Source organism: Streptomyces sp. AM 2-1-1 (assembly GCF_029167645.1).
Lineage (GTDB): Bacteria > Actinomycetota > Actinomycetes > Streptomycetales > Streptomycetaceae > Streptomyces.
The window spans coordinates 4087079-4142116 of record NZ_CP119147.1; the positions used below are offsets into that span (position 1 = coordinate 4087079).

General features: G+C 72.1%; 57 protein-coding genes and 1 pseudogene (2 of these 58 only partly in view). 30 read left to right on the forward strand and 28 right to left on the reverse strand.

The genetic code is table 11. The features are described 5' to 3' along the window. Both PZB77_RS17850 and PZB77_RS17855 read right to left on the reverse strand, forming a co-directional pair. Positions 1–341, reverse strand: the 5' end (the start) of a protein-coding gene (locus PZB77_RS17850) for an HAD-IC family P-type ATPase (RefSeq protein WP_275493598.1). The gene continues 2104 nt to the left of window position 1, outside the view; only the first 341 of its 2445 coding nucleotides appear in the window; it begins with the start codon at positions 339–341; its stop codon lies off the left edge, out of view. Between the two features lie 84 nt (positions 342–425). Continuing rightward, positions 426–734 carry a DUF2530 domain-containing protein gene (locus tag PZB77_RS17855; protein ID WP_275493599.1) on the reverse strand — a complete coding sequence of 103 codons (309 nt, stop codon included), beginning with the start codon at positions 732–734 and terminating at the stop codon, positions 426–428. A 306-nt stretch (positions 735–1040) separates the two neighbouring features. On the opposite strand from PZB77_RS17855, the gene PZB77_RS17860 reads away from it, so the two are divergent. Next, positions 1041–2480 (forward strand): NCS2 family permease, encoded by a 1440-nt coding sequence (locus tag PZB77_RS17860; RefSeq protein WP_275493600.1) that lies wholly within the window; start codon positions 1041–1043, stop codon positions 2478–2480. A gap of 40 nt (positions 2481–2520) precedes the next feature. Here the strand turns inward: PZB77_RS17860 and PZB77_RS17865 are convergent, their stop codons facing one another. Then, complete coding sequence (locus PZB77_RS17865; RefSeq protein ID WP_275493601.1) at positions 2521–2733, reverse strand: ribbon-helix-helix protein, CopG family; 213 nt, start codon at positions 2731–2733, stop codon at positions 2521–2523. Positions 2734–2865: 132 nt separating this feature from the next. On the opposite strand from PZB77_RS17865, the gene PZB77_RS17870 reads away from it, so the two are divergent. The 3 genes from PZB77_RS17870 to thpR all read left to right on the forward strand — a co-directional run bounded on the left by PZB77_RS17870 (position 2866) and on the right by thpR (position 5557). Continuing rightward, the gene (locus PZB77_RS17870; protein WP_275493602.1) at positions 2866–3306 is read left to right on the forward strand and encodes a MarR family transcriptional regulator; all 441 of its coding nucleotides are present in this window, start codon (positions 2866–2868) and stop codon (positions 3304–3306) included. Positions 3307–3406: 100 nt separating this feature from the next. Beyond that, the gene (locus tag PZB77_RS17875; protein WP_275493603.1) at positions 3407–4741 is read left to right on the forward strand and encodes an MFS transporter; all 1335 of its coding nucleotides are present in this window, start codon (positions 3407–3409) and stop codon (positions 4739–4741) included. Between the two features lie 135 nt (positions 4742–4876). Next, positions 4877–5557 carry an RNA 2',3'-cyclic phosphodiesterase gene (gene thpR / locus PZB77_RS17880; protein WP_275493604.1) on the forward strand — a complete coding sequence of 227 codons (681 nt, stop codon included), beginning with the start codon at positions 4877–4879 and terminating at the stop codon, positions 5555–5557. Positions 5558–5806: 249 nt separating this feature from the next. Here the strand turns inward: thpR and PZB77_RS17885 are convergent, their stop codons facing one another. Together PZB77_RS17885 and pip are read right to left on the reverse strand one after the other, a co-directional pair. Then, positions 5807–6802 carry an aldo/keto reductase gene (locus PZB77_RS17885; protein ID WP_275493605.1) on the reverse strand — a complete coding sequence of 332 codons (996 nt, stop codon included), beginning with the start codon at positions 6800–6802 and terminating at the stop codon, positions 5807–5809. A gap of 61 nt (positions 6803–6863) precedes the next feature. Further along, the gene (gene pip, locus PZB77_RS17890) at positions 6864–7844 is read right to left on the reverse strand and encodes a prolyl aminopeptidase (protein WP_275493606.1); all 981 of its coding nucleotides are present in this window, start codon (positions 7842–7844) and stop codon (positions 6864–6866) included. Positions 7845–7926: 82 nt separating this feature from the next. Here pip and PZB77_RS17895 point away from each other — a divergent pair, with 82 nt between their 5' ends. After that, positions 7927–8427, forward strand: a complete 501-nt coding sequence (locus PZB77_RS17895; RefSeq protein WP_275493607.1) for a hypothetical protein — start codon at positions 7927–7929, stop codon at positions 8425–8427. Positions 8428–8459: 32 nt separating this feature from the next. On the opposite strand, the gene PZB77_RS17900 is transcribed toward PZB77_RS17895, so the two are convergent. Then, the gene (locus PZB77_RS17900) at positions 8460–10664 is read right to left on the reverse strand and encodes a serine/threonine-protein kinase (protein ID WP_275493608.1); all 2205 of its coding nucleotides are present in this window, start codon (positions 10662–10664) and stop codon (positions 8460–8462) included. 343 nt (positions 10665–11007) lie between these two features. Here PZB77_RS17900 and PZB77_RS17905 point away from each other — a divergent pair, with 343 nt between their 5' ends. Together PZB77_RS17905 and PZB77_RS17910 are read left to right on the forward strand one after the other, a co-directional pair. Next, positions 11008–11862: a GNAT family N-acetyltransferase gene (locus tag PZB77_RS17905; protein ID WP_343299872.1), complete on the forward strand. Its 855-nt coding sequence runs from the start codon at positions 11008–11010 to the stop codon at positions 11860–11862. Between the two features lie 4 nt (positions 11863–11866). Continuing rightward, positions 11867–12409 (forward strand): O-acetyl-ADP-ribose deacetylase, encoded by a 543-nt coding sequence (locus PZB77_RS17910; RefSeq protein WP_275493609.1) that lies wholly within the window; start codon positions 11867–11869, stop codon positions 12407–12409. A 72-nt stretch (positions 12410–12481) separates the two neighbouring features. Here the strand turns inward: PZB77_RS17910 and PZB77_RS17915 are convergent, their stop codons facing one another. Beyond that, positions 12482–13666: a low temperature requirement protein A gene (locus PZB77_RS17915; RefSeq protein WP_275493610.1), complete on the reverse strand. Its 1185-nt coding sequence runs from the start codon at positions 13664–13666 to the stop codon at positions 12482–12484. Positions 13667–14055: 389 nt separating this feature from the next. Here PZB77_RS17915 and PZB77_RS17920 point away from each other — a divergent pair, with 389 nt between their 5' ends. Then, the gene (locus PZB77_RS17920; RefSeq protein WP_275493611.1) at positions 14056–14748 is read left to right on the forward strand and encodes a hypothetical protein; all 693 of its coding nucleotides are present in this window, start codon (positions 14056–14058) and stop codon (positions 14746–14748) included. A 68-nt stretch (positions 14749–14816) separates the two neighbouring features. Here PZB77_RS17920 and PZB77_RS17925 read toward each other — a convergent pair whose 3' ends face one another. The 5 genes from PZB77_RS17925 to PZB77_RS17945 form a co-directional block, all read right to left on the reverse strand. After that, positions 14817–15140, reverse strand: a complete 324-nt coding sequence (locus tag PZB77_RS17925; protein WP_275493612.1) for a multidrug efflux SMR transporter — start codon at positions 15138–15140, stop codon at positions 14817–14819. After that, complete coding sequence (locus tag PZB77_RS17930) at positions 15137–15523, reverse strand: SMR family transporter (RefSeq protein ID WP_275496107.1); 387 nt, start codon at positions 15521–15523, stop codon at positions 15137–15139. Before PZB77_RS17930 ends, PZB77_RS17925 begins: the two co-directional genes overlap by 4 nt. A 216-nt stretch (positions 15524–15739) precedes the next feature. Then, positions 15740–16987: an aminotransferase class I/II-fold pyridoxal phosphate-dependent enzyme gene (locus PZB77_RS17935; protein WP_343299904.1), complete on the reverse strand. Its 1248-nt coding sequence runs from the start codon at positions 16985–16987 to the stop codon at positions 15740–15742. A 202-nt stretch (positions 16988–17189) separates the two neighbouring features. After that, on the reverse strand, positions 17190–17825 hold the full coding sequence (locus PZB77_RS17940; protein WP_275493614.1) for a maleylpyruvate isomerase N-terminal domain-containing protein: 636 nt from the start codon (positions 17823–17825) through the stop codon (positions 17190–17192). A 190-nt stretch (positions 17826–18015) separates the two neighbouring features. After that, positions 18016–18810: an SDR family oxidoreductase gene (locus PZB77_RS17945; RefSeq protein WP_275493615.1), complete on the reverse strand. Its 795-nt coding sequence runs from the start codon at positions 18808–18810 to the stop codon at positions 18016–18018. A gap of 142 nt (positions 18811–18952) precedes the next feature. On the opposite strand from PZB77_RS17945, the gene PZB77_RS17950 reads away from it, so the two are divergent. Next, entirely contained in the window at positions 18953–19552 is a 600-nt protein-coding gene (locus PZB77_RS17950) for a TetR-like C-terminal domain-containing protein (protein ID WP_275493616.1), read from the forward strand. A 169-nt stretch (positions 19553–19721) separates the two neighbouring features. Here the strand turns inward: PZB77_RS17950 and PZB77_RS17955 are convergent, their stop codons facing one another. Then, on the reverse strand, positions 19722–20309 hold the full coding sequence (locus tag PZB77_RS17955; RefSeq protein ID WP_275493617.1) for a DinB family protein: 588 nt from the start codon (positions 20307–20309) through the stop codon (positions 19722–19724). A 286-nt stretch (positions 20310–20595) separates the two neighbouring features. Here PZB77_RS17955 and PZB77_RS17960 point away from each other — a divergent pair, with 286 nt between their 5' ends. The 4 genes from PZB77_RS17960 to helR all read left to right on the forward strand — a co-directional run bounded on the left by PZB77_RS17960 (position 20596) and on the right by helR (position 25751). Continuing rightward, complete coding sequence (locus PZB77_RS17960) at positions 20596–21300, forward strand: TetR/AcrR family transcriptional regulator (protein WP_275493618.1); 705 nt, start codon at positions 20596–20598, stop codon at positions 21298–21300. Between the two features lie 38 nt (positions 21301–21338). After that, positions 21339–22541, forward strand: coding sequence for an NAD(P)/FAD-dependent oxidoreductase (locus PZB77_RS17965; RefSeq protein WP_275493619.1), 1203 nt, complete (start codon positions 21339–21341; stop codon positions 22539–22541). Positions 22542–22790: 249 nt separating this feature from the next. After that, the gene (locus tag PZB77_RS17970; protein ID WP_275493620.1) at positions 22791–23213 is read left to right on the forward strand and encodes a VOC family protein; all 423 of its coding nucleotides are present in this window, start codon (positions 22791–22793) and stop codon (positions 23211–23213) included. A gap of 351 nt (positions 23214–23564) precedes the next feature. Then, positions 23565–25751, forward strand: a complete 2187-nt coding sequence (helR, locus tag PZB77_RS17975) for an RNA polymerase recycling motor ATPase HelR (protein ID WP_275493621.1) — start codon at positions 23565–23567, stop codon at positions 25749–25751. 33 nt (positions 25752–25784) lie between these two features. Here the strand turns inward: helR and PZB77_RS17980 are convergent, their stop codons facing one another. The 3 genes from PZB77_RS17980 to PZB77_RS17990 all read right to left on the reverse strand — a co-directional run bounded on the left by PZB77_RS17980 (position 25785) and on the right by PZB77_RS17990 (position 29139). Then, on the reverse strand, positions 25785–26954 hold the full coding sequence (locus tag PZB77_RS17980) for a HEAT repeat domain-containing protein (protein ID WP_275493622.1): 1170 nt from the start codon (positions 26952–26954) through the stop codon (positions 25785–25787). Next, the gene (locus PZB77_RS17985) at positions 26951–27790 is read right to left on the reverse strand and encodes a class I SAM-dependent methyltransferase (protein WP_275493623.1); all 840 of its coding nucleotides are present in this window, start codon (positions 27788–27790) and stop codon (positions 26951–26953) included. The genes PZB77_RS17980 and PZB77_RS17985 overlap by 4 nt, the downstream gene beginning before the upstream one ends. A gap of 170 nt (positions 27791–27960) precedes the next feature. After that, positions 27961–29139 carry a cellulose binding domain-containing protein gene (locus PZB77_RS17990; protein ID WP_275493624.1) on the reverse strand — a complete coding sequence of 393 codons (1179 nt, stop codon included), beginning with the start codon at positions 29137–29139 and terminating at the stop codon, positions 27961–27963. A gap of 286 nt (positions 29140–29425) precedes the next feature. Here PZB77_RS17990 and PZB77_RS17995 point away from each other — a divergent pair, with 286 nt between their 5' ends. After that, entirely contained in the window at positions 29426–29953 is a 528-nt protein-coding gene (locus PZB77_RS17995) for a GNAT family N-acetyltransferase (protein WP_275493625.1), read from the forward strand. A 120-nt stretch (positions 29954–30073) separates the two neighbouring features. On the opposite strand, the gene PZB77_RS18000 is transcribed toward PZB77_RS17995, so the two are convergent. The 5 genes from PZB77_RS18000 to PZB77_RS18020 all read right to left on the reverse strand — a co-directional run bounded on the left by PZB77_RS18000 (position 30074) and on the right by PZB77_RS18020 (position 35206). Beyond that, the gene (locus tag PZB77_RS18000) at positions 30074–30442 is read right to left on the reverse strand and encodes a YbjQ family protein (RefSeq protein WP_275493626.1); all 369 of its coding nucleotides are present in this window, start codon (positions 30440–30442) and stop codon (positions 30074–30076) included. Positions 30443–30516: 74 nt separating this feature from the next. Beyond that, entirely contained in the window at positions 30517–31395 is an 879-nt protein-coding gene (locus tag PZB77_RS18005) for an SGNH/GDSL hydrolase family protein (RefSeq protein ID WP_275493627.1), read from the reverse strand. 233 nt (positions 31396–31628) lie between these two features. Next, positions 31629–31949, reverse strand: a complete 321-nt coding sequence (locus PZB77_RS18010; RefSeq protein ID WP_275493628.1) for a hypothetical protein — start codon at positions 31947–31949, stop codon at positions 31629–31631. A 183-nt stretch (positions 31950–32132) separates the two neighbouring features. Then, positions 32133–32816, reverse strand: coding sequence for a response regulator transcription factor (locus PZB77_RS18015; protein WP_275493629.1), 684 nt, complete (start codon positions 32814–32816; stop codon positions 32133–32135). Further along, on the reverse strand, positions 32813–35206 hold the full coding sequence (locus PZB77_RS18020; protein WP_275493630.1) for a histidine kinase: 2394 nt from the start codon (positions 35204–35206) through the stop codon (positions 32813–32815). Before PZB77_RS18020 ends, PZB77_RS18015 begins: the two co-directional genes overlap by 4 nt. A 300-nt stretch (positions 35207–35506) precedes the next feature. On the opposite strand from PZB77_RS18020, the gene PZB77_RS18025 reads away from it, so the two are divergent. Beyond that, positions 35507–35959, forward strand: a complete 453-nt coding sequence (locus tag PZB77_RS18025) for a DUF5707 domain-containing protein (protein ID WP_275493631.1) — start codon at positions 35507–35509, stop codon at positions 35957–35959. A 252-nt stretch (positions 35960–36211) separates the two neighbouring features. On the opposite strand, the gene PZB77_RS18030 is transcribed toward PZB77_RS18025, so the two are convergent. After that, positions 36212–37240: a C40 family peptidase gene (locus tag PZB77_RS18030; protein WP_275493632.1), complete on the reverse strand. Its 1029-nt coding sequence runs from the start codon at positions 37238–37240 to the stop codon at positions 36212–36214. A 231-nt stretch (positions 37241–37471) separates the two neighbouring features. After that, a complete protein-coding gene (locus tag PZB77_RS18035; RefSeq protein ID WP_275493633.1) occupies positions 37472–37891 on the reverse strand; it encodes a MerR family transcriptional regulator in 420 nt (139 codons plus the stop codon). A 218-nt stretch (positions 37892–38109) separates the two neighbouring features. On the opposite strand from PZB77_RS18035, the gene PZB77_RS18040 reads away from it, so the two are divergent. After that, positions 38110–39105, forward strand: coding sequence for an aldo/keto reductase (locus tag PZB77_RS18040; RefSeq protein WP_275493635.1), 996 nt, complete (start codon positions 38110–38112; stop codon positions 39103–39105). 51 nt (positions 39106–39156) lie between these two features. On the opposite strand, the gene PZB77_RS18045 is transcribed toward PZB77_RS18040, so the two are convergent. Together PZB77_RS18045 and PZB77_RS18050 are read right to left on the reverse strand one after the other, a co-directional pair. Further along, positions 39157–39594, reverse strand: coding sequence for a glutaredoxin domain-containing protein (locus PZB77_RS18045; RefSeq protein WP_275493636.1), 438 nt, complete (start codon positions 39592–39594; stop codon positions 39157–39159). Between the two features lie 40 nt (positions 39595–39634). After that, positions 39635–39892: a transposase gene (locus PZB77_RS18050; RefSeq protein ID WP_343299873.1), complete on the reverse strand. Its 258-nt coding sequence runs from the start codon at positions 39890–39892 to the stop codon at positions 39635–39637. 129 nt (positions 39893–40021) lie between these two features. On the opposite strand from PZB77_RS18050, the gene PZB77_RS18055 reads away from it, so the two are divergent. After that, positions 40022–40681, forward strand: a complete 660-nt coding sequence (locus PZB77_RS18055; RefSeq protein ID WP_275493637.1) for a hypothetical protein — start codon at positions 40022–40024, stop codon at positions 40679–40681. Between the two features lie 17 nt (positions 40682–40698). Here PZB77_RS18055 and PZB77_RS18060 read toward each other — a convergent pair whose 3' ends face one another. Continuing rightward, complete coding sequence (locus PZB77_RS18060) at positions 40699–41340, reverse strand: TetR family transcriptional regulator (protein ID WP_275493638.1); 642 nt, start codon at positions 41338–41340, stop codon at positions 40699–40701. A gap of 75 nt (positions 41341–41415) precedes the next feature. Between PZB77_RS18060 and PZB77_RS18065 the strand changes: the two genes are divergently transcribed. The 10 genes from PZB77_RS18065 (at position 41416) to PZB77_RS18110 (ending at position 50593) form a co-directional block, all read left to right on the forward strand. Next, positions 41416–42108: an NAD(P)H-binding protein gene (locus tag PZB77_RS18065; RefSeq protein ID WP_275493639.1), complete on the forward strand. Its 693-nt coding sequence runs from the start codon at positions 41416–41418 to the stop codon at positions 42106–42108. Positions 42109–42386: 278 nt separating this feature from the next. After that, a complete protein-coding gene (locus tag PZB77_RS18070; protein ID WP_275493640.1) occupies positions 42387–43097 on the forward strand; it encodes a hypothetical protein in 711 nt (236 codons plus the stop codon). Positions 43098–43477: 380 nt separating this feature from the next. Continuing rightward, positions 43478–44047: an SMI1/KNR4 family protein gene (locus tag PZB77_RS18075; RefSeq protein ID WP_275493641.1), complete on the forward strand. Its 570-nt coding sequence runs from the start codon at positions 43478–43480 to the stop codon at positions 44045–44047. A 354-nt stretch (positions 44048–44401) separates the two neighbouring features. Further along, the gene (locus PZB77_RS18080) at positions 44402–44911 is read left to right on the forward strand and encodes a hypothetical protein (protein WP_275493642.1); all 510 of its coding nucleotides are present in this window, start codon (positions 44402–44404) and stop codon (positions 44909–44911) included. A 51-nt stretch (positions 44912–44962) separates the two neighbouring features. Continuing rightward, positions 44963–45418 (forward strand): hypothetical protein, encoded by a 456-nt coding sequence (locus tag PZB77_RS18085; RefSeq protein WP_275493643.1) that lies wholly within the window; start codon positions 44963–44965, stop codon positions 45416–45418. A 72-nt stretch (positions 45419–45490) separates the two neighbouring features. After that, entirely contained in the window at positions 45491–46324 is an 834-nt protein-coding gene (locus tag PZB77_RS18090; RefSeq protein WP_275493644.1) for a transposase family protein, read from the forward strand. Positions 46325–46701: 377 nt separating this feature from the next. After that, positions 46702–47094 carry a DUF6281 family protein gene (locus PZB77_RS18095; RefSeq protein ID WP_275493645.1) on the forward strand — a complete coding sequence of 131 codons (393 nt, stop codon included), beginning with the start codon at positions 46702–46704 and terminating at the stop codon, positions 47092–47094. A 117-nt stretch (positions 47095–47211) separates the two neighbouring features. Continuing rightward, the gene (locus PZB77_RS18100) at positions 47212–47691 is read left to right on the forward strand and encodes a hypothetical protein (protein WP_275493646.1); all 480 of its coding nucleotides are present in this window, start codon (positions 47212–47214) and stop codon (positions 47689–47691) included. A gap of 1143 nt (positions 47692–48834) precedes the next feature. Next, positions 48835–49617 carry a hypothetical protein gene (locus tag PZB77_RS18105; protein ID WP_275493647.1) on the forward strand — a complete coding sequence of 261 codons (783 nt, stop codon included), beginning with the start codon at positions 48835–48837 and terminating at the stop codon, positions 49615–49617. A gap of 334 nt (positions 49618–49951) precedes the next feature. Then, positions 49952–50593 (forward strand): TetR/AcrR family transcriptional regulator, encoded by a 642-nt coding sequence (locus PZB77_RS18110; RefSeq protein ID WP_275493648.1) that lies wholly within the window; start codon positions 49952–49954, stop codon positions 50591–50593. Between the two features lie 111 nt (positions 50594–50704). Here PZB77_RS18110 and PZB77_RS18115 read toward each other — a convergent pair whose 3' ends face one another. Then, entirely contained in the window at positions 50705–51523 is an 819-nt protein-coding gene (locus PZB77_RS18115) for a hypothetical protein (protein WP_275493649.1), read from the reverse strand. A 156-nt stretch (positions 51524–51679) separates the two neighbouring features. After that, entirely contained in the window at positions 51680–52411 is a 732-nt protein-coding gene (locus PZB77_RS18120; RefSeq protein WP_275496109.1) for a GDSL-type esterase/lipase family protein, read from the reverse strand. A 130-nt stretch (positions 52412–52541) separates the two neighbouring features. Between PZB77_RS18120 and PZB77_RS18125 the strand changes: the two genes are divergently transcribed. From PZB77_RS18125 to PZB77_RS18135, 3 genes and pseudogenes are all read left to right on the forward strand, one after another. Beyond that, the gene (locus PZB77_RS18125; RefSeq protein ID WP_275493650.1) at positions 52542–53594 is read left to right on the forward strand and encodes a WD40 repeat domain-containing protein; all 1053 of its coding nucleotides are present in this window, start codon (positions 52542–52544) and stop codon (positions 53592–53594) included. Between the two features lie 155 nt (positions 53595–53749). Beyond that, positions 53750–54634: a septum formation family protein gene (locus PZB77_RS18130; RefSeq protein WP_275493651.1), complete on the forward strand. Its 885-nt coding sequence runs from the start codon at positions 53750–53752 to the stop codon at positions 54632–54634. A 159-nt stretch (positions 54635–54793) separates the two neighbouring features. After that, positions 54794–55038: pseudogene (locus PZB77_RS18135) on the forward strand (isochorismatase family protein); its annotated part runs 154 nt beyond the window's last position; the annotation flags it as partial.

The window sequence follows — 55038 nt, forward strand, 5'->3', positions numbered from 1 at the left end:
TCCAGGGTCTTCTTGGCCCGCCACTCCTGGACGATGCCGATGCCGGTGTTGGCGATGATCACGAAGCCGAAGAGGCTGTCCTGGATCGGCGCGACGGCCAGCATGATCACCCAGAGCACGCCGATGATCAGGTTGAAACGGGTGAGGACGTTGGCGCGGACGATCTCGGTGACCGAGCGCGAGGAGCGGACGGGTACGTCGTTGACCTCGCCCCGCGCGACCCGCTCCGCCACCTCGGCGGTGGACAGCCCGCGCGGATCGTACGCCGGGGGCCCGGCACCTTCGGAGAGGGAGCGGCCGGGGGTCTGCTCCCCGGAGGAGTCGATTGCCCGCTGCGTCATGGTTCAGACGGTACGGGCGGAACGCCGGGTCAGCCCGGCGAGGCGGGGCCGGCCGGGGCTGGGGGAGAGAGACGGACGGAGGGGTCAGCCCGCCGTGCCGGACGCCCCCGGGCCGCCGTCGCGCGCCGCGGAGGCGTCGGCCTCGCGGGCGGCGGCGTGCCGCTCGATGGCCGCGTCCCGGCCGCGTACGTACCAGAGGCCGATCAGGCCGAGTCCGGCACCGGCGAGGCAGGTCCACACCCACCAGAGGTGGCCGTGGTCGTCGAACCAGCCGTAGAACGGGAGCTGGACGAGGAAGAGGACGAACCAGAGGATCGTGCCACCGGCGACGGTGGCGACGACGGGGCCCTCCAGGGGCTCGGGCGCGTCGTGCTTCGGTGTCCACTTCTCCATGGCCCCAGTCTAGGTGCCGCCCGTCCGGACCAGGTGCCGCCCGTCCCGGGCCCCTTTTTGACGGGTCGAGCCGGGTCGACCCGGGCCGAGCCGCCGGTGAGGACCGCGTGCACAAGGACGTACCGGCCATGTGCCCCTTGGGTCTACGCGCGGAGATAGCGATCTTCGCCTTATGTATTCATACTTAATCCGTTCGGGAATGGCGCGAATTATTCGTGTAAAAGTCCAAAGACGGTCACCTTTCCCCCTACTTCCCCCTTGGTCCAGGGCCCGCTCCAGGGCTCCTCCGTACGTCTGAGGTCATACATGTCCCGCTCGGCCCCCGCAGAGGTCGCTCCCCACCCCCCGCACGGCGGGCTCGACCGGTTCTTCAAGATCTCCGAGCGCGGCTCCACGGTCGCCCGTGAGGTCCGCGGCGGATTCGCCACCTTCTTCGCGATGGCGTACATCATCGTCCTCAACCCGATCATCCTCGGCAGCGCCAAGGACATGTACGGGCACCAGCTCGACGGCGGCCAGCTGGTCACCGCCACCGTGCTCAGCGCGGCCTTCACCACGCTGCTGATGGGCGTCATCGGCAACGTGCCGATCGCGCTCGCCGCCGGTCTCGGCGTGAACACCGTCGTCGCCCTGCAGCTCGCCCCGCGCATGAGCTGGGCGGACGCGATGGGCATGGTCGTCCTCGCGGGCATCGTGGTGATGCTGCTGGTCGCGACCGGGCTCCGGGAACGCGTGATGAACGCGGTGCCGACCTCGCTCCGCAAGGGCATCTCGATGGGCATCGGACTCTTCGTCCTGCTCGTCGGCCTGGTCGACTCCGGCTTCGTCTCCCGCATCCCGGACCTCGCGCAGACCACCGTCCCGCTCCAGCTCGGCTCCGACGGTCACCTCAACGGCTGGCCGGTCCTCATCTTCGTGCTGGGCGTGCTGCTCACCCTGGGGCTCATCGTCCGCAAGGTGCCGGGCGCCATCCTGATCTCCATCGTCGCCATGACGGTCCTCGCGCTGATCGTCGACGCGGTCGCCGACCTGCCGGCCGGTTCCTGGGGCCTCACCGTCCCCGAGTGGCCGGGCAACCCGGTCGCCTCGCCCGACTTCGGGCTGCTCGGCGACTTCAGCCTCTTCGGCGGATTCTCCAAGGTCGGCGTGCTCACCGGCATCCTCTTCGTCTTCACCGTGCTGCTGTCCTGCTTCTTCGACGCGATGGGCACCATCCTCGGCGTCGGCGACGAGGCGAAGCTGACCGACGAGGACGGCAACTTCCCCGGCATCAACAAGGTGCTCTTCGTCGACGGGATCGCGGTCGCCGCCGGCGGCGCGACCTCCTCCTCGGCATCCACCTGCTTCGTGGAGTCCACCGCGGGCGTCGGCGAGGGAGCCAGGACCGGCCTGGCGAGCGTGGTCAGCGGCCTGCTCTTCACGGTGGCGCTGTTCCTGACGCCGCTGGCGACCATGGTCCCCTCGCAGGCGGCCACCCCCGCGCTGGTGGCGGTCGGCTTCCTGATCGTGTCGAGCTCGGTCCGGGGAGTCGACTGGAGCGACTTCACCCTCGCCATCCCGGCGTTCCTCGCCATGGTGATGATGCCGTTCACCTACTCGATCACCAACGGCATCGGGATCGGCTTCGTCGCGTTCAGCGCGATGCGGCTGGCGGCCGGCCGCGGCCGTGAGGTGCCGGTGGCGATGTACGTGGTGTCGGCCGTCTTCGTCTTCTATTACGCGATGCCGGCCCTCGGCCTCACGTGATCCCGGCCGGCGACCGGATCGCGCGCCCCGGTGGCCCGGGTCAGGTGATCCGGTCCGCCGGGCCCGGCTGGGCCTGCGGCCCGTAGAACTTCTCCGTCTCGTCGACCGCCGACTGGAAGCGCTCGTCGAAGTCGTCGCGAATGAGCGTCCGGACCACATAGTCCTGGACGCTCATTCCGCGTTTCGCGGCATGCTCCCGGAGCCGGTCGAGCAGCTCGCCGTCGATCCTGAGGCTGAGTACGGTCGATCCCATGCCAAGCAGGGTCGCCGCCCCGGCGCGCTTCCGGGGTGACTTTCCGCCTCCGACTCACTCGTTCGGGTGAGGAGTTTCTCGCGCGTACCACCGATTGGTCCTTAGCAAAAGTAATGAGTTATGCTAAGGACCATGCCTGACCTGATCCACGACGGCGACAGTGCCGCCGCCGTGAGCTCCCTCCGCTCCGCCGTGATGCTGCTCGGCCGACGCCTCAAGCACCAGCGCGTCGACGAGTCGCTGAGCCCCACCGAGATGTCGGTGCTCGGCACCCTCGCCCGATGCGGTTCGGCCACCCCCGGTGAGCTGGCCCGCAAGGAGCACGTCCAGCCGCCGTCGATGACCCGCATCGTCGCGCTGCTGGAGGCCAAGGGACTGGTCAGTCTCGAACCGCACCCCGATGACCGTCGTCAGAAGAAGGTCAGCCAGACCGAGCGGGCCGAGGCCATGCTCAGCGAGAGCCGCACCAAGCGGAATGCCTGGCTGGCCGGACTCGCCGAGGGTCTGGACGAGGACGAGTGGGAGAAGCTCAGGGTCGCCGCACCCGTGCTCGAGAAGCTCGCCCACCTGTGACGCCCCGGGCCCGCCGGACCACGACCGCCGTGCCCGTACCCGCCGTCACCGCTCCCTCGTCACCTGCCAGCACATCCCCACGCCGAGGAGGCGAACCCTTTTGAGTACGGGATCCGGAGCAGACTCCGCCCCCGCACCGACCTCCACCCACGACAGCAAGACCGGCGGGACCTTCTCGTCGCTGAAGATCCGCAACTACCGCCTGTTCGCCACGGGCGCCGTGATCTCCAACACCGGTACCTGGATGTCCCGCATCACGCAGGACTGGCTGGTCCTCAGCCTCACCGGGTCCGCGGCGGCCGTCGGCATCACCACGGCCCTGCAGTTCCTGCCGATGCTGCTCTTCGGTCTGTACGGCGGCGTGATCGCCGACCGCTTCCCCAAGCGCAAGCTCCTTCTCGTCAGCCAGGCCCTGCTCGGCCTGTGCGGACTCCTGCTCGCCGCGCTCACCCTCGCGGGCGTCGTCCAGGTCTGGCACGTCTACCTGATCGCCTTCCTGCTCGGCATGGTCACGGTCGTCGACAATCCGGCCCGCCAGTCCTTCGTCTCCGAGATGGTCGGCCCGCACCAGCTGCGCAACGCCGTCAGCCTGAACTCCGCGAACTTCCAATCCGCCCGCCTCATCGGCCCCGCCGTCGCGGGCGTCCTGATCACCACGGTCGGCAGCGGCTGGGCCTTCATGTTCAACGGCCTCTCCTTCCTCGCCCCGCTCGTCGGCCTGCTGATGATGCGGACGAGCGAGCTCCACCAGTCGGTGATCGTGCCGCGCGCCAAGGGCCAGCTCCGCGAGGGGCTGCGGTACGTGAAGGGCCGCCCGGAGCTGATCTGGCCCATCGCCCTGGTGGGCTTCGTCGGCACCTTCGGATTCAACTTCCCGATCTGGCTCACCGCCTACGCCGACGAGGTCTTCCACGGCGGCGCCGGCATGTACTCCTTCTTCAACATCCTGATGGCCGTCGGCTCCCTCGCGGGAGCGCTGCTGGCCGCCCGGCGCCGCTCCTCGCGGCTGCGGATGGTCGTCGCGGCGGGCACCCTCTTCGGTCTGCTGGAGGTCGCCGCCTCGCTCTCGCCGGCCGTCTGGATCTTCGCGCTCCTGCTGGTGCCGATCGGCACCCTCGGCATGACGACCAACATCAGCGCCAACACCAGCGTCCAGATGGCCGCCGACCCGGCCATGCGCGGCCGGGTGATGAGCCTCTACATGATGGTCTTCGCCGGCGGTACGCCGGTGGGAGCGCCGATCGTCGGCTGGATCAGCGACACCTACGGCCCCCGGACCGGCTTCGCGGCCGGCGGCGGCATATCCCTCCTCGCGGCCCTGGTGATCGGCTTCATGCTGGCCCGCGTCGGGGGCCTGAAGCTGAAGGTGGACCTCCGCCCGGGGCGCCCTCACGTCCGCTTCGTCCCGCGCGAACACCTGGCGACGGCGGCGTAGATCACGCGAGCGCTGACACCGGTCCGCCCTCCTTCCCGCGCGCGGGGGAAGGAGGGCGGACCGGTTCCCGGACGTGTGCGGGTGCGGACGCGCGGTCGTTGCGCCGGGGCGACCCGGGCATGTTTCCTCGCCCCCATGAGTAACCCGAGCGTCCCCAGCGGCCCGAGCAGTCCCAGCGGCCCTGGCGACCCGAGCGACCCCAGCGGCCCGAGAGCTCCCAGCGGCCAGGATCCGGCCCCGTCCGCCGGCCGACAGCGCCTCTTCGTCGCGGTCCTGCCGCCCGCCCCGGCCGTCGAGGAGCTGCGGGCGGCCGTCGCCCCACTGCACCGGCTGCCCGGGGCGCGGCAGCTGCGGTGGACCTGGCCCGAGGGGTGGCACTTCACGCTCGCCTTCCTCGGGGAGGTGGACGGGGCGCTGCTGCCCGAGCTGTACGAGCGGCTGGAGCGCGCCGCCCACCGGAGCGAACCGTTCCCGCTCCGGGTGCACGGCGGCGGCCGGTTCGACGGCCGGGTGCTGTGGGCCGGGGCGGCCGGCGGGCTGGACGCGCTGCGGCTGCTGGCCGAGCGGGCGCACGCCGCCGCGTGCCGGTCGGGCGTCCCGATGGAGGAGCACCGCCGCTACACGCCCCACCTGACGCTCGCGCGCAGCCGTACCGAGGTGGAGCTGGGCCCGTTCACCGAGGCGCTGGCCGGGTTCGGGGGGACCGGGTGGCGGGCGGACACGCTGAGCCTGGTCCGCAGCGACCTGCCGGTCTCGGGGGTGCCGGGGGAGCAGCCGCGCTACCGGGTGGTGGGCGCCTGGCCACTGGGGCGGTGAGGGGGCCGCGGGGGCGGTGGGCGGGACGGTCGGCCGGGACGGTTAACCTCGTCGGGTGGATCCCAAGACCAGAAACCGCATCATGGCCGCCGTTCTCGTGCTGATGTTCGTCGTGGTGGTGGTGGCGGCGGCCGTGGGCAACTGACGTGCTCTTCACGGGCCGCGCCCGCCCGGCCGCCGTGGCGGACCGGGCCCGCCGCCCGGCCGGCGGCTGACCGCCGGCCGGGCGAGGCGTACCGGGACGCCGGACTACCAGGCGAAGCTCTCCGGGGACGGGCCCGGGCCGGGGAAGATCTCCTCCAGCGAGGCCAGCACCTCCTCCGAGAGTTCCAGCTCCACCGCGCGCAGCGCGGAATCGAGCTGCTCGCGGGTGCGGGGACCCGAGATCGGGCCGGTGATGCCGGGGCGCGTCAGCAGCCAGGCCAGGCCGACCTCGCCGGGCTCCAGCCCGTGCTTGTCGAGCAGGTCCTCGTACGCCTGGATCCGGGCGCGCACCTTCGGGTCGGCGAGCCCTTCGGCGGAGCGGCCCGTGGTGGACCGGGCACCGCCGCCCTCGCGCTCCTTGCGCAGTGCGCCGCCGAGCAGACCGCCCTGCAGCGGGGACCAGGGGATGACACCGAGGCCGTACTCCCGGGCGGCCGGGATGACCTCCATCTCGGCGTCGCGGGCCATCAGGTTGTAGAGGCACTGCTCGCTGACCAGGCCGTACGAGCCGAGGCGCCTGGCCGTCTCGTTGGCCTGGGCGATCTTGTAGCCGGCGAAGTTGGACGAGCCCGCGTACAGGATCTTGCCCTGCTGGACCAGTACGTCGATGGCCTGCCAGATCTCCTCGATCGGGGTCGACCGGTCGACGTGGTGGAACTGGTACAGGTCGATGTGGTCGGTCTGCAGCCGCTTGAGGCTGGCGTCGACGGCCCGGCGGATGTTGAGCGCGGAGAGCTTGTCGTGGTTGGGCCACGCCTCGCCGTCCGGGCCCATGTTGCCGTAGACCTTGGTGGCGAGGACGACCTTGTCGCGGCGGTCGCCGCCCTGCGCGAACCAGGTGCCGAGGATCTCCTCGGTGCGGCCCTTGTTCTCGCCCCACCCGTAGACGTTCGCGGTGTCGAAGAAGTTGACGCCCGCGTCCAGAGCGGCGTCCATGAGCGTGTGGCTGTCGGCTTCGTTGGTCTGCGGGCCGAAGTTCATCGTCCCGAGGACGAGGCGGCTGACCTTGAGGCCCGTGCGTCCGAGCTGCGTGTACTTCATGATTCCCCACCCAACGCCTTCGAGCGCGCTCGAAGCAAGGGGGCACCCCGCGAGGGGCCCGTCACTCCTTCCCGGCGAACCGGTCGAGGGCGGCCAGCTCCGCGCGGGTGGTCGCCGCGCCGCCCAGGTGGCCGGCGTCCGCGATGACGGTGAGTTCCGCGCCGGGCCAGGCGCGGGCCAGCTCCCACGCGGTGGTCAGCGGGCCGCCCAGGTCGAACCGGCCGTGGATCAGCACCCCCGGGATGCCCGCGAGCCGGCCCGCGTCCCGGATCAGCTGCCCCTCCTCCAACCAGGCGCCGTGCGCGAAGTAGTGCGCGCAGATCCGGACGAACGCCACCCGGTCCGGGCCGGGCCTGCTGGTGTACGGGGGCGGGTGCCCCTCCATCGACACCACCGCGTCCTCCCAGGCGCACCAGTCCGCCACCGCCTTCTCCCGTACGGCCGGGTCGGCGTCCTCCGTCCGGCGGGCGTACGCGCCGATGAGCTCGGCGGAGCCGGGCCGGGCGCCGGTGACCTCCGGGACACCGGCCCGGAAGCGGTCCCAGGCTTCGGGGAAGATCTGGCCGGCTCCCCGGTAGAGCCAGTCGATCTCGCTCGCCCGGGTCGTGGTGACGGCCGACAGCACGATCCCGGTGACGCGGTCCGGGTGCGTCTCGGCGTAGGCGAGGGCGAGCGTCGATCCCCAGGACCAGCCGAAGAGCAGCCAGGCGTCGATGCCGAGGTGGGCGCGGAGCTTCTCCATGTCGGCGATCAGGTGGGGGGTGGTGTTGTGCCGCAGGCCGGTCGCGGGGTCGGCGGCGTGCGGGGTGGAGCGGCCGCAGCCGCGCTGGTCGAAGAGGACCACCCGGTACAGCTCCGGGTCGAAGCGCTGCCGGGGCCAGGGCTTGCAGCCGGAGCCGGGGCCTCCGTGCACCACGAGCGCCGGCTTCCCCGCGGGGTTGCCGCAGACCTCCCAGTGGACGAGGTTGCCGTCGCCGACGTCGAGGAGACCCTGGTCGTGGGGCTCGACGGGCGGGTACGTCTCGTCGGGTTCGCGGTGCACGCTGCTCGGCCTCTTCTCTCGGAGCGCTTCGGGGGAAACGGGCAGTGTACGAGCGGCACGCAGCCGGGCGTACGCTCGCAGCGTGAACGCCGTGCCCAGGAACCTCGCCGTGCTCGCCGACGTCCTCGCCCAGACGGGCCCCGACGGCCGGGGCGCGCTCTGGCAACTCGCCGAGCAGGGCCGGGAGCTGGACGCCAACCTGGTACGGCTGCCGCCCGACGCCGAGGTGGGCGAGCACCGGGAGGACACCCTCGACGTCCTCCTCGTCGTCCTCGCGGGCAGCGGCGTGATCGTCACCGGGGAGACCGCGCTGCCGCTCGCCCCGACCACCGTCACCTGGCTGCCCCGCACCTCCCGCCGCTCCGTCGTGGCCGGGCCCGGGGGCCTCGCCTACCTCACCGTCCACCGCCGCCGGCCGGGGCTGACGATCACGTCCGCGCCGGCCGCCCTCCCGGCCCGTGAGTCCGGGGGCGGCGAGGCGCCGTGCGCGCTGGACCGGGTCTGCCCGGAGTGCGGGCGGCTCGCGGAGGGGCGGGCGCCGAAGTTCTGCGCGGAGTGCGGGGAGCGGCTCGGCGGGCACTGACCCGGGGGAGTACCGGGAGGGCCCCGGGGACCTCAGGAGTCTTCGCACTCGGTGAGTTTCGGCCGGTTCGGCGCGGACGCGTTGCCCATCAGCGACGCCAGGTGCTCGGTGTACATGTCCTCCCACTCCTGGCCGTTCACGATCGCCTTCAGCGCGTCGCACACCTCCTCCTTCAGCTCCGGCTCGCCCGGCACCATCGCCACCCCGTACCCCTCGGCGCCGCCCGCGTTGCTGATCTGCTGGAGCTTCTGCGGGTCCTGGCCGACGTACCCGGCGAGGATGATGTCGTCGGTGCTCACCGCGGCGATCCCGCTCCTGTCGTCCAACAGGTAGTCCACGCAGAGCTGGTAGGAGCTCTGCCGCTTCGTCAGGTTGTACCCGGCGTCCGTGAGCCACCGCTCGTACGTCGAGCCCCGCACCGTGCAGACCTGGGCGTTGTCGCCGATCAGGTCGGCGGCGTCGGTGTACGCCCGGGGGACGTCCTTGCGTACGAGGAAGCTGCGTAGCGCCGTGTAGTACGGTCCCGCGAAGACGAGGCCCGCCTCTTTGCGCTCCGGGGTGATGGTGTAGCTCGCTATCACCAGGTCGACCCGCCCCGCCGAGAGCATCGACGCCCGGTTCTCGCTGTTCACCGGCACGAAGCGGATGTCCTTCGTCCGGTACCCCATGCGCCGCGCGATCCGGGTGGCGAGGTCTATGTCGTACCCGGCGTACGAGCCGTCCGTCTGCCGCTGGCTCAGCCCGGGCTGGTCCTCCTTGACGCCGATCTTCAGCTGGGGGTGCGCGTGCCGGTAGGTGGGCGCTTGCGCCCCCCAGTGCTGCCAGGTCAGCCAGCCACCGCCGGCCAGCAGCACCGCGCAGCCGACCGCGGCCGCACGGAGCACGGCCCGCCGCCGGGGGCGACGACCGCCCGGCACGCGCCCGCCGCCGGCGCCGCCCCGGCCGCCGGTGTCGGCGCCGTGACCACCGCTGCCGCGGCCGTCGTCGCTGTCGTCGTCGCCCCCTTCGGGCGGCGGGCCCAGGTGGTGCCGGTGGGTCGCGTCGTGGGGCGCCGGGGCATCGCTGGTGACCGCCAGCAGCATCGCCTCGGCGCGCCGGGCGTCCGGCCGCTCGTGGGGGTCCTTCCGCAGCAGCGCCTCGATGACGGGGGCGAGCGGCCCGGCGTACGTCATCGCCGGAAGCGGCTGCTCGTACACGGCGAGGAAGATCTCGTAGGAACTGAGGCCCGTGAAGGGCGCCCTGCCCTCGACCATCTCGAAGAGCGTGACCCCCAGCGACCACAGGTCGGACGCGGAGGTCCCGGGCTTGGGGAGGGCCTCGCCGCCCCGGTGGACCAGCTCGGGCGCCAGGTACTTCGGAGTGCCGATGATCTCCTGGGACTTGGTCAGCTGGACGGCGCCCTCGAAGGTGGCGATGCCGAAGTCCATCAGCAGGGCACGGCCGTTGGGGCGGAAGAGGATGTTGTGCGGCTTGACGTCCCGGTGCAGCACCCCGGCCTCGTGCGCCGCGCGCAGCCCGCGCAGCACCTGGAGGGCGATCCGGGCGGCCTGCGCCACCGGCAGGCGGCGCTGCTCGCGCAACAGGTCGGCGAGGGAGCGTGCGTCGAGCAGCTCCATCACGATCCAGACCTGGTTGCCGGACTCGATGACGTCGTGCACCGCGACGACGTTCTGGTGTCCGATCCGGGCGATGGCCTGCGCCTCGCGCCGCGCCCGCTCGACCCACTGCGCCTGCGTCTCGGGCTCCAACGCGCCCCGGTAGAGCAGTCCCTTGACCGCCACCCGCCGCCCGAGCCGCCGGTCCAGCGCCTCCCAGACGACGCCCATCCCGCCGCGCCCCAACTGGCGTCGGAGCTCGTACCGGTCGGCGATCACCACGTGCGGGCGGAGTTCGGGTTCCGGGTCGGGCACCTCCCCGGAGGAGACGGGACCCGTCGAACCGCCGAGGGGCTCGACGCCCGACACGTCACCGAGCGCGTGGGGGCCGGATCCGGCCCCGGACCCGGCCCAGTCCGCGGATCCGGCCCGGTCCTCGGCCGCGGATCCGCCGCCGTCCCCGGTCCCGGACACGCGGCCGTGCTCGCCGCTGGGCACGGCCCCCCGGTCGGCGCCCCGTCCGACCCCGCTTCCGGCGCCCTGTCCGACGCCGAAGGGCCGTGGTCCGACGGCCCGCCGGCCGTCGCCGGGATCGCCGTCGAAGCCCGTTTCCGGCTCGTCGGCCGTTCCCTCGCTGTGCATGCGACCCCCAGTGCACTACATGGAAGCATCAGGGTAGACGGTCCGTCAGCGCCAACCCGTGCCCGCCGACTTGCGGTTCCGTCACGCTTCCGCAGGTCCGTCCCGGAGTCCGGCGGCCCGCCTCGCTCCTCCTGATTCCTCTCCTCCCGGTCCTGCCGGGCCGGCCCCGTCCCCCGGCGCCGCCCCGGAATCGCTGTTGCGGGCCCCATCGGGCCCCGGGTACGGTCCCCCGGCCCCCCGCCGACGCCGTCACCGGAGCCACCCCTTGTCCCTGCGCCTCACCCCCCTCACCGACCCGGAGCGCGGTGCGTCCTCGCACCGCCTCGTCTAGCTGGCCGAGGAGGTGCCCGGAGCCGGTACCGGTCCGGCGGCCACGGCGCCCGCCGCGTACCCGGTGGGGGCGGCGTACCTGCGGCTCCTCACCGCCCCTGGCCAGGACCACCTCGCCGAAGTGGAGGTCGCCGTCCACCCGGCCGCCCGCCGCACCGGCGTCGGTACGCGGCTGCTGGAGGCGGCCCTCGCGGGCGCCGCGGCCGAGGGCCGCCGCACGTTGACCGCGCAGGTGGCGGGGGACGGCGAGGGGGCCGCGTTCCTGAGTGCCCGGGGTTTCCGGACGGTCCTCACCCTGACCTGCACCCGCCTGGCGACGGCCGACGCCGACCCGGTGGCGCTCGCCGCGCGGGCCGGCGAGGCGCGTCCGGGCTACCGGCTGGTCTCGTGGAGCGGCACCGTCCCCGACGAGCTGGCCGCGACCTTCGCCGACTCGCGGCGGGCGATGGACGACATGCCGATGGACGCGATGGACCACGGCACGGTGGCCTGGGACGTGGACCGGGTGCGGGCCGTCGCGCGCGCCGTCGAGCGGCGCGGCGACCTCCTGCACACCGTCGCCGCCGTCAGCGAGGAGGACGGCACGATCGCCGGCTTCACCGAGCTGGTGGTGCCCGGCGACGGCACGGGCGACGGCCTGCACTACGGCACCGGAGTCCTCCCCGCCCACCGGGGCCGCGGGCTGGCCCGGTGGATGAAGGCCGAGTCGGTCCGTACCGCCCTGGTGACCCACCCCGCGCTCGCGGGGCTGGTGGCGGACACGGCGGAGAGCAACACCGCGATGCGCGCGGTGAACGACGCGCTGGGGTACGTACCGACGCACCGGGCACTCTTCCTCCAGCGGGACGTACCTGACCCGAGAGGATGACCCCATGACGACGCAGCCGACGCTCACGCTCGTACGCGGCGACCTCACCGAACAGCACGCAGACGTGCTCGTGAACGCCGCCAACTCCTCGCTCCTCGGTGGCGGCGGGGTGGACGGGGCCATCCACCGCAAGGGCGGCCCCGCGATCCTCGACGCCTGCCGGGACCTGCGCGCCTCCCGGTACGGCAAGGGGCTGCCCACCGGGCAGGCGGTGGCGACGACCGCGGGGCGGCTCCACGCCGGCCACGTCGTCCACACCGTCGGCCCGGTCTGGTCCCGCGAGGAGGACCGGTCCGCCCTGCTGGTCTCCTGTTACCGCGAGTCCCTCGTGGTGGCCGCCGGACTGGGCGCCCGCTCCGTGGCGTTCCCGGCGATCTCGACCGGCATCTACGGCTGGCCGATGGACGACGGCGCCCGTCTCGCGCTGCGGACGGTCCGTGAGGAGACCCGCTCGCCCGTCACCGACGTCCGCTTCGTCCTCTTCGACGCGGACGCGTACGCCGCCTTCGAACGGGCGCTGGCGGAGCTGGACCGCTCCGCCGGGTAGCGGGACACGGTCCGAGCCCCGTCGCCGTCGCCTTCCCCGGCGCGTCACCGCCGCTCCCGCCACCGGGGCGGGCTACCGGGTCGCCGCGCGCCGTCGGAGCACCGCCGTGTCGGCGGCCACGGTCGCGGCGACCGCGAGCCCCATGCCGAGCACCGCGCCGCCCAGGTGCAGCGCCGGACCCGCGAACCCCAGCGCCAGGACGACCAGCGCGCCGGACGCCACCACGGCGGTGTGCTCGGCGCCGCCCGTGCCGGTCATGCGGTGCAGCGCGCCGAGCAGGAGGAGGACGATCGCCACCGGTACGGCGACGGCCAGCGCGGCGGTCCGTACGGACAGGTGCGCGTGGTGGCCGGTGGCGTCCACGGCCGCCTCCAGCCCCGCGCCGAGCGCGGCCAGCGAGGCGAACACGCCGTAGTGGGCGTACCCCCACGTCAGGGCGGAGCGCAGGGTGGGCAGGCCGATCTCGCCGCCGGTGAAGTACATCCACCAGAGGCCGAAGACCAGCAGCAGCCCGCCGGTCGCGATCAGCAGGACGGGCGCGGACAGGCCCTGGTCGGTGACGGCCGACTGGACCGCCGCGAGCGAGGCGAGGATGACCTCGCCGAGCACGATGATTGTGAAGAGGCCGTACCGCTCCGCGATGTGCTCGGGGTGCCAACCGGTGGTGTTCCCACCGGACTCGGCCCAGGCGGGGACGGCCAGTTCGACCAGGACGAGCAGCACGAAGGTGGCCGGCTGCCACCCGTCCGGAACCGCCAGCCGGGCCACCCAGCCGACCTGCGCCACCGCGATGCCCGTCGCGTACCGCACGGCGCACCGGCGGCCCTCCGGATGCTGCGACGCGGCCCGGAGCCACTGCGCGATCATCGCGATGCGCATGATGACGTACCCGACCACGACGACCGTGAAGTCCCCGTCCTCGAAGGCGGCGGGCACCCCGGCGGCGAGCACCAGGACGCCCGCCATCTGCACCAGTGTCACCAGCCGGTACGGCACGTCGTCGGTGTCGTAGGCGGACGCGAACCAGGTGAAGTTCATCCAGGCCCACCAGATGGCGAAGAAGACCGCCGCGTACCCGGTCAGTCCGGCGCCCACGTGGTCCTCGGCCAGCGCGTGGTGGAGCTGCGAGGCCGCCTGGGAGACCGCGACCACGAAGGTCAGGTCGAAGAGCAGTTCCAGCGGAGTCGATGCCCGGTGCTCCTCGTCGGGGTCCCGCCCCCGCATCGTGCGCAGGAGGGGGACCGTCCGCTCCGCCATCGTCGTTGCTCCTGTCGTTCGTGTCGTGCGTGCGTGTGGCGCCTGTGGTGCGCGCAATGCTCCGTGCCGTGCGTGCCCCGTGCCGTGCGGCAGGTCTCCGACGTCGGTTCATCCTCGCCCGGCGGCGCCGGGATGTGCGGCACGGGCGCGGGCCCCGCCCGAATCGTGCGCGAAGCGGCACGAGGCGGGCACGGACGGACCGGACGGCATGGTTCTTCCGGTGTACGGGGGCGGAGTTCCGGTTCGGGCCGGGGGCGGAGGACACCGCTGATCGCCTCTTCTTCGGCAGCCGGTGTTCCGACGCAGGCGCCGTCCCTTCCAGCTGGGCAATCTCCCAAGAATTTCTTCGTACGCATGCGCGTCGAACGTTGACACGAAACACTGTGCCGGTGATCTCTTCCGATGCCCTCGTGCCCGCTGCGGACATCCGTGCCCATTTCGTCGACCGGCTCAACTCGGTGCTGCGGCGACCGGGGATGTGGGGGGACGAACTGGCGCTGCGGATGATGTGCGAGGACCTCCTCTACGTGGAGGGCCGGCCGGGGGCCTGGCACGAGCAGCAGACGTCGTGGGAGGTCTCCGGGGCGTGGTCGGCGAACGGGGCGAAGGGGGCCTTCGCCCGCCATCTGCACGGTGACGGCCCGGCGGACGCGGTGGTCTCGCTCTACGCGGAGTTCGCGCACCGGTCCGGCTGGCTGCGGGCGGTACGGGTGCTGGACACGGGGGAGTACGCCCGGCTGCGGGCGACGGCGCCGGAGTGGGTGGGCGGGGCGGACCGGGGCTGGTCGGACGTGGCCGCGGAGTTCGGGCCGCCGTCCGTGCGGTTCGGCGGTTCCAACCCCCGCTTCGGGAAGACGCTCGGCTACGTCACCGCCGACCCGGCCGACCCGATGGTCTGCTTCCACCTCTGGAACGGCACCCGGCCCGACTCGCTCTGCGGCTGGACCGCCGAGCACACGGAGCCGGTGCTGCTCGCCGTACGCGTCGGCGGGGCCCGTACGTTCCGCGACTCGTTCACCTACACACCGGAGGGCGAGCGCCGGCGCTCGTGCGCGCGGGAGTTCTCCCACCGGATGGACTGATCCGCTCCGCAGGACGCGTCGCGTCCTGCCTCCGGTTGAGGAAAGTCCGTCGTGATCCGGCCCCGGCCTCACGGGTGGGCGCCCACCTCGATCAGCAGGACGCCGCCGGCGATCAGGGCGATGCCGAGGCCCATCAGCCGGGTGAGCGGTTCGCCGAAGAGGCGACGGGCGAGGACGGCGGTCAGTGCGACTCCGCAGGCGGACCAGATGCCGTACGCGACGCCGATCGCCATGTCGTGCGAGAGCGCCAGCGCGAGGAAGCCGAAGGAGACGACGTACGCGAGGAGGACCGGCGCCAGCCACACCTTCTTGCGGAAGCCCTCGGAGGCGCGCAGGGCGAGGGTGCCGGTGACCTCGCAGAGGATCGCGCCCATCAGGAAGAGCCAGCTCACGAGGGGGTCTCCTCGGGGCCGGACGCGGCGGCGGACGCCGGAGGGGTGGCGGCAGCCGCATCCCGGGCGGCCACGGCGCGCTGGGCGCCGATCTCCACCGTCATGACCCCGGCGGCCACCGCGACGACACCGAGGCCCATCGGCCAGGTCAGCGGATCGCCGAAGAGGAGGGCGGCCAGGACGGCGGTGGCGGCGACCCCGCTCGCGCCCCAGATCCCGTACGCCACACCGATCGGCATGCCCTCGCGCAGCACCAGCGCGAGGAGCGTGAACGCGCCGGCGTAACCGGCGACCACCAGCGCGAACCACGGAGGGTCGTCGAGCGCGGCCCGCAGGGCGAGCGTCGCCGCGACCTCGGAGACGATCGCCCCGCCGAGGAACAGCCACTTCCCGGAGCCGTGGGCGGTGCGGCCGGCGTCCGCCTCCTCGCCCGCCGCACCGCCCGTCCCGCCGGTGGTCCTGTCGTCCGCTCCGTCACCCGTCACGCGTGGGTCCCTTTCCCGGGGGCCTGGACTTCTCGGGTGCGCCCCGGCCCGCCTCCCTGCGGAAGGGAGGCGGGCCGGGGCGCGTCGCGGGCCCCGGGTGGGGTCCCGCACGCGTCACCGCGCGGCGAGCCGCTTCTCGTAGCCGACGACCCGCACGCAGGCGGTCAGCCCGAGGATGGCCTCCTCCAGCTCCCCCTGCGTCGGGTAGCTGGGGGCGATCCGGATGACGGAGTCGAGCGGGTCGTCGCCGTACGGGTGGGTGGCCCCGGCCGGGGTGAGCACGATCCCGGCCGCACCGGCGCGCCGTACGACCTCCTTCGCACAGCCCTCCGTGACCTCCAGGCTGACGAAGTAGCCGCCCTTGGGCTTCGTCCAGGAGGCGAGACCGGTGTGGCCCAGCTCGGCTTCGAGGATGCGCTGCACCGCCTCGAACTTGGGCTGCAACGCCGCACGCTGACGTTCCATCAACTCGCTTACGCCGTCCGCGTCGCGCAGGAGCATCGCGTGTCGCAGCTGGTTGACCTTGTCCGGGCCGATGGACCGCTTCGCGCTGTTGGCGAGGAGCCACTTGACGTTGGCCGGGGACGCGCCGAAGAAGGCGACGCCCGCGCCGGCCAGGGTGATCTTGGAGGTGGAGCCGAACACGAACACCCGGTCCGCGTGGCCGGCCTCGTCGCACGCGGCGAGCAGGTCGGCGATCTCCACCCGCTCTTCGGTGAGGTGGTGCACCGCGTACGCGTTGTCCCAGAAGATGCGGAAGTCGGGTGCGGCGGTCTCCATCGCGGCCAGCCGGGCCACGGTCTCGTCGCTGTAGACCGTGCCGTCCGGGTTGCTGTACTTCGGGACGCACCAGATGCCCTTGACGGCCGGGTCCTCCGCGACCAGCCGCTCGACGGTGTCCATGTCCGGCCCCGACCCGGTCATCGGCACGGGGATCATGTCGATGCCGAACCGCTCGCAGAGCGCGAAGTGCCGGTCGTAACCCGGGACCGGACAGAGGAACGCGATCCGGCCCTGGTCCACCCAGCGCGACTCGGCGCCCGGCACGACGCTGAGGAGCGCGTGCACCAGAGCGTCGTGCATCAGCTCCAGGCTGGAGTTGCCGGCCGCGAGCAGTTGCGCCACCGGCACCTGGAGCTGCTCGGCGAAGATCTCCCGGAGCTCGGTCAGGCCCTGGAGGCCGCCGTAGTTGCGTACGTCGGTGCCGTCGGCGGCGGTGTACCGGCCGGCCGGCAGGCTCAGCAGTTCCGCGGAGAGATCGAGCTGCGCGGGCGCCGGCTTCCCCCGGGTCAGGTCGAGGGAGAGGCCGCGGCCGGCCAGTTCCTCGTAGTCCTGCCTGGCACGCTCGACAAGGGCGCCCAGATCGCTCGGGGCGCCGGGGGCGCTCAGGGCGTCGGAGCTCAGCTCGGTGGTCACGGTGTGTCCTCTCGCGGGTCCCGCTGGTGCCGGACGGCACACTGCCGAGGATACAAACCGGCCACGGGCGGCCTTCGTTCGGCAGTCGTCCCACCGGGGACCGCGAGGGCGGGGCGAGGCGGCGGCGTGGCGGGGAACGGTCCGCGGACTACAGCGCGTTGATCGCGCCCGGTGCGCGCTCCGCCCGGGCCAGGGCCCGCAGCAGCGCCGCCTGCCCGTGCTTCCCGGCCGCCAGCCGGGCCAGCAGGACGAGTACGGGGTCGAAGGCGACGGCGGGGAGGTCGCGCGTCGGCAACCCGACGCTGACCGCGAGATCGTCCAGGTGGACGACGAGTTCCAGCAGACGCGTGGCGAGGTAGTCGTCCAGGGTCAGGGCCCAGCCGCTGCGGGCGATGAAGACCGTACGGTCGCCCGCCGCCCGTGCCAGCTCTCCCCGCTGCTCCTCGAGCGCGGCGGCGGCCCGCTCCCGCAGTGCCCCGGGGCCGTCGGCACCGGTCTCCTCCGCGAGGGCGACGATCCCCGTGCTGACGTCCGCGTCGAGCGGGGCACCGATCCACGCGGCCCGCGCGAAGTGCTCCGTCAGCGCGATCGGCTGCTCCTCGGTGGGCGCAGAGGCGAGGACGCGGCTCACGGAGAACAGCTGGAAGCCGAGGTGCCCGGCCAGCCCGCCCACCGTCATGCCGGCCAACGCACTCGGCTCGTCCCAGGCCCGCGCCACCTCGGGCGCCCCGATCAGCTCCACGGCGACCGCGGCGGCCTCCTCGTACCCGTCCCGCATGCTCATCCCGACCCCCAGCGCGTAGGACTGTGCTGACGGACGGGAGTCTACGGGCCCGGCTCCCGGCGGCCCGGCGGCCCGGGGGGCGTCGGAGACGGCCCGTGCGGGCCCGCGGGCCCGCGGGTCCGTCGCGGGTCCGCTGCGGGTCCCGGGGCGTGGTCCCGGAAGATGATCCCGGAGGCGGATCCGGGGTCGGTCAGGCGACGCCACCGTTGGCGTAGAGGACCTGGCCGTTGATCCAGCGGCCGGGGCCGGCGAGGAACGCGACGGTCTCGGCGATGTCCTCGGGGGTGCCGAGGCGCTCCATCGGGGAGAGGCCCGCGATCGCGTCGACGGCCTGTTGCGGCTTGCCGTCGAGGAAGAGCGGGGTGGCGGTCGGGCCGGGCGCGACCGCGTTCACCGTCACGTCGCGGCCGCGCAGCTCGCGGGCGAGGACCAGCGTCATCGCCTCCACCGCTCCCTTGGTGGCGGCGTAGGCGGCGTACGTGGGCTGCTGGAGGCGGGTGACGGAGGTGGAGAAGTTGATCAGCGCACCCCCGGGCCGCAGGGTGCGGGCGGCCAGCTGGGACACCACGAACGTGCCGCGCACATTGGTGCGGTGCATCCGGTCGAAGGCGTCGAGATCGAACTCGGCGACCGGCGCCAGCAGCATGATCCCGGCCGTGTTCACCACCACGTCCACGCCGCCGTACGCCTGCCCGGCCGCCTCGAAGAGCGCGGCCATGGCGTGCTCGTCCGCGACGTCGCCGCTGACCGCGAGTGCCCGCCCGCCCGCCTTCCCGACCGCCGCCACGACCTCCCGGGCCCGGGCCTCGTCCCGGCCGTAGTGCACCACCACCGCGAACCCGTCGGCTGCCAGCCGCTCGGCGACGGCCCGGCCGATGCCGCCGGAGGCGCCGGTGACGACAGCGACGCGGGCGGGTGCACCGGACGCGCCCTGCTCGCCGACGTGGTGCGCGGAGGCGCTCCGGGGCTGGGTGGGGTCGGTCATGGGAATCAGCCTCCCGCTCATGTTTATGGACTGTCCGTCCATTAAAAATGTAGACCGATCGTCCATATACTGCAAGCCCGACGCGCCGGCCGGCGCGTCCGGACAGGAGCGGGACGGCAACGGGGACGGGAGGGAAGCAGTGGTGGAGGAGGCGAAGAAGCCGGTCCGGCGCGGCCGAGGCCGCCGCCCGGCAGCGCAGGTGCGCGAGGAGGTCCTGGAGGCGGCCGGTGCGATGCTCTTCGACGCGGGGCTCGCCGGGATCACCTTCGAGAAGGTCGCCGCACGGGCGGGCGCGAGCAAGATGACGCTGTACAAGTGGTGGTCCTCGCCGGGCGCCCTCGCCTTCGAGGCGTACTTCAGCGCGGTGGAGAGCACCCTCGCGTTCCCGGACACCGGTGATGTCGAGCGCGATCTCACCGCCCAACTCCACGCCTTCGTGGGCCTGCTCACCGATCCGCGCACCGGGCCCGCGATCGCCCAGCTCATCGGCGCGGCCCAGGCCGACCCCGCTTTGGCGGAGGCCCTCGCGACGCACTACACCCACCCCCGCCGGCGTCTCGCCGTCGAACGGCTCACCCGCGCCCAGGCCCTCGGCCAGATCCACGCCGACGTCGACCCGCAGGTCGTCGTGGACCAGCTCTGGGGCGCCTGCTACCACCGTCTGCTGCTCCCCGACGAGACGCTCGACGCGGCCTTCGCCGACGCCCTGATCCGTAACCTCGTGCGCGGGATCCGGAGTTGAGGCGGAGGGGAGGCCCTGCGGACGAGGGGAGGCCCTGCGGACCGAGTGCGGGGTGAGTGGGCCGACGGGAACGGCGTGGGGCGCCGTGCGGCGCGATCCGGTGGAGGCGGGATGCGCGGGTGGTGGCCGGACGGCCGGCGGAACCGCCGAGCAGCGCGGCGACACTCCGTCAGGTGAGGACCAACCAGCGCCTTCCGTCGATGAGTTCGCGGGCCGCGTCGAGGTGGCCCGCGTGGCAGGCGGTCTCGGTGACGACGTGCAGCAGGAGATCGCGCAGCGTGTGGAGATGCGGCTCCCCGAAGAGGTGGTGCGGCCACCGGGCCAGGGGTGCATCCGCCGAAAGGGCGGCGGCGACGACGGCATCGGAGTGCTCGGCCTCGGTGAGGTACGTGCCGAGGATGTCGGAGGGCGAGGCGTCGGTCGGAACCCGCCAGGCGTCCCCTCCCTCACTCAGAGCCCGGAGGACCTCCTCGTCGCCGAGGAACACGGCTCGGAACCAGAACCGCTCCACGTCGAGCGCCAGATGCCGCACCAGCCCCAGGGAACTCCACCCCGAGGGCAGTACGGGCCGTCGCAGCGCCTCGGCGTCGAGCCCGTCGAGTATGCCGATCACGTGCTGACGCTGGCCGCGCAGGCAGGCGAGGAGTGCGGTGATCTCGGGATCGGGGCTCGAACGCGGTCGTTCCGCGGGCTGTGGGGCGAGGGCCGGTGAGGGTCCGCCGCGGGCCACGTCGTCCGTGCTGCCTGCTTCGTCCATGAGGCGCAGCCAAGCATGCCGCACTGACAGGCGCGTGCGCACCGGGCGGCCCGGGAGGGCCGGGTGACGGTGGGCGGACACCCGGACACCCGGACACCCGGACGCCCGGACACCCCGGCACCTGGACGCGCGGGCACCCGTACGCGCGGGCACCCGGACACCCGGACATGCGGACACCCGGACACCCGGACGCGCGGACACCCGGACACCCGGACACGCGACACTCATCAACGAACGTGTTCGTGAAGTACTTGTTCGCTACGAACATGTTCGTTATAGTCGGCGCATGACACCAGCCACCCCCGCTCCCACCCCCCGGAGCCGCCGCGAGCGGCCCGCCAAGCCCGCGCTCAGCCACGCGGGCATCGTCGAGGCGGCCGTGCGGATCATGCGGGCCGAAGGCCTTCAGCGCGTGACCATGCGGCGGCTCGCCACCGAGCTGGACACCGGGCCCGCCTCGCTCTACGTCTACTTCGGGAACACGGCCGAGCTGCACGCGGCGATCCTGGAGGAGTACCTCGGCGCGGTCGACCTCAGCCCGGTGACGGAGACGGCGTCGGGGGAGTGGCGGGAGCGACTCGTCCAGGTGCTGGGCTCGTACACGGGGGTGCTGTTCCAGCATCCGAGCCTGGCGCGTTCCGCGCTCGTGGCCCGGCCGACCGGGGCGAACTACCTGGCGCTGGTGGAGGCGGTCCTCGCTCTGCTGGACGAGGGCGGGGTGCCCGCGGGGCAGGCTGCCTGGGGCGTGGACGTACTGCTCCAGCTGGCGACCGCCGCCGCTGCAGAGCAGGCCACCCGGTCGGAGACCGACTCCGCCGACGAGGAGCACGACGCGCTGGTGGGGGCGCTCCGTGCGGCGTCGGCCGACACCTACCCCCGCATCGCCGCCGTCGGCGACGACCTGTTCTCCGGCAGTCCGGAGCAGCGCCTCGGGTGGATGTTCCGCGCCGTCGTCAACGGCGCGCTGACCACCCCGCGCGACCAGCCCTGAAGACCCTCGGACCACGCACACGCAGAAGGAGTTCTCTCATGACTACGGACACCGACACCACCACGACCACGAACACCACCGTCCCGCACCACCCGATCGCCGTCGTCGGCGGCGGCCTCGGCGGACTGGTGCTCGCCCGGGTCCTCCACGTGCACGGCATCGAGGTGCCGGTCTTCGACCTGGACGCTTCCCCGGACGCCCGTAGGCAGGGCGGGATGCTCGACATCCACGAGGAGACGGGGCAGGCGGCCCTGCGCGAGGCACGGCTGCACGAGGGGTTCCTGGCCAAGGTGCACGCGGGCGGACAGGCCCTGCGGGTACTCGACAAGGGCGGGGTCGTCCGCCTGGAGGAGGAGGACGACGGGTCCGGTGAGCGCCCCGAGATCGACCGGGGGGACCTGCGTGACCTGCTGCTCACCTCCCTCCCGGAGGGGACGATCCGCTGGAACTCCAAGGTGGTCGCGTGCTGCCCGGCCGGTGACGGGGGCCGGCACGAGGTGACGCTGGCCGACGGTTCGGTGTTCACCACCGATCTGCTCGTCGGTGCGGACGGCGCCTGGTCGCGGGTCCGGCCCCTGGTGTCGGACGCGGTGCCCGCCTACGCCGGGGTGTCCTTCGTGGAGGTGGACCTGTTCGACGCCGACAGTCGGCACCCCGAGGCGGCGGAGCTGCTCGGAAACGGGATGTTCTTCGCGCTCGGCGACGAGAAGGCGCTGCTGGCCCACCGTGAGACGGACGGCAGCCTGCACGTCTACGTGGCGCTGCGCGCCGACGAAAGCTGGCTGGGTACGGTCGACTTCACCGACTCCGGGGCGGCGAAGGCGGCCGTACTGGAGCACTTCGCGCAGTGGGCGCCCGGCCTGCGCGGACTGATCGCGGAGGCGGACGGGCCCCTCGTCCCCCGGCACATCCACGCCCTGCCGGTCGGTCACCGGTGGGACCGGATCCCGGGCGTCACACTGCTCGGGGACGCGGCGCACCTGATGTCGCCGTTCGCCGGTGAGGGCGCCAACCTCGCGCTGATCGACGGCGCGGACCTCGGCCGTTGCCTGGCCGAGCACCCGGGGAACACGGAGGCCGCGCTCTCGGCGTACGAGGCGATCCTCTTCCCGCGCGCCGAGGAGATGGCGCGGGAGTCCGCCGAAGGGCTGGAGGCCATCTTCTCCCCGGCTGCCCCGCAGCCGCTGCTGGACATGTTCGCCGGGCTCGGCGCGGGTCCTGACGCGAGGGCTCAGGGCTGAACCCGGCGGTCTCCTCCGGGGCGGCCCGTGCCCGGCGGGTTGAGGAACGGCGTTGCCCCGGACCCCGGCCGGCAGTAGGGTCCACCGGGTGACTGCCGGGTCGGCCATGGGCCATCTACCAGTAGGGCACCCGGCCTTGGCTTGAGCGCGAGGCGGGCCCGCGCCCCGCCCACCTCTTCGTGTCCTCAGTTCCGGCGCCCCCACGGGCGCTCCGACCCACGGAATCCACGACCCGGAGAGGCACCGAAAATGCCGCACGACCAGCACCACCACCACGAGCCGGCGATCACCGTCGCCCAGCTCAACCACACCGCCGTCTACGCGCCGGACCGGCACCTGTCGGCCGTATTCATCGCGACGATCCTGGGCCTGGAAGTCGGCGTCCCGTTGGGGCCGTTCCTGCCCGTCGATCTCGGCAACGGCGTGACGCTCGACTTCTACGAGAAGCGCGACGAGCCGGTTCAGTCGCAGCACTACGCCTTCCTCGTCCCCGACGGGCAGTTCGATGCCATGGTCGACCGCCTGGACGCGCTCGCGGTCACCTATTACGCCGATCCGCACCACACCGAGCCGGGCAGGATCAACCGTCTCTTCGGTGGCCGTGGCGCGTACTTCCTCGACCCGGCCGGGCACAACATGGAGATCATGACCCGTCCCTACGCCCGCCCCTGAGGGGCCCTCGGTCCGGGTCCCGGCTCCCGGGACCCGGACCGAGGTGTGTGCGGGGATCCGGATCAGGCCGGAGGGGGGATGCGGGGCGCGAGGGTGCGCACCGGAGGAGGATGCCGGCTTCCCCTCCCAGGTGCCCGCGCGGGCACGGCACCCCAGGCCGTTGCCGGACGAGCCGGACGACATCCGTGGGGGCGCGGGGCGGGGCCGGGAAGCGGCCGACTGGGTAAAGGGGGCGTACCCACCCCTTTCCACTCTCAACATATAGCGCACGGGGGGCCTTGCGGCAAGGCCCCCTCCGTACCGCACAATCGGCGGCCCGACCTCGCAACCCCGTCCCCCGGAGCCGCCCGCATGATGTCCCCGCCCGCCACGACCCCTCTCGGCGCCTCCCCGGCCGGCAGCGCCTTCGCCCTTCCCGGCCGCCTCGCCGCGAAGGACGACCCCCGGCTGATCGCGCGCGACGAGACGCACTTCGCGGCGGTCGCGGAGAGCCTGGAGCAGTCGGTCGCCGAGCTGACCGAGCAGCTCACCGCGGCGCGCAGGGCACCCGGCGGCGCGGGCCGGCAGGCGATGGACCGGGACACCGAGATCCGCCGGCTCACCGGCCGGCTGCGCGCGCTGCGCCGCTTCGGCCTGGACCTGTGCCTCGGGCACATGGTCGCCGAGGACGGTGGTGACCCCGTGTACGTCGGACGGCTCGGCCTCACCGACCGGGCGGGCCGGCGACTGCTGCTCGACTGGCGTTCTCCGGCGGCCGAACCGTTCTTCGGCGCCACCCACGCCAACCCGATGGGCCTGGCGAGCCGTCGCAGGTACCGGTGGACCGACGGCCGGATCAGCGACTACTGGGACGAGGTCTTCACCGCCGACGGCTCCTGGAACCACGCCGCGCTCGACGACCAGTCCGCGTTCGTCGCGAGCCTCGGCTCGAACCGGTCACCCCGGATGCGCGACGTGCTCGGCACCATCCAGGCCGACCAGGACGCCATCATCCGGGCCGGTTCGCGCGGCGCCCTCGTCGTGGACGGCGGCCCCGGGACGGGGAAGACCGTGGTCGCGCTGCACCGCTCCGCGTACCTCCTCCACTCCGACCCGAGGCTCGGCCACCGTCGGGGCGGCGTGCTGTTCGTCGGCCCGCACCGGCCGTACCTGGACTACGTCGCCGACGTGCTGCCCAGCCTCGGGGAGGAGGGCGTCCAGACCTGCACCCTGCGGGACCTCGTCGCGGAGGGTGCCGGGGCGCCCGCCGAGGCCGATCCGGAGGTGGCCCGACTGAAGGCCTCCCGGCGGCTGGTGGTGGAGGCGGTCGAGGCGGCCGTCCGGTTCTACGAGGAGCCGCCCACCCGGGGCACGACCGTCGTGACCCCGTGGTCCGAGGTGCGGCTGAGCGCCGCCGAGTGGGCGGTGGCCTTCGGGGCGGCGGAACCGGGCACCCCGCACAACGAGGCGCGGGAACAGGTCTGGGAGGAACTCGTCACCCTGCTGGTGGACAAACACGACGAGGAGACCCCCACCGACCGGCTCACCACATCCCTGCGCCGGAACCGGGAGTTGGTGGCGGCCTTCGACCGCGCCTGGCCGCTGCTCGAAGCGGCCGACCTGGTGGCAGACCTCTGGTCCGTCCCCGCCTACCTGCGTCGGTGCGCCCCGTGGCTGGACGCCGACGAGCTGCGGCGGCTGCGGCGCGAGGACTCCCGCCCCTCGGCCTGGACCGCCTCCGACCTGCCGTTCCTGGACGTCGCCCGCCAGCGCCTGGGCGACCCGGAGGCCGCGCGCCGCAAGCGTCGGGGCGAGGCCCTGATCGCGGCCGAGAACGCGAGGATGGCCCAGACCGTCGACGCCCTGCTGGCTGCCGACGACGACGGCGAGAGCGTGATCACGATGCTCCACGTGAGCGACATGCGCGACGCCCTCACCGACGAGTCCGCCGTGCCGGGCACCGATCCCGACCTGCTCGCGGGCCCGTTCGCGCACATCGTCGTCGACGAGGCGCAGGAACTCACCGACGCGGAATGGCAGATGCTGCTGCTCCGGTGCCCCTCCCGCAGCTTCACCATCGTCGGCGACCGCGCCCAGGCCCGGCACGGCTTCCCCGAACCGTGGCGGGAGCGCCTGGAACGGATCGGACTCCACCGGATCGAGCTGGCGACCCTGAGCGTCAACTACCGCACCCCGGCGGAGATCATGGCCGAGGCCGAGCCGGTCGTCCGGGCCGTCCTCCCGGACGCCAACGTGCCGACCTCCATCCGCAGCAGCGGCATCCCCGTCGCGTACGGGGCCGCCGCCGACCTCCCGGCGGTCGTCTCCGCCTGGCTCGACGAGCACCCGGAGGGCGTCGCCTGTGTCATCGGCTCCCCGTCCTTCCGGGCGACCTCGCGCGTACGGTCGCTGACTCCGGCCCTGTCGAAGGGGCTCGAGTTCGACCTGGTCGTCCTCGTCGACCCGGAGTCGTTCGGTACGGGCGTCGGGGGGGCGGTGGACCGTTACGTCGCGATGACCCGGGCGACGCAGCGCCTGGTCATCCTGACGAGCGACTGATGCGGCGGGCGCGCGGACCGTCCCGAGGCGGTGTCACACCGGGTGCGCGCGTTCCCGCCGTGCGGGCAGGTCGTCGCTGACGAGGGCGGCGGCACGGGCGGGATCGCCGCCCGCCCGGTGCAGCAGGCCCGCGACGTCGTAGCCCGCGACGTCGTGGCCCGCGACGTCGTGGCTCGTGGTGGGGCGGGCGCCGGGCAGTTCCAGCAGCAGCCCGGGGGCGAACCGGGGCATGGCGACGGAGGCGTCCAGGTCGGGGCGTACGCGGTGCAGCGCTTCTGCCAACTGTTCCGCGAAGTCGTCCAGTTCGCCGCGGACGGCGGGGTCGCAGGCCTCGGTCGCGTCGGCGACGCCGGGATCGGCGAGGTCGAACCCGGCCAGGGCCGGCATCAGTTCGGGGGCCCCGAGGATCGCGGCGGCGTGGAAGGTGAGGGTGTGGGCGCCGTCCGGGGATGCGAGCAGCCGCAACAGGTGCGGCAGGATGCCGGGGGCGTGGCGGCGTGCGAGTCCGCGGACCGCTTCCTCCGCCACGTCGGCGTCGGTGTCCCGGACGCGTTCCCACAGCGCCTCCCGGATCGCCGCACCGTCGGTCTCGGCCTGGAATCCGAGGGTGAAGGTCGCCCCGTCGCGTACGCGCGGGTCCGGATCACGGGTCAGTCCGATCAGGGCGCCGGTACCGGGGCCGGCGGCGTGGGGTGGGGAGACCCCGGCGAAGGAGGCCGCCACGTGGCATCGGACTTCGGGGTCGGGGTGGGCGGCCAGGGCGACCAGCACCGGCACCGCTCGGGGATCGTGGGTGCACTCCAGCGCACGGGCGAGGGAGCTCAGCGTGCCGGCGTCCGTCTCCCGCCCCGCGAGGGTGACCAGCGCCTCGGTGGCCCGGGCCCGGACGTGCGCGTTCTGGTCGCAGGCGTCGCGCAGCAGGTCGCAGCCGAGGGCCCGTTCGCCGGGATCCGCCGCACCCAGCAGGCGTCGGCCCAGGCGGAGCGCGGTGTCACCGTCCGCTCCCGCCCGTCGCATCAGCTCTGCGTACGCCTCCCCGTCATCGGTCTCCTCCGCGAGCCGCGCCGCCCGCCGTGCCTGATCGACGAGGAGGGTCACGGGGCGGGTCGTGAGGTCGGCACCAGGACCGGCGCCGAGGTCGGCCACCGGGTCCGGCAGCGGCGTGGTGGGGTGCGCGCGTTCCCGCGGCGCGTGGCCGCTCACGCGGCCCGGGCCAGGAGCAGGTCGTTGACGCGCAGCATGTCGATGGTGCCGCCCCGGGAGTCCAGCAGACGGCCCGTGGCGTCCAGGAGTTGGCCGAGGCTGCGCGCCGGCAGCACCCGGTAGGCGGAGACCGAGGCGAGGAAGGCGAGGTACCGCTCGGTGTCGTACCGAAGGTGCTGCCGGTAGCGGACCGTCCGCAGATCGGTGAAGCGCCCGTCGCTGCGGATCTCGGCGACCGGCCAGCCGAGCCCTTCCTTGCCGTCGACGATGCCCGCCTCCTCCCCGTAGCGGTCGGCGAGGGTGTCGTGCGAGGGCTCCTCCACGCCGTGGAAGCGGTCGATGGCGCGGAGTTCCGCGAAGAGCCCGGGATCGATCACGGCGACCGGGTTCCAGAAGAGGGCCAGCGCGCCGCCGGGTGCGAGGACGCGGTGGGCGAGGTCCCAGCGTCGCTCCGGGTCCACCCAGTGCCAGGAGGTCGCGGCGTACAGCAGACCGAAGCGCTCTTCGGTGGGACCGAGATGTTCGAAGTCGGCCACCTCCACCCGTACACCGGGGTACGCGGCCGTGTTGCGGCGCAGTACCTCCGCCATCCGCGCGTCGGGCTCGACGCAGACGACCGGCACCCCGCGCGCCGCGAAGAGGGTGGTGGCCTTGCCGGTGCCGGCCCCGACCTCCAGGGCCCTACGGCTGCCGAGCGCGGCGAACTCCAGCACGTCGGTGACCAGTTCGTCCGCGTAGCCCGGGCGCGCGCCGTCGTACACCTCGGCGACCTCCCCGAAGACCGTGCGACGTGGAGAGCCGTGCCCGGCGTCCTGGAAACGGTGCGGAGCGGTCATGGGCGTGCCTTCCTCCGGAACGGGCGGACGGGGAGGAGTCAACCTACCGTTCCCGCCTGCACGTACGGAGGGTGGATCGGGCGGACGCGCGGGAACCGTGCCTGACCCCACGGGCCCGGCACGGTTCCCTGCGGAGGACGGTCGGCGGTCGGCGGCCGGCCGGAGCCCGGTCAGACGACCGTGCAGGCGGCTCCGCCGAGGGTGAAGGCGGAGGGTTCCGCGAAGGTGCCGGTCCAGGTGCCCTGGAAGCCGAAGGACTGGGTGCCTCCGGGGCTGATGGCGGCGTTGGAGGTGGTGTTGCGCGCGGTGAGCGCGCCGCTGCTGGGGCTGACCGTCGCGTTCCAGGCCTGGGACACCTGCTGACCGGAGGGCAGCGTGAAGCCCAGGTTCCAGCCGTTGACGGCGGTGGTGCCGGTGTTCTTGACCGTGACGTTGGTGGTGAATCCGCCGGGCCACACGTTGGGCGTGTACTCGACCTGGCAGGCCGTCTGTCCGGTCGGCGGCGGGTTCCCCGTGCCGCCACCGGGCTCGGTCGTGCCGCCGGTGCCGTTGCCGTTGGTGTCCTGGCCGTCGGTCACCGAGGAGGAGAAGTTGGAGAGCGAGAGGCCCGCCCCGCCCACCCACGGCTCGAAGCCGGCCTGCACGCTGGTGAGGTACCAGTTGGAGGCCGCCATGCCCTGGCTGACCGTGCGGTCGATGAAGTCCTTGACGTCGAACGACCAGCTGGTGATCGCGGACGGGGCGACGAAGGAGATCACGTCGTTGCCGCCGTTGTTCCCGGTCCAGATCTGCCACGTCTTGCCGCCGATGGTGGCGGAGCTGGTGGGTGATCCGATGGGCTGGATGGAGCCGACCCGGTTGAACCAGATCATGATCTCCGTCCGGTTGACCCCGTCCGTCTTCGGCTGGGGGTCCAGCCAGATGTCGAACGCCGCGTCGTAGGTGGCGTTGCTGACGTACCCGTACGTCAGCGAGGTCGGCACGGCCGCGATGGTGTCGACCCGCTTGGGCAGGTTCGTCCCCGGCGAGCAGTTGGTGTAGTGACAGCCGAGGAAGATCGACGGGTACGACTTCGGGGCGCCGTTGGTGGCGACGGAGCCGTCCGCCTGGGTGACGGTGAACCCGCTGTCCGTCACGTTGAGGCACTGGGTGGCGCTGGTGCCCCAGCGGTTGTTCTGGACCGTGTAGCGGCCCTGGACGGTGGTGGAGCCGTACTGCTCGCAGATCGGTCCGGTGGCCTGCGTGGCCTGCGTCGCCGCCTGGGTGGCGGGGGTGGCGGTGAGCAGGGCGGTGGTCGTACCCAGCATCAGCGTCAGAGCTGTCAGGAGGGTGCGTGCACGGTGTCGCATCGTGTCCCTTCGGGCCGTGGGGGAAGGTGGTGGAGGCAGCCGTGGGAGCGCTCCCATCAGTTGGGGACTGTAGGGGTGCGTGGGAGAGAGTGACAAGACACCGGACAGGGTTTGTTGCGTTCGCGCCGGTGAAGCGCTTCGCGCGAACGAGGCCTGTACGAGGCGCCCTTGGGCGGGACCGGGTGGCTGCGGACCGCCGGTTCCGGCGGCGGTGCGCAGCCGGGGGAACCGACGAGGAGGGGCTTCGCGCCCGGAGCGGCCGGCTCCCGTCCCTATGCTGACCGCCATGGTCACCTACCCGCCCATGGCTTCCCACCTGGAGACCGAGCGGCTGACGCTCCGGCCCTGGTCCCCCTCCGACGCGCCCGCTCTCTGCGCGCTCCATGCCGAGCGGGGCACCGGGACCAGCACGCTTCCGTACGTCCAGGAGCTGATCGGCGCCATGCTCGACCGGACCACCGAGAACGGCATCGCGCTCCTGCCGGTCCGGCTGCGCGGGGAGGGCGGCGGACGGACCGGCACGGGTGAGGACGAACTCCTCGGGTACTGCGGGATCGTCGTCGGGCGTTCGAGCCTCGAAGAGCCGGAGATCGCCTACGAACTGTTCCGCCACGCCCACGGGAAGGGGTACGCGACCGAGGCGGCCCGAGCCGTTCTCGGTGCCGTTGCCCGGACCGGGCGCGAACGGCTCTGGGCGACGACGCGCCCGGAGAACGCGCCCTCGCTCCGCGTCCTCGACAAGCTCGGATTCACCCACGATCGCACCACGACGGACGAGCGCGGCGAAGTGGTCTGGCTCAGCGTGGAGTTGTAGTACTCCATCGCCGGGCGGGAGCGCGGGAGCGGGTGGTCGCGCTTGCCGCACCACGACCACCCGCTGGACTACCGATTACCTAGTGACTGCCGACTGCCGACTGCCGACTGCCGACTGCCGTCAGGCCTTCGGAGCGATGACCGCCGCGGTGCCGTAGGCGCAGACCTCGGTGCCGATGTCCTGGGCCGTCGTGACATCGAAGCGCATGGCGAGCACGGCGTTGGCGCCGCTCTCGCGGGCCGCCTCGATCAGGCGCGCCATCGCCTCGTTGCGCGTCTGCACGAGGGTCTTGGTGAGCCCCTTCAACTCGCCGCCGAGCACCGACTTGAGACCGGCGCCCAGCTGGGAACCGATGTTGCGGGAGCGGACGGTGAGACCGAACACCTCGCCTATCACCTGGGTCACGTCGTGTCCGGGTACGTCGTTGGTGGTCACGACCAGGACGTCCGAGCTCTTGGCCGGTCCGCCGGTGTAGTCCTCGATGGGCATGTCATTCGCCTTACTGGGAGATGAGATCGGGCTGTGGGTGAAGCGCTTCCGGGCGAACTTGTCGTCGTTCGCCTTCAGTTCTTGATCCGGTTGTACACCTCCTCGGCGATGACCAGCTGCCCGAACGCGGTGGGGTGGGCGGACCCGGGCGTCACCGGCAGCAGCGGATTGATCCACTGACCCGGGGCCCGGCACATGTCCTTGCCCTGGAACGCCTTGGACGTGTCGATGAACTCCGCCTGCTTGAGGTAGGCCGAGAATTCCAGCATGAAGTTGAGCCGGTTGGTGGTCTGGTTGAGCCAGGTGACGTCGTCCTTGGCCAGCGGCGTGGAAGAGCCGCAGACGCTGCCGTCGGCGGGGAAGAGGCCCGGGTAACCCACCACGACGACGCGGGCGTTGGGGCTGCGGCGCTCGATGTCGGTGAGCATGTCGGGCAGACGCGTGCTCAGCCGGGCGAAGGCGGCGTCCACCTGGGCGGCCTCCTTGTCGCGGCAGGGAGCGCCCGTCCTGGTGGTGAGCCCGGCGACGACGCACGTGGTGAGCACGTCGGTGAAACCGAGGTCGTTGCCGCCGAGCGTGACGGTGACCAGGTCGGTGTCCTTGGTGAGGGCGTTGACCTGCGGGGCGGCGGACCCCTCGGTGTTCCAGAGCGAGCGCGTGGTGGCGCCGCTGCAGGTGACGTCCGTGAAGACGGCCGGCTTGAACGTCTGCGCCACCCAGGACGGGTAGCTCCCCGACGAACGCCTGCACGCGGCGTCCGTCTGCAGGGTGACGCCCGTGCCCGCGGCGTACGAATCCCCGAGCGCCACGTAGTGGGTGAAGGGACTCGTGCCGGAGGTGGTGGCCGCTCCGGCCGGGGCCGTACCGGTGAACAGCATCGAGGCGGTGGCGGCGGCGAGGGCGGCGGTGGCCGTGGCGCCTCGTCGGAGCGCGGCGAGGGGGCGGGAGCGCATGATCGGTTCTCCTGGAGAGGGTGGTGGGGAAGGGCGGGATGCCGCGCCGTCCCCGGGGACGCGGGCAGGCCGGACTGCGGCGCCGCGACAGGCGCCGGTGGCTGTGGCTGGGGCTGAGGCTGGGGCTGGGGTGGTGCGTGTGGCTGTGGCGGTGGAGAAGATGGCGGGGGAGGCGGTCCCCGGCTCGTTCGTGCGGCCGTCGCTTCCTCGGGGGGCTGTGCGGCGCTCGCGCGTCAGGGGGCGGCGTTGTGGTCCGGCCGACGGTGTCCGCGCTGCAGGGCGCGGGCGACCCAGTCGATGAAGAAGGCGTTGGCCAGGGCTCCGACGACGATCGAGCCGAGGAAGACCGTGCCGCCGTCCGGCAGGGCGAGCAACAGGAAGAGGCTGGACGGGATGGTGGCGACGAACGGGATGACCCCCGCCATGGACTCGTCGCCGGACGCGACCAACGCCCACCCGAGCAGGAGGGCGCAGCAGACGAGGTAGACCCGCGCCGCGAGGGTGCTGTAGACGCCGCGCAGCGGGCGGAAGAAGGATCGGCCTGGACCGGCCATGGTGGAGGACTCCTCGGTGGTGACGGCCGCGGCGCGGCCGTACGGCGGACGTACGGGTGAGGGGTGCGGGTGCGGGCACGCGGGCACTGGCACACCAGTCAGGCGGGTGTGGGGGCTCCGGCACACGGGCGGGGGTACGGGCGCGCGCCGGGCGGGGCCGGCCCGGCGAGGACGGGCGGGTGCTCAGGCGGGGGAGTGGGGCGGGTTCGGGTGGGCGAGCCCGAGGTCGTAGGCGAGGATGGTGGCCTGTACCCGGTCGCGGAGGCCGAGCTTGCGGAGCAACGCGTTCACGTGGGATTTCACGGTGCCCACGGTGATGCCGAGGTGCTCGCCGATCTCGGTGTTGGTGAGTCCGGAGGCGATGAGGGTGAAGACGTCGAGCTCACGGGCGGTCAGGTCGCTCAGCCGGCGGGGGGTGTCGGCGCCCGGCAGTCCGGAGCCCGGCACGGACGCGTAGTGGTTGATGAGCCTTCGGGTCGCGGAGGGTGCGAGGACGCTCTCCCGCGCGGCCACCACCCTGATGCCTTGCAGCAGTTCCTCCGGGTGCACGTCCTTGAGGAGGAAGCCGGAGGCCCCGGCGCGCAGCGCGTCGAAGACGTACGCGTCGAGGTCGAAGGTGGTCAGCACCAGGATGCGGGGCGCGTCCGGGGTGCCGGTGATGATCCGGGTGGCGGCGATGCCGTCGAGCTCCGGCATGCGGACGTCCATCAGGACGACGTCGGGTGCGAGTTCGGCGGCGAGGCGGACGGCCTCGGCTCCGTCGGCGGCCTCGCCGACGACCGTCATGTCGTCCTCGGCGTCGATGACGGCGGCGAACCCCGCCCGTACGATGCCCTGGTCGTCGACGACCAGCACTCTGAGACTCATCGTTCTTCCTTCTCGTCGTCCCGCCGCACGGCCGGGGGTGCGTACAGGGGTAGTCGGACGCGCAGCGGACCCGCCGGGTCGAGGGTGCACGAACCACCGATCGCTTCGGCGCGCTCGGTCAGTCGGCGGCCGAGAGCGGCGCGGGCGGTGTCCGGAACCCCGGTCGCCGTGAGCGTCAGCGCCTGGATGCTGTCGCCCGTGTCGCCCGTGTCGCCCGTGTCGCCCGTGGCGTCGCTGCCGTCGGTGGCGAACTCGACCACCATGGGCTGGTCGCCGCCGGCCGCGAGCACCGTCGCGCACGCATGGTAGGCAGCCAGGTCCACATGGGTGGGCAGCCGTCCCGGCATGCGGTCGGGCAGCCGTATCTCGACGTCCCGCCCGGTGGCCCGGAGCTGGTGGGCGAGGAGGTCGAGGGCCTGGAGGGTGGGCTGCGGCCGCAGTTCGGGTGCCGTCTCCGCGTCGCGGACCGTGTCGAGGAGGGCCCGCATCGCGGTGAGCGCCTCGCGGGCCCGTGCGGCGACCCCTTCGAGCCGGCCCGCTTCGGCCTCGGCCACCAGATCGACGGTGCGGGCCAGCACGGTGGTCTCCAGTCCCGCGGCGATCCGGCGGCGCTCGGCCCACGCGTCCCGCACCGCCTCCTCGGTCCAGGTGGCGAGCCCGGTCGCCTGCGCGTCGCGGGCGGCCCGTTCGCGCCTGCCCCGCAGGACCCCGGCCCAGCGGGCCGCGCCGACCACGAGGGCCGCCTGGGCCGTCGCGGCCGCGAGGAGCATCCAGAGGGGCAGGCCGGTACCCCGGTGGACGACGGCGGCGGTGGTGGTGGCCGCGTGCACCCCCACGGCCACGAGCGCACCGGCCGGCAGGGGCGCGGGTGGACGGTTCCCCTCGTCGGGCGGTCCGGCGGTGGTCGCACCGGCGGTGACGGAGGCGATCACCGCACAGGTCGCGGCCATGCTGAGCAGCGGCGGCAGGAGAACCGGGCCGGTGTACGCGCCCGTGGCCATCGCCACCGGCCAGAGCAGTGCCAGCGTGAGGACGACGCCCTGGGTGATGCCCGGCGAACGGTGCCGCCACAGCAGCGAGAGCGCCTGCGCCGAGGCGAGCAGCGCGAAGAGCACACCGGCGGACACGTGCTGGCTGTTCGACGCCGTGTGGTCCGGACGGATGACGAGCAGCGGAAGGAAGGGCTGGAGGACGAGCCCTGCCGCCGCCACCGTCTGGGCGACGCGGTACTCCCGCGACGCGGACCGCTCCGTCGGGGTGGCGGTGTCCCGGCCGGGCAGCACCGCGCGTACCTCCCAGCCGCCCTCGGCCGTCGGGCCGCTGGTCAGGGTGCCGCCGGCCTCACGTGCCCGGGAGCGCAGGAAGCCCTGGCCGCGTCCTGACCCGAGGCCGGCGCCGTGCGCCGCCACCCCTGCGGGCGACGGTCCGCTCGTGACCACCAGCTCCGTACGGGCGTCGCCGTAGCGGCACCGTACGGTCGTGGGGGCTCCGGGCGCGTGCCGCGCCACGTTGGTGAGGGCCTCGCGCAGGATGCCGTACACCGCGTCCGCGACGGCGCCGTCCGGTAGCGGGTCGATCGCGCACTCCACCCGTTCCCCCAACCGGGAGAACCCGGCGACCAGCCCTCGCAGGCGTTCCTGCGGTGAGGGGAGCTGGTCCCGCGAGGGTGCCGGGGCGCGTACGGCGCCCAGGGCCCGGGTCACCTCGCGGCCCGTCTCGGCGGCGAACTCCAGCGCCTCGCCCACCATCTCGGGGCGGCGCCCCCGCAGTCCGAGCGCCGCGCCCGCCGTGACGACGACCGCCGTCAGGTGGTGGGCGCTGACGTCGTGCAACTCCCTCTCCATGCGCCGCCGTTCGACTGCGGGCAGTCGATGCCGCTCGATCTCCGCGCGCTTCGACCGCCGCTCGGCGGCCTGCCGTGCCCGGCGGGCCCGCCGGGTCATCAGGCCGGCGGCACAGACGACGGCGTAGAGCGCGGTCGTCAGGACGAGGTCGAGCCCGTTCCGGTCGCTGAGGCGGTGCAGGGTGATCTGGTAAATGAACTGCCATGCGGCGAGCGCCAGTACGCACAACGCGGCGGTGTACGTGTCGCGGCGGAGCGCCACGGTGAAGAGGGCCAGCGCGACACCCGCCGTCCCGAGCACCGCCACCGCACCCACGGGCAGCGGTCCCGCCCCCAGCGCACAGGCGGCGGCGACCACCACGAGGGCGGCCACCGGCCGGGTGCGGCGGAGGCAGAGAGCGGCCGTCACCAGGCCGGCGACCAGGGCCGCCACCAGAAGGGCGGACCCGGCCGGGACGGTCCCGCGGAGCAGCGCCACGCCTGGCCACACCGCGGCCTGGGCGCAGATCAGCAGGAGCGGGAGCAACCGCTCGTCGTTTCGTCTCATGACAGTTCACAGGCTATGACCGCAGGTGAGCGGCCTCCTCCGGCTGGAGGAGGAACCCGTTCTCTTACCAGGGGTGGAGAGGCCGTACCCCTGGTTCGAGACGCGTCTCGTGCCGCGGCGTGAGGACGGGGTGAGGCTCCGGACCTAGGCTCGAACCCATCGGGAGAGGGACAGTTCACCGGGTCTCCGGCGCTCTCCCGGCCATCGATCCGTTCGCCGGCGCTCCGTCGGCGGACCTACCGATGGACTGTCGATACGTCCATCGATTCATCCAGCATGTTCCGACTTCGGGGGATCACCATGTCCAAGCGCGTTCTCGTTCCGTCTCTCATCGGTGCCGTCGTGATCGGCGCGGTCGCGGCCGGCGGCTACGCGATGGCCTCCGGCCCGACCGAGCCGACGGTGAAGAGCGGTTCGGCCCACTACACCGCTCCGGGCCCGCGGGGCGCGGGCACGTTCACCTACACCGCGGACGTCACCGACGATTCGGGGTTGCGGAGCCTCAAGGTCATCGCCTGGCCCAAGAGTTCGAAGCTCGCCCCGACCGAGGCGGAGCTGCGGCTCGTGGACGGGGCGGCGTGCCGCGCCACCTCGGACGAGACCGCGCACTGCACCTACACGCCGGCGGTGACCGGGCAGGAGGCGGCCGGACTGCCCGGCGGTACCTGGTACGTGTCGGTACTGGCCACGGCGGAGGACGGGGACACGACGTTCGTGCCCCGCGCGGCCACCTTCGAGGTCACCGGCCGCTGAGCCGGATCCGCCGAGCCGGATCCGCTGAGCCGGATCCGCCGTGCTGGATCCGCTGAGCCGGATCCGCCGTGCTGGATCCGCTGAGCCGGATCCGCCGAGCCGGATCCGCCGAGCCGGATCCGCCGAGCCGGATCCGCCGAGCCGGATCCGCCGAGCCGGATCCGCCGAGCCGGATCCGCCGAGCGGGATCCGCCTACCGAGGCCTCCCCCGGGGCGGACCGTCCTGGGGGAGGGACGGCGGAGCCCGCTGCGTCAGATGCGGACCGCGCCGTAGAAGCTGCCGATGGTGCCCATCGACTCGTACCGGACGTACGCGCCCGGGTAGGGGGCGTGCAGCACGGAGCCGCCGCCCGCGTAGATGCCCACGTGGCTGTTGCCGTTGAAGAAGACCAGGTCACCGGGTTTGAGCGCGCTCTGCGAGACGTGGGTGCCCTGGTTGATCTGGCTGTACGTGGTGCGGGTGATCTGCACGCCGGCCTGGAGGTACGCCCACTGGGTCAGCCCCGAGCAGTCGAACGAGTTCGGGCCCGTGGTGACGGAGTGCGAGTACGGCATGCCGATCCGGGTGGCCGCGGCCTGGAGCGCGGCGGCGCCGAGTCCGGACGCGGGTGCCTCGTTGCCGAGGTCGACCCGGCTGCCGGCGTCACGGCTCGCGCGCTGCTCGGTCTCGGCGATCTTCGCGCGCTCGGCGGCGGTCAGGGTGTTCAGCAGGTGCTGGGCGGCGGCCAGCTTGCTCTGGGCTTCCTTCTTGTTCTTGCCGAGCGTCTCGCGGACGGTCGTCAGCTCGCCGAGCTTGCCCTGGGCCTCCTTGCGCTGCTGCGCCAGGGTGCGCTGCTTGGACTGGATCTTCTCCAGCGACTCGGCCTGCTTGGCGGTGAGGCTGTCCAGCGCCGAAGCCTGGTCGAGGAAGTCGTCCGGGTCCGAGGAGAAGAAGAGCTGCACGGAGGGGTCGATGCCGCCGCTGCGGTACTGCGCGGTGGCGATCGAACCGAGCTCACCGCGCAGGGCGTTCAGCTCGTCCTGCTCGCGGGCGACCTTGTCCTGGATCGCGTCGACCTGCCCCTTGAGCTTGTCCTGCTGCTCCTTGGCGCCCTTGTACTTCTCGGAGGCCTGCTCGGCCTCCTCGTACAGCTTGTCGACCTTCGCCTTGACCTCGCTCTTGGTCGGCTTGGGGTCGGCGTGGGCCGCCTGGGAGGTCAGGGCGACGGCCGCGGCGGCGGTCGCGGTGAGCACGGTCACACGGGCGCGGCTCGGATGCTTGGGACGACGGTGGGACGCCACGGAGGCGAGCTCCTTTTCATCGAGCCGCCCACCGGGCCGTGCAGGGCGGAATCCCCGGCTCCCCGCACGTCACGGACACGACGGCATCTTCGCTTTCACCCGGGTGGGTGGTTGGTCGTGCGAAGGTTCGAGACCTGACTTTAGTGACCATCCTGTGATGGGAGCAATCTCCGCAGGAGAAATTGCGGTGTGCGGGGTGTTTGTTCACCCACCGCCCACGCCCGGTCATCACTACGTGACAGTTCGTCCTGGGCCTTCGCGGGGTGTGAGCGCCCCGAGCGAGCGGTAGTAGGCGATCTTCTCCCTCAAATGCGCCCGTTGACCGAGAAGTTCGGCCAGTCGGTGCTCCACCTGGACGTCGTGCGCCTCCAGTGCGGCCAGCCGCTGCGGCACGGTTCCGTCGCCGGCCCTGGCCAGCTCGGCGTAGCTCCGCATGTCCGCGATGGGCATCCCCGTCTCGCGCAGGCAGCGCAGCACCGCGAGCCACTCCAGGTCGCCGGGGGAGTAGCGCCGGTGGCCGCTCGCCGAGCGGGCCACCGGGCCCAGCAGCCCGATGCGGTCGTAGTACCGCAGGGTGTCCAGGGTGAACCCGGTCCTCGCGGCGGTCTCGGCGGGGGTGAATAACGCGGCGGTCGCCGACTCTGCTTCCATACGGGCCATTCTGCCGCCGGGAGGGAGTGGGCACCGCCACGGCGGGGCGCGCGACGGGGGTGTGCGGGGGTGCGCGTACGGCAGCGCGCGCGGGGGTGCGTGAGCCGGTGCACGGGACGGAGCTTGACCCGGAGCGCGCTCCGGATGTGAGCGTGGGCCGCGTCCACCCCTTCACCACCCACGTCATACTCGCCCCTCTCATGATCCGAGGAGACCCCGTGCGCCATCACCGCATCGGAGACCGGAACGTCAGTGTCCTCTGCCTGGGCGCCATGCCCTTCGGCGCGCGGATCGACGAGGAGACTTCCTTCGCCCTGCTCGACCGGTTCGTCGAGCGCGGCGGCAACTTCATCGACACGGCCGACAACTACTGCTTCTGGATCGACGGTTGTACGGGAGACGAGAGCGAGACGCTCCTCGGCCGCTGGTTCGCCCGGCGCGGCAACCGGGACGAGGTGGTCCTCGCGAGCAAACTCGGCGGCCGCCCCGTGGACGCGCACGGTACGGACGGCGGGGCGGACGTCCTGGAGGGCCTGTCGGCGCCCGCCGTCCGGAAGGCGTTCAAAGGCAGTCTCGAACGTCTCGGTACCGAGCGCGTGGACCTGCTCTACCGGCACGTGGACGACCCGCGGACGCCCCTGGAGGAGACCGTGCGCGTCTTCGGCGAGCTGATCGCGAGCGGCGCCGTCGGCATGGCCGGCGTCAGCAACCTGACCGCCGGGCGACTGCGGGCCGGCGAGGAGGCGGCCACCGCCCTCGGCCTGCCCGGCGCCCTCGCGCTCCAGCAGCGGCACACGTACCTCCGGCCCCTGCCCGGTACGGACTTCGGGGTCCAGCGGTACGCCGACGAGGCGGTCCTCGACGAGGTCCGCCGCAGGCCGGAGCTGACCCTGCTCGCCTACACCGCACTCCTCGACGGGGCCTACTCCAACCCGGCCAAGCCGCTCCCCGCCCCGTACGACCACCCCGTCTCCCGGCAGCAGATGGCGGCACTGCACGAAGTGGCCCGCGAGAGCGGCGCCACCGTCAACCAGGTGGTCTACGCCTGGATGCTGGGCGGCGACCCGGTCGCCCTGCCCGTGATCGGTGTCTCCACCCTCGGACAGCTCGACGAGGCCCTGGACGCGGTGGACGTCGAACTCAGCAGTGATCAGCGCGCGTTGCTGGACGCGGCACGGGCGGAGCCGCTGCCCCTCTCTCAGCCTGTCTTTTAACCTCTGTGCGCTTGTGTCTGCGGGTCCCTCTCGGTAGGGCGCGGTTTCTGATCACGTGGAAGGGGAGAGCTGTGCGCGCACCCATTCGGGATCGGGGTTGGTGTGCGACCGGCCCGCCGCGACGACGGTCGGCACGGTCTCGTTGCCGTCGTTGGCTGCTCTCACCGCTGCGGCTCCTGCCGGGTCGCGCCAGATGTTGACCCAGTGCAACTGGCGGGCGCTACGGCCCAGCCGGATGCGCAGTCGTATGCAGTACTTGCAGCCCGGCCGCCAGAAGACGACCGGTCGGCCGTCGACCGCGCTGCGGCGTTGCGCCTCCCGCGCACTGATCGACCTCGGGAAGAACAGGGGTGAGTTCACGCCGGCGAGCGCCAGGAACGCCGGCAGGAGTGCTGCGGCTGTGCCGGGGCTCCCCTTGAAGATCTGCCCAGTCGCGACGGCTGAGCCGCTGAGCACGAGCAGCATCGGCAGGATCCAAGCGCGCATCATGGTGATGCAGGCTACCGATGAGTCGTGCCCTCGGTGTCGCTCATCTCCGGGCGGGCCCCGGCTCGCAGCAGAGCGTTGATCCGGATGCTGTCCCCGAACGTTGCCGCCGCGACGAGTTCCTTGGACAGTTTCTTCTGCCGCCGTCTGTTCGCCAGGGGACACCGGTGCGGACCCGGAACCGTAGGCCGTCGATCCGCTGCCGCCGGATCCATATCGCCGGTCGACCGGCCTTCTTGCCCACTGGCAGCAGCGGTTTCTGCACCGCCCACTGTTGCTCCGTCAGGTCCCCACGCGCCACGGGCCGAGATCATCACGCAACAAGATCCACTTTCGATACACGCCCTGGCATGATCGGTTTCGGACCTGGGGGGTTCCTGTGCGAGCCATACCGACCACCGCCACGACGGCGGCCCTGACATGCCTGGTCATGGGCGTTGCCCTGACCGGCTGCGCGAACGACCGTACGCACGACGGCGCCACGAAGGAGCCGTCCGCCGACCGGATGCTCGACGAGGCGAACGCAGCGATGAGCGCTCTCCAATGGGTGACCGTCGAGTCCGCCGGTGGGGGTGACGGGGGCGGTGGGACCACCATGCGGTTGTCGACCGACCTCACGTCGAGGTGTGCGTTCACGACGACCTCGGCCACGGGTGCCACGTTCGAACAGATCCGGATCGACGGGACGGACTACGTCAGCGTCAATCGGACCTACCTGGAGGAGGCGGGCCGGGAACCGGCCCGCGCGGACTGGACGAAGCGGTGGGTGAAGACGCCTGCCGGTGCGGCACGGCCGGGGGACGGCCTGGTCGACTGCACGCAGCCGTTCGCCTCCTTCGGAGAGGTCGCCAAGGGCGGGACGACCGAGGTCGGGGGTTTGCCGGCACGGGAGTTGAAGGTGACCGACGCGAGCGACGAGAGCGGTTCCTACTCCTTCTACGTCGCCACCGAGGGCAAGCCCTACATCCTCGAGGTCGTCTACGAGGGCGGGGGGAGGCGGACCACCACCTCGTACAGCGGCTTCGACGCGCCGACCGACGTCCGTGCCCCGGATGCGGCCGAGGTGGTGGACACGGGCGCGCTCGGCTGAGGCAGGGCTCCGGCTCCTCAACCGCGCCGCGGGCCCGCCGCCCGTGCGCGGGGCGCCAGCGCTGCCCGCAGTGCCGGCACGAGGACGCGGCGGGCCTCGGCCGGGGTGAGGGCGGCGGGGGTGGGGAGGGGGTTGAGGTAGCGGGTGTGGATGAGGCCGCCGAGGACCGTCACCGCGGCCGTGGCGCGAGCGGTGGCGTCGCGGCCGCCGAGGAATTCAGCGAGCCGGGCCAGTAGCTCGCTCTCCAGGTACTCGCCGATCGCTTCGGCGGCCGGGGTGCCCTGAGTGGAGAGGGCACGGAATCCGGCGTCCTCCCAGAGGCCCGTCACCGCGTCGATCAGCCGGTCGGGGAGGGTGGCCGGATCGCCGCCGAGGACCTCGTCGACGGTCAGGGCGGTGGCGCACTGGAACCGCATCACCTCGGCGAACAGGCCCTTCTTCGAGCCGAAGTGGTACGCGATGAGGGCCATGTCCACCCCCGCCGACGCGGCCACCGCGCGGAGGGTGGTGCGGCGGTAACCGTGTTCGAGGAAGAGGGACCGGGCCGCCGTCACGAGCGTGTCGCGGGTGGGCGGGTTGCCGCGCGGACGTCCCCTGGGGCGCGCCGGTCGGCGGGGAAGAGCGAGGGGCGGGGCGATGACGGGGGCCGCGTTATTCATCAACGTTGAGCCTGTGGTGGGCGATCGACAGAGTCAAGGGCGTTCCGACCCCCACACGAAGGATGACCCGACACCATGCGCATCACCGTTTTCGGCGCCAATGGACCGACCGGCCGCCACCTCACCGGCCAAGCCCTCGCCGCCGGCCACCAGGTCGTCGCCGTGACCCGCCGCCCCGGCTCGCTCACCCCACGGCCGGGCCTCACGGTGGCGGTCGCGGACGCCACCGACCCTGCGGCCGTCGCACCCGCGATCGAGGGGGCGGACGCGGTCCTCTCGGCGCTGGGAACCCGCTTCAGCACGTCCGCCATCACGACGTACTCGGCGAGCGCCACCGCGATCACCGACGCCATGGGCCACCACGGCGTGAAGCGGCTGCTCGTCGTCAGCTCCAGCATCGCCGACCCGGAGTGGCGCCCAAGCGGCGCGTACTTCTTCAACCACGTTCTCGACCCGCTGGTGAACCGGAGGCTCGGCCGCACGCTCCACGAGGACATGCGCCGCATGGAGGGGGTGATCCGGCGTACCGGCCTGGACTGGACGTTCGTCCGTCCTTCGGGCCTCTTCCAGCACCCCGTCGTCACGGCCTACCGGACCGCCGAGACCAGCGCGGACGGCGTCTTCACCGCCCGCACCGACCTCGCGGCGAGCATGCTGCGGGAGATGGACGAAGGGCGGTACGTCCGTACGGCCATGGGCGTCATCACCACCGAGGTGAAGCCCAGCATCGCGAAGCTCATCTGGAACGAGGGGGTGCGGAAGAAGTAGGGCCGAACCCCTCGGGTGACCGCGGCTTCGTCCCCACCACCACCGGACCGGCGGATGGACCGACGCGGGATCCTTCCGCGAACCGGCGGGCACCGGCAACTCCGTTTCCGCGCAGGGGAGATGCCCGCACCTCCTCACCGGAGCCGCCGGAGCCACCGGAGCCACCGGAACCACCGGAGCCGCCGGAGCCGCCGGAGCCACCGGCAACGCGGCCACGGGCTGTCCGGCTGGTGGCGGCGGCCGGAGGGCCGGGCGGAGCGGACCGTCATACTCAGCACGTGACGATCACGGATGGTGGAGGTCCCCTCCCCGACCCCCGGGAACTGTTGGAGGGAACCGACTGGGCCTCGCTGGAGCATGCCTATGGATCGGCCGAGGGGGCAGCTCCCGTGATGGGCGGACTGCTCGCGGCGGACCTCGACACGCAAGCCAGGGCGATGCGTTACCTCGAGGACCCGGTTCACCACCAGGACACGATCTACTCAGCCACCGTGCCTGCGGCGCTTTACGTGGCAGCATCCCTGAGCGAGCCTCGCACAGCCACCATGCTCCCCCGCGAGCAAGGGGAGCGTCCGCTCCGGGCAGCCATGCTGGACTGGCTGGAGTCTGTGGCAAGAGCGGTAGGCGACGACGCCGAGGCGATCCGAGAACGATTCGGCTTCTCCTGGGATCCGGCGTCCCTCCGGATTCGAGCGCTGCGGCCCGCGCTCTTCCGGGCTGTGTCCCCCTTCCTGCACGACCTCGACCCCGCCGTCCACGAAGCGGCGATCGCTGCGGCTGTCTCCCTGCTGGATGCCCCGGAGCTGGTCAGGTATCGGACGACTCTTGTTCCGCTGGTGCGTGAAGTCCTGGCCGCCAGCGCCGAGCGGTCGTATCGCTCCGTCGCAGTCGGCGGCCTTCGAGCCTGGGGGAAAGACACCGCAGATCCACAGGCCGTGGAGAACGAGGATCCTCGGGCTGCCGGCCGCAGCAGCGAGATGCCGCTCTGACACACGGGCTCTGAAGAGGGAAGGTCCGTTCACCTGGCGTGGTGGGAGCGGGGCGGGCTGTGTGCCCTGCGGCCCCGACATCCGGTCGTCGCGGTTGCGCGCGCCGGACACGACGGTCCTCGCTGGTGCCGGGAAGCTCCTGGGTCGAGCCCGCCGCACAGCGGGTCGTCCGTGAGAAGCCGCGCGCGGTCACCTTGCTGAAGGGCCGGTCGACCCGCGCTTCCGGACGGGACATGGTCTCCGGGAGGAGGGGCGGCATGCGTCTCCGGCAGGAGGGGCAGCATGCTCGACGTATCATCCCTGCAAGGTTCTCCCGCTCCTGCCCGCGTCCGCCGTGGCGCAGCCGGACGGAGACATCCCTGAGAGAGGGCAGAGGCTCCATGAGTGCGGCTGAGAGTTGGTCCCGCGTGATGGCGCTTCTGCGGCAGCACGCACCGGCCGATCACGCGGACCTGCCGGGGCCCGCTACGGAGAAGATGCTCGCGGCCGCCGAGCAGCGGATGGGCGTATCGCTGCCCGGGGATCTGCGGACGTGGCTGTTGCAGAACAACCTGGATCTGCCTGAGGAAGCTGTCGACGACGAGGTGGCATGCTGCGGCTTCGACGGGTTCCCGGACGAGGGAAGCTTCTTCCTGGGCATCCGGGCCATGGAGAGGCTGTACGCGAACCGCTCCAGGCCCGGCGGATTCGACCCACCGGACCAGCCGGACCATCCGTTCTGGCGCAACGAGTGGATACCGTTCCTGTCGGACCAGGACGGCTGGATGGGGAAGTTCGTCGACGCGCGGGACGGGCGCGTCGGCAGATGGTTCGTGGGCGAGAACACGGTCACCGGCGAGTACGAATCGCTGGCCCTGTATTTCGACTCCGTAGCGGAGAAGCTGACACGGATCGCCGAGGGAAGCTACCCGGTCTGTGCGGTCATCGAAGGCCGACTCGTCTGGACGTGAGACGGTTCCCCACCGCATGACGGTCATCCGCCCCGTTGCCACCGACGCACAGCATGGAGCCGGAACGGGGGCGGCGCGGGAAGGCGGCCGGTGCTGCCCGCCACCGCGCACCGCGCCGCACCGAACAGCCGCACCCCACCCCACCCCACCCGCACCGCACTGAGCCTCCGCCAACTTGAAGTCGCAGGTCAAAGGGCTGGTGTGATCGGTTCTCGGGGTGCTCACGCTGGTCGTGGGCGGGAGTCTGAGGAGTAGATCGTCTGTCAGCACGGGTGGGTCGGAGAGAAACGCGATGCAGCAGCGCCGGCGGATGTGCGAGCCTTCTTTCCCCGGACGCCGACCGAGAAGACTCTGATGACCCGCGATGACGCCCTCAAGCAGCTCAGCCACATCGCGCGCGAGCGGGCATTCGGTAGGCACGTCGGGTCCGACCGGCTCATCCAGGCAGGGCTCGACGCACTCATTGTGGGGGTTGAAAGTCCCTCCCTCGCCATGCTGGCCGGCCTCCTCCGGAGCGAGGAACCCGAAGCACCAGCGCTCTTCGACCAGATACTGGAGGAACTGGGACTGCTCTTCCAGCCGCCCGCTGACCCGCGCGACGCGAAGTGGGCGATGGCCTACTGGATCGCTGGTCAGATTGCTGACGGAACCCTGGATCCCGCCGCCGGCACCCACATCATCTGGGCAGACATCGCCTATGACCTTGGCTATCCCGAAGAGCTGCAATCTCTCGTCTCGTGCGCTCTCAACCTGGACGACTGGGACGAGAGCTGGGGAGTCTCCGTCGAGGAGCTCAACAGAGAAGCCGTCGAGGCGGCGAAGCAGTTCTTGAGCAAGTGGTCGGCAGCAGAGGTAGGTAGTTGAACTGTCCGTTTCTCGCTTCCCGCGGTTCGGCCGCCTTCTACGATCCGATACATGCTGGATCCCGAGCTGCTGGAACGAATCACCGCGCGGCGCGCGGAACTGGACGAACTCGAAGAACAGCTGGCCAAACAGCTGGCGGAAGTGCGGGCCGAGCGGGACGAACTCGCCGTCGCCGAACGCGTCCTTGAACGGATGGCCGGCCAGCGCGCCGAGCAACGCGCCTCGGCCGGGCCGATGCCAGGGCAGGTGGCCGGACGACCAGTGATGCTGATTCGACACCGCGAACCGGGTGTGGAGGAGGACTCGCTCCCGTGGGACTACCAGCGCATCATCGCCGCCGTGCGGCAGGCCGCTGGACCGGTCATGGCCCGTGAGGTCGGCGAGGTGGTGGGGGTGGACGTCAGCGTGCGGGCCAAGCTGGAACCGCTGCGCAGCAAGCTGGTCAGACTCGTCGATCGCGGCTGGCTGCGGAAACTGCCCGACGGCCGGTTTACCACCCGCCTGTGACCAGGAGCACCGCCACTCGGAGCGGCTCGGAACGGGCGTAACCAGGGTGCCGCCGGCGGCCGTTGGAATTGTGTGACGAATACCAAAGAGCTCGCCGAGGACACCTGCCCGCTTGTCTACCAGTGCCGTCTGCCGTTGTCCACGCGCACCGTCAACCACCTCGCCGATCTGCTCAGGCGCCGTCTGAAGGCGATCCGGTCCAGGTGGCGGATCCTGCCGCCGGGGAAGATCGCGGTGATCGTCCTGGCCGTACTGCGCCACGACCAGCGCCTGGCCGACATGGCCGGCGGCAACGACGTGTCCGAGTGCACGGTCCGCCGCTGGCGCGACGAGCTGATCGGACTGCTCGCAGCGCAGGCTCCGCGTCTGGACCGCGCCCTGATGAAGGTCGCCCGGCAGGGCGGGGAGGTGGTCCTGATCGACGGCACCCTCATCCGCACCCAGCGCCGCACCGGGAGGGCCGACCGGCGGAACTACTCCGGCAAGCACCGCAGCCATGGCCTGCATTTCCTCGCCCTGACCGACGAGAAGGGCCGCCTGATCTGGATATCCGCCGCCCGGCCCGGCCGCACCCACGACAACACCGCCGCCCGCCACGACCACATCCTGGTCCACCTGCGCGCCGCCGGCCTCGGGGCGCTGGCCGACCTCGGCTTCCGCGGCCTGGACAACGACATCCTCGACCCCGTGATCGTCACCGGCTACGCCGCCAGCCGCACCCACAAGATCACCCCGGGCCAGAAGGAAGCCAACCGCGTCCTCGCCGTCGGGCGTGCACCGGTCGAGCACGGCTTCGCCCACCTCAAGAACTGGCGGATCCTCACCAAGCTCCGTATCGACCCCGCCCGCGCCACCCAACTCCTGCGTGCCCTGCTCGTCCTGACGAAGCTCGAAGTCAACCGCTGACGGATGATCTTCTCCGCGGACTCCCGCCCACGACCAGCACGAGCACCCCGAGAACTGATCACACCAGCCCTTTGACCTGCGACTTCAAGTTGACGGAGGCTCACTGAACAGCCGCACCGCACCGCACTGAACTGCGGAAGTTGACTGCTGTTCAGCCCGGGGGCGGTCCAGTCGGCGGCCCAGAACGACAAGATCGCGGCTCATCCCGAAGAGAGCGCGCGGCGAGGGAACCTGATCCGGGTGGCCCACGTCGAAGGGCGGAATCGCTGGAGCCTGGACACGGGAACGAACGCGTCCCGTGCTGGGCGATGGCGAGGTCACCCGGCGGGGCGGAGGCATCTCTCTTCTCTGCGGGATCTACCGAGGGGGGACACCACATGAATGGGTTCAGGCGGTTCGCCGGTTCGCTGGGGGCGGCGGCGATGGTGATGTCGGTGGTCGCGTGCACGGCGGAAGGCGGTGGCGGAGACGGCGCGAGCAGCTGCGCCGATGTGGTCACCTACCAGGACCAGATGTACATAGGTATGGAGAAGGTGACCTTCACGGCCGGGAAGAAGCTCGGCGTGGCGGTCAAGCCGTCCTGCGAGGACACCGGCGGCCGCTCGGAGAATGAACCTCCCCAGTGGACGAAGAGCGCCTACGAGGTGGACGGTCTCTCACCGCAGGTCGCTGTCGCTGTGGGTGACACTCCGGAGACGGCCACGCTCTACGCCGACCACTCCAGCCCGGAGGTTCCGCCCGAGGTGGAGAAAGTGCGCAACGGCTCCTGATGCGGGAGGCAGGGCTCGGTGTGGTCCTCGAACGGGCGCCGCGCCGAGCCCTGTGCTCGTCGACTCCGCTGGAGTACAAGGCTGTTGGTGAACCAGCGGGGGAGACAGTATGGGCGCATGGAATGGCTGCCCCTGCTCTCCACGCTGATGGGCGCGGCGATCGGCATCGCCGCCACCCTGATCGCCGATCGCAACAAGTGGCGGCGGGAGGTGGCACGGCAGGCTCTGGAAGTCCGGCGCGCCGTCTACACCGAGTACGCCTCCGCCCTCAAGGACGCGGGGGAGGAGATACGGGCCGTCGCCCTCGGCGATCACCGGTCGGACGCGGCGCGCGATACGGCGGTGCGTGAGGCCTTCCGGGCAACGGGCTTGTACACGGCCAGTGAGCGACTCTGGCTCGTAGGACCGCCGCTCGTCGTCGCGGCCGGCAACGAGGCGTTCCACAGCCTGCGTCGGATGCGCGACGCCTACGCCCGCGGGGTGGTGGTCGGCTCCGCCGAGGACCGCGCTTTCATCCAACGGCGCCGCACCGCCATGGCCGAGATGCGCCGTCGGATGCGTGAGGACCTGGGCGTCGGACCGCTGGGCATCGAGTGACACGTCCGGCGTGGATTTCGCACGTACGCGCAGGGGTTGTTCCTGTGGAAAACGTGACAAGTGTGCCCACCGCGTGATGTACGGTGATCGCGTCATCACGTTCCGTGCGCACCCCTGCGCGCGGGGCGGCCCCCGGAGGTGCTGACACACCATCCCGAGGGCCTTCACCGCTATGGACTAGACAAGGAAAGGTCCACAGGGATGCTTTGGCATGCTATCTCGCCGGCGTCGGACGCTGGTGGGCGTTCGAGGTCGTTGGTGGGTTCGCGTCGGATGAACAGTGACGCGAAGATCATTGTGTTGTACATGGAGGGGCTTCCGGAGGCTGAGCGTCTGGGGTGGTTGAAGCCGTTGTGGGATTACGCGCGGGCGGCGGGTATCGAGCCTGGTCCGTACAAGAAGGCCAAGCGGTTTCTGATGCGTGAGGGGTATCTCCACGCGTGGAGGTATGCGTATGCGGGGGGTCGGTGGGCGACGGCGCAGATCTTGTCGAACGGGCCGTCGACGCGGCAGGAGGCGGTGGCGTTCTGGGATGCGCGGGAGCAGCGGGCGGGGTGGCGGGGTGAGGTGCCGGAGGAGGGTCCGGGTGAGGGCCTGGGCTTTGCTTCGGTGCGGGCCCGGGTGTGGGGACGGGGTGGGTCGGAGGGTGGATCGTCGCAGGTGGGACCGAGTGATGTGGTTCCGGCGGTCGGTGGTCCGGGTCGTTGGACGGGCGGCGGTTACCCACCTGACGGACAACTGATGGCGAGCACGACCCACCTACCTACCTGCGGGCGGGCGGAGTCGAAAGCTGAACGATTTCCGGGCGGACGCCAGTTCGGGCCGGGGCCGTTGCGGGCGGACGAGTGGGACCGTGGTTTCTGGTCGGAGCCGCCGGAGTGGATGGCCGACCAGGACCCGGCAGGCACCCCGGAGCAGGTGCGGCGCGGGGCGTCGGCGGAGCCGGTGGGGATCCCGTGGCCGAGGACCGCTCCGGGCCCTGAGCCCCTGCCCGTAGCGGCTTCCATGCAGGAGCCCGTGCCCGATCCGCTCGTGGTCGCGGCTGTTGTTCATGAACCCGAATGCGTCCCGGCGCCCGAACGCGTTCCCGTGCCCGTTCCCGTAGTTGCTCCCACGCCCACGCCCACGTCTGCTCCTGCTCCCGTGGCTGTCGTGTCCGGTGGGGAGGTGGAGGAGACCGTGAGGGAGCAGGAGGCGCGGGGGAAGGGGTGGACGAAGGAGATGGTCGCGGCGGAGAGGGTGTTGTTGTCGCTGGGGAGCGTGTCGCGGAAGTTGCGTATGGGGGAGTACGAGGTGCGCAGGCTGGTGGACAGGGGTGCGGAGTGGTTGCGGCGCGGTATGACGGCGTCGGAGATGCAGTACGTGCTGAGTGCGTCGTTGCCGGATGTCGTGCGGTCGGCGCCGGGGTTCGTCGCGAACCGGCTGATCACGAAGATGCCGCCGGAGCCGGGTTTCCGGCGTGAAGCGACCGTGGGTGTGGTGGCGCCGGGGGCGTCGTGTCCCCAGGGTGTGGACGGGGTCGGGGAGCGGGTGGATGATCCGGTGCCGGTGGTGGTTCCGCTGGTGCTGTGTGAGGGGCCGGGCAACGATCACATGTTCCGGGCGTACGGCGGTGAGACGAAGTGCGGGCAGTGTCAGCGCGACGAGGCGTACGCGCGGTGGGCGGCCTCCAGAGCGGCCGCGGCACGGGCACGGGGCGAGGACGGGCTGACCGGCGACGGCAAGGGCGGCTGGCGCGACCACCTCGCCGAACTCGCCACCCCGGCGGACAGCAGCAAGGACCCCAGCACGGACGGCGGCACGCCCACGAGTGCAGTCACCACCAGTACAGCCCCCACCTCCAGTACAGCCACGGCCACCAGTACAGCCACGGACCAACTCGCCCGCCCCGAACCACCCCAGCGCTCCGACGCCACCCGCGACTGAGGCGTTCCGCAGCGCGGGGGCGGCTCGGCGGAGGGCGTGCGAGGTGAGCGCGTGCGCCCAACTGCGTCGCGTGCGCCGGTCGGACGGTGTCACCCGTCCGAGTGGGAAGAACGAAAATTCCGCGCAGGCCTTCGAATTACCTATCGGACAACGCCGTTTGCGACGTGTTCTTTCGTACGGCATTTCGCACGTCAACGCCTCCGCGTTCGATAGCAGCATGGGTGGCAGCGTGTGGCGTTTCGCCCATCGAGAGTGATGTGCGAGGAGAATGACTCGGGCGGTTCGATGCAGAGGCGACCTGACCCTCTCCCGCGTTTCTGCCTAAGGAGGACCGGTGACGGACAGCTGGGGGACTCTGGGGACCGAGTCCGTGGACAGGATTCGCACACGGGAGCGCGCTCAACTCCTCGACGCGGCACGCTCGATGTTCGGCACGTACGGCTACAAGCAGACGACCGACGAGGAAGTCTGCGCACGGGCCGGTGTTCCGGTGTCGATGCTGTACGAGGAGTACGGCTCGCTGGAAGGCCTGTTGATCGCCCTGCACGACTGGGTGACGACCAAGGGCCTGCGCGCCGCCGAGAACGCCATGATGGCCGAGGGCATGGACGAGTGCTCCATGGCCGAGCGCACCCGTGTCCTCTTCGACGCGTACGTGAAGGCGGTGACGGAGGACCCCCGCGAGGCCCGGGTGACCTTCGTCGAGGTGCTGGGCGTGAGCCGTACGGTGGACGCGCACTGCAAGCGGTGGCGTGACGTGTGGGCACACTGGCTGACCGGTGAGACCCAGCGCGCGGTGGCGCGGGGCGAGGCGGAGGAGGGCGACCACAAGGCGGACGTCCTCGTCATGGTCGGTACGGTCCACGAGCTCATGGCCCACCACACCCGGCGGTCCCGGCGGGCCCGGCCGGAGGACGTCTCGCGCGAGCTGTGGGAGTTGGCCCTGTCGATGCTGGGGACGCAGCGGACGGGCTGAACCGCCCGTGCGGCGGCTCCCGCCCGCGGCCGGCCGGGACAGGGGTGGCGCCCTCTGCCCCGGCCGGTCGCGTACGGTCGTGCGCCCCCGCGGTCCCGCTGCCCGTCAGGGTCAGCGGACGTCGACGTAGTCGCCGGTGGCCGTGGCGGTGCCCGTGGTGGGGGTGCCGCCGAAGGTCCAGCGCCAATAGCCGTCCACCGAGGCGGTCACGGTGGTCTTCAGGGCGCCGGTCGAGCCGGCCGTGACCGTCTTCACCGTGGAGTAGGTCGAGCCGGTCGCCTTGCGGAACTGCAACGACACGGCCTGGCCGCCGTATCCGGCGTACGCGTGGGTCGCCCAGTCGGCGCGGGTCAGCGCGCCGGTGACCGTGAGGGTCTTGCCCTTGACGACCGGCTCGGGGCCCGCGTTCGCGGTGAGGTTCGCCCAGCGGCGTACGGGGGCGGAGCCCGACGCGGTCTTGTACTCGTGCGCGAGGATCGACCCACCGGCGCTGATGAGTTCGCCGTAGAAGCCCACCTTCCAGGTACCCGCGTCAGCCGCGGAGTTGAGCTTGGAGGGCGGGATCCAGAGGAAGCCCTTGCAGTCGGTGACGCGGCTGCTCACCTTGTAACAGGTGTAAGAGCCTGTGTAGAGAACGTCCCGGGCCGCGACGCCCTTCGCCGGGGTGGAGCCGTGGTAGAGAAACGGTTCAGCGGTGAACCGGGAGGTGTTGTCCACCGAGTAGCCGGCGGGCAGCGTGACGCGGAAGTCGATCGACGGCTCCTTGGCGTCGGTGGTGCCCACCACGATCGGCTTGCCCCCGTTGACCACGACGTTGGTCACCGAGATGCCGGTGGACGCCGCCCGGGCCGCCGGAGCGGTGGAGAGCGCGGTCAGGGCGAGTGCGCCGGCGAGCGCCACGACCGTGCCGGACCTGCGGATTGCTTTCAAGGAACACCTCTTCGTCCCGTGCCGGAGCGTGCGACGACGTCCGGGGTGCGAGTCCCGCCTGCCGGGTCATGTCACCGGCAGGCGGGGGGCCGCAGATTATCAGTGGCATGCGCATGTTCTGCGGGCGGGGTGAAGAACCTGTGCGCCGACCCGCCGTCAGAGGGCGCGCTCGGGCTCCGGGTCGGGTGCGGGCACGGGGTCGGGCGCGGGGGCGTACCGGCCGCCGAGCGACCACGCCTGGTGCATCGCGTCCGCGAAGGCGGCGGCCAGCTTGTGTTCGCCGCTGGGGCCCGGGTGCGTGCCGTCGTAGGTGTCCGCGTGGATGTCGTAACCGGTGGGGTGCGAGGCGAGCAGGACGGGGGAGCCGGGCACGGAGAGGTCCGCGACGGCCTTGGCGAGCAGCGTGTTGAAGAGCGCGCACGCGGCGGCGAAGGGCGCGTCGGACTCGGCCCGGACGTTCGGGATGACCGGCAGCAGGACGGCCCTGATGCCCGGGTTCGCGGCACGGGCGGCGGTGATGAACGCCCGCGCGTTGGCGGCGGTCTGCTCGCTGTCGGTGTAGAAGCCGAGGTCGATCAGGCCGAGCGAGACGAGCAGGACGTCCGCGCGGGAGGCGGTCACCGCCTCCCCGATCACCGGCGCCATGTGCAGCCACCCCTCGCCCCAGCCGGCCAGGTGGCGGCGGGCCGGTGCGGGAAAGGAGGGATCGGCGTACGCGGTCGAGACGGGGGCGTCCGCCTCGGCGTCGTAGAGGCCGGTGCGCGGGCCGACGATGGCGTACGCGCCCTCACCCAGGGTCGCTTCGAGGTGCTGCCACATCCGGTGGCGCCAGGTGAAGTCACCCGTCCGCCCGACGGTCATCGAGTCGCCGACGAAGAGGAAGCGCACCGCGTCCGCGCGGGCGGGCGTGCCCCCACCGCCGCGGGGCGTGGAGTCGGCGGCGGCAGACAGGGAACGCATGGCGCCATCATCCCCGATCCCGCGATACGGCCGCACCGTGATGATGGACACTTGCGCCATGCGTGTCTCTCTCACCGCCCTCGGCGCCACCGCCCTGCTGCTGTTCGCGGGGACCGCCCCGGTCCGTGCGGACGACGGCGACGGCGCCGACCGGAGCTTCACCATCGAGGACCCGCGCATCACCGAGTCCAGCGGGCTCGCCGCGAGCCACCTCCACCCGGGCGTCTACTGGACCCACAACGACAGTGAGGACGGCCCCTACCTCTATGCCGTCGACTCCCGCACCGGCAGGACCGTCGCCACCGTCACCATGACCGGTGTGGGCGAGCCCCGCGACGTGGAGGCGATCTCGCTGGGCCCGGACGGGAACCTCTACGTCGGTGACATCGGTGACAACCTCGACGGCACCTGGGACCACGTCTGGATCTACCGCCTCCCGGAACCGAAGGTCCTGAAGGACGTCACGGTGCGCGCCACCCAGTTCGACGTGGTCTACGCCGACGGGGCCCGGGACGCCGAGGCGCTGATGGTCCATCCGAAGACCGGCCGGGTCTGGATCGCCTCCAAGAATCAGGACGGCGGCGGCCTCTACGAGGGCCCCGCCCACCTCTCCACCAGCGGGAAGAACGTCTTCCGGCGCGTCGGTGAGGTGCCGTGGGTGACGGACGGCGCGTTCTCCCCCGACGGGACCCGGCTGGTGCTGCGCGGCTACCTCGGCGCCGACGCCTACACCTTCGACGACGGGAGGCTCGGCGACGCGGGCGGGGTGGGCGCCCCGTTCATGAGGCAGGCCGAGTCGGTCACGTACACGGCGGACGGCACGGCGCTGATGTTCGGCACGGAGGGGGAGCGGAGCCGGGTCCAGCGGCTGGAGGTGAAGGGCACCGACGCCGCGCAGTCCACGCCCGGTCCGAGGGCGTCGAGCGGGTCCGGATCCTCGGGGGGCGGCGGTTCGTCGTCCGCGGGGGAGAGCGGCGCGAGGGACCCCGAAAACGGCTCCGGGGCCGACGGGGAGACGGCCGGCAAGGGCGGTACGGTGCTGGTCGGCCTCCTCCTGGCCGGCGCGGTGTGGCTGGCGGTCCGTACGAAGCGGCGGCGCAACGGCGGCTGACGGAGTGCGAGCCCGGATGTCCCGGTTCGGTTTCGGATTCCGGTGCGTGGGCGTTCTGGGGGAAAAGGCGCACAGCGTTGTCACAGCCATGCCATACGATGCGCTCACCTGTTCGCGACACTTCTTCGCGACTCTTCCGCCTGAGGATCCCTTTCATGCCTTTCGGTTCCAAGACCCCTTATCTGCGCGGTATATCCGTTGCCGTCGTTCTCCTTTCCGTGGGTGCGTCCGGTTGTTCGGTCGCAGAAAGCGCCAAGGACGGCATTAAGAAGGCCGCCCGGACCGAGTCGGTCTTCTCGCTCGACGTCGGCGAGTGCTACAACCCGAACTCGAAGCCGGTCGCCGAGGGCGAGACGGGCGAGGAGTTCTCGATCGAGGTCGTGCCGTGCACCGAGGCCCACGACGGCCAGGTCTACGGCGAGTTCAAGATCGACGACGGTGCCTACCCCGGTGACGACGCGATCGTCACCGCCGCCGACACCCGCTGTGTGGCGGAGGAGCAGAAGTTCGCGCCCGACACCTGGGCGATCCCCGCCGGCGTCTCGGGCTCGTACTACCAGCCCACCAAGGAGTCCTGGGCCACCGGTGACCGGCTGGTGACCTGCACCTACACCAAGGACTCCGGCAAGATCACCGGCACGCTGAAGAGCAAGACCATGAACGCCGACCAGCTCGCCTACCTCAAGGGCTCCAGCGCCCTCTACGAGGCGCTCTGGTCCACCCAGCCCGAGGCCGACGCGGTCGAGGACGACCTCGCCGGCTACAAGGCGCAGGCCGCCGCCGTCAACGCGGCGCTGGACGCCCACCTCTCGGCGCTCCAGGGCATCGAGCAGCCGGCGACCGCCAAGCTGCGCGAGCAGCTCGACACGGCGAACAAGGCGTGGAAGAAGGCCGCCGACGCCGCCGACGTCGACGCCTTCTACCTCGCCTACGACACCGCCTTCACGGGCATCGACCCGAGCGACTCCGTCGCCGCCCGCAAGGAGCTGGGGCTGTCCACCACCGTCCCGGCCGACGAAGCAGAGGTCTGGGCCGGCTGACGAGCCGTCTCCGGCAGCCGCCGGAGCCCGCACCGACAGGCAGCGGACGGGGCGTCCGGCGGGTTCTCACCCGCCGGACGCCCCGTCGGCCGTCCTCCCCGCCGGGCGGAGCCGGGGCCCCACCGCACCGCGCCGTCCGTGGCCCTACGCTCTCCTCCCATGCCGCACACCTCAGCGCTCCTCGTCATCGACATGCAGAACCAACCGGTGGCCCTCGCCCACCGTGCCGCCGAGACCGTCGCCGTGATCGCCGGACTGCGCCGACGGGCGCTGGCGGCACAGGCGTTGATCGTCACCGTGCAGGACGGCGGTGACGGCTTCGACGTCGGCTCCCACGGCTGGCAGGTGGTGCCCGAACTCGCCCCCGGCCCGGCGGAGACGGTCCTGCGCAAGACCTCCCCGGA

Bases quoted from the DNA above. Each gene is read 5' to 3' on its own strand.
- PZB77_RS18035 (WP_275493633.1), bottom strand. From the start codon at position 37,891: ATGGAAGCAGAGTCGGCGACCGCCGCGTTATTCACCCCCGCCGAGACC.
- PZB77_RS17940 (WP_275493614.1), bottom strand. From the start codon at position 17,825: ATGAGCATGCGGGACGGGTACGAGGAGGCCGCCGCGGTCGCCGTGGAG.
- PZB77_RS17900 (WP_275493608.1), bottom strand. From the start codon at position 10,664: ATGCACAGCGAGGGAACGGCCGACGAGCCGGAAACGGGCTTCGACGGC.
- PZB77_RS17860 (WP_275493600.1), top strand. From the start codon at position 1,041: ATGTCCCGCTCGGCCCCCGCAGAGGTCGCTCCCCACCCCCCGCACGGC.
- PZB77_RS18130 (WP_275493651.1), top strand. From the start codon at position 53,750: ATGCCTTTCGGTTCCAAGACCCCTTATCTGCGCGGTATATCCGTTGCC.
- PZB77_RS18045 (WP_275493636.1), bottom strand. From the start codon at position 39,594: ATGATGCGCGCTTGGATCCTGCCGATGCTGCTCGTGCTCAGCGGCTCA.
- PZB77_RS17995 (WP_275493625.1), top strand. From the start codon at position 29,426: ATGGTCACCTACCCGCCCATGGCTTCCCACCTGGAGACCGAGCGGCTG.
- PZB77_RS17955 (WP_275493617.1), bottom strand. From the start codon at position 20,309: ATGGACGAAGCAGGCAGCACGGACGACGTGGCCCGCGGCGGACCCTCA.
- PZB77_RS17865 (WP_275493601.1), bottom strand. From the start codon at position 2,733: ATGGGATCGACCGTACTCAGCCTCAGGATCGACGGCGAGCTGCTCGAC.
- PZB77_RS17870 (WP_275493602.1), top strand. From the start codon at position 2,866: ATGCCTGACCTGATCCACGACGGCGACAGTGCCGCCGCCGTGAGCTCC.
- PZB77_RS18000 (WP_275493626.1), bottom strand. From the start codon at position 30,442: ATGCCCATCGAGGACTACACCGGCGGACCGGCCAAGAGCTCGGACGTC.
- PZB77_RS18080 (WP_275493642.1), top strand. From the start codon at position 44,402: ATGACCCGCGATGACGCCCTCAAGCAGCTCAGCCACATCGCGCGCGAG.
- PZB77_RS18075 (WP_275493641.1), top strand. From the start codon at position 43,478: ATGAGTGCGGCTGAGAGTTGGTCCCGCGTGATGGCGCTTCTGCGGCAG.
- PZB77_RS17965 (WP_275493619.1), top strand. From the start codon at position 21,339: ATGACTACGGACACCGACACCACCACGACCACGAACACCACCGTCCCG.
- PZB77_RS18025 (WP_275493631.1), top strand. From the start codon at position 35,507: ATGTCCAAGCGCGTTCTCGTTCCGTCTCTCATCGGTGCCGTCGTGATC.
- PZB77_RS17970 (WP_275493620.1), top strand. From the start codon at position 22,791: ATGCCGCACGACCAGCACCACCACCACGAGCCGGCGATCACCGTCGCC.
- PZB77_RS17855 (WP_275493599.1), bottom strand. From the start codon at position 734: ATGGAGAAGTGGACACCGAAGCACGACGCGCCCGAGCCCCTGGAGGGC.
- PZB77_RS18055 (WP_275493637.1), top strand. From the start codon at position 40,022: ATGGGCGTTGCCCTGACCGGCTGCGCGAACGACCGTACGCACGACGGC.
- PZB77_RS18100 (WP_275493646.1), top strand. From the start codon at position 47,212: ATGGAATGGCTGCCCCTGCTCTCCACGCTGATGGGCGCGGCGATCGGC.
- PZB77_RS18095 (WP_275493645.1), top strand. From the start codon at position 46,702: ATGAATGGGTTCAGGCGGTTCGCCGGTTCGCTGGGGGCGGCGGCGATG.
- PZB77_RS17945 (WP_275493615.1), bottom strand. From the start codon at position 18,810: ATGACCGACCCCACCCAGCCCCGGAGCGCCTCCGCGCACCACGTCGGC.
- PZB77_RS17985 (WP_275493623.1), bottom strand. From the start codon at position 27,790: ATGACCGCTCCGCACCGTTTCCAGGACGCCGGGCACGGCTCTCCACGT.
- PZB77_RS18085 (WP_275493643.1), top strand. From the start codon at position 44,963: ATGCTGGATCCCGAGCTGCTGGAACGAATCACCGCGCGGCGCGCGGAA.
- PZB77_RS17885 (WP_275493605.1), bottom strand. From the start codon at position 6,802: ATGAAGTACACGCAGCTCGGACGCACGGGCCTCAAGGTCAGCCGCCTC.
- thpR (WP_275493604.1), top strand. From the start codon at position 4,877: ATGAGTAACCCGAGCGTCCCCAGCGGCCCGAGCAGTCCCAGCGGCCCT.
- PZB77_RS18005 (WP_275493627.1), bottom strand. From the start codon at position 31,395: ATGCGCTCCCGCCCCCTCGCCGCGCTCCGACGAGGCGCCACGGCCACC.
- PZB77_RS18125 (WP_275493650.1), top strand. From the start codon at position 52,542: ATGCGTGTCTCTCTCACCGCCCTCGGCGCCACCGCCCTGCTGCTGTTC.
- PZB77_RS17910 (WP_275493609.1), top strand. From the start codon at position 11,867: ATGACGACGCAGCCGACGCTCACGCTCGTACGCGGCGACCTCACCGAA.
- PZB77_RS18060 (WP_275493638.1), bottom strand. From the start codon at position 41,340: ATGAATAACGCGGCCCCCGTCATCGCCCCGCCCCTCGCTCTTCCCCGC.
- PZB77_RS18065 (WP_275493639.1), top strand. From the start codon at position 41,416: ATGCGCATCACCGTTTTCGGCGCCAATGGACCGACCGGCCGCCACCTC.
- PZB77_RS17915 (WP_275493610.1), bottom strand. From the start codon at position 13,666: ATGGCGGAGCGGACGGTCCCCCTCCTGCGCACGATGCGGGGGCGGGAC.
- PZB77_RS17960 (WP_275493618.1), top strand. From the start codon at position 20,596: ATGACACCAGCCACCCCCGCTCCCACCCCCCGGAGCCGCCGCGAGCGG.
- helR (WP_275493621.1), top strand. From the start codon at position 23,565: ATGATGTCCCCGCCCGCCACGACCCCTCTCGGCGCCTCCCCGGCCGGC.
- PZB77_RS18010 (WP_275493628.1), bottom strand. From the start codon at position 31,949: ATGGCCGGTCCAGGCCGATCCTTCTTCCGCCCGCTGCGCGGCGTCTAC.
- PZB77_RS18020 (WP_275493630.1), bottom strand. From the start codon at position 35,206: ATGAGACGAAACGACGAGCGGTTGCTCCCGCTCCTGCTGATCTGCGCC.
- PZB77_RS17990 (WP_275493624.1), bottom strand. From the start codon at position 29,139: ATGCGACACCGTGCACGCACCCTCCTGACAGCTCTGACGCTGATGCTG.
- PZB77_RS18015 (WP_275493629.1), bottom strand. From the start codon at position 32,816: ATGAGTCTCAGAGTGCTGGTCGTCGACGACCAGGGCATCGTACGGGCG.